General features: G+C 62.0%; 47 protein-coding genes, 4 tRNA genes and 5 pseudogenes (2 of these 56 cut by a window edge). 36 read left to right on the top strand and 20 right to left on the bottom strand.

The window, feature by feature from the left end:
• From FME68_RS02815 to rdgB, 7 genes and pseudogenes are all read left to right on the top strand, one after another.
• Positions 1-473, top strand: partial view of a DUF2017 domain-containing protein gene (locus FME68_RS02815; protein WP_046647374.1) — the 3' portion only. It extends 64 nt beyond the left edge of the window; 473 of the gene's 537 nt are visible here — the last part of the coding sequence; its start codon lies off the left edge, out of view; it ends in the stop codon at positions 471-473.
• Between the two features lie 22 nt (positions 474-495).
• Positions 496-1,440, top strand: coding sequence for a P1 family peptidase (locus FME68_RS02810; RefSeq protein WP_158395926.1), 945 nt, complete (start codon positions 496-498; stop codon positions 1,438-1,440).
• A 13-nt stretch (positions 1,441-1,453) separates the two neighbouring features.
• Positions 1,454-2,176, top strand: coding sequence for a rhomboid family intramembrane serine protease (locus FME68_RS02805; RefSeq protein WP_158395837.1), 723 nt, complete (start codon positions 1,454-1,456; stop codon positions 2,174-2,176).
• Positions 2,176-2,950 (top strand): annotated as a pseudogene (gene murI, locus FME68_RS02800) (glutamate racemase). Before FME68_RS02805 ends, murI begins: the two are co-directional and overlap by 1 nt.
• Positions 2,951-3,017: 67 nt before the next feature.
• The gene (locus tag FME68_RS02795) at positions 3,018-3,785 is read left to right on the top strand and encodes an MBL fold metallo-hydrolase (protein ID WP_158395835.1); all 768 of its coding nucleotides are present in this window, start codon (positions 3,018-3,020) and stop codon (positions 3,783-3,785) included.
• Between the two features lie 22 nt (positions 3,786-3,807).
• Positions 3,808-4,536: a ribonuclease PH gene (rph, locus tag FME68_RS02790; RefSeq protein ID WP_070516105.1), complete on the top strand. Its 729-nt coding sequence runs from the start codon at positions 3,808-3,810 to the stop codon at positions 4,534-4,536.
• Positions 4,530-5,141, top strand: a complete 612-nt coding sequence (gene rdgB, locus FME68_RS02785; protein WP_070680953.1) for an RdgB/HAM1 family non-canonical purine NTP pyrophosphatase — start codon at positions 4,530-4,532, stop codon at positions 5,139-5,141. Before rph ends, rdgB begins: the two co-directional genes overlap by 7 nt.
• Before the next feature lie 362 nt (positions 5,142-5,503).
• On the opposite strand, the gene FME68_RS02780 is transcribed toward rdgB, so the two are convergent.
• Positions 5,504-5,585 (bottom strand) — tRNA-Leu (locus FME68_RS02780).
• Between the two features lie 143 nt (positions 5,586-5,728).
• Between FME68_RS02780 and FME68_RS02775 the strand changes: the two genes are divergently transcribed.
• Positions 5,729-6,127 (top strand): hypothetical protein, encoded by a 399-nt coding sequence (locus tag FME68_RS02775; protein WP_070680951.1) that lies wholly within the window; start codon positions 5,729-5,731, stop codon positions 6,125-6,127.
• Positions 6,124-6,480 carry a DUF3817 domain-containing protein gene (locus tag FME68_RS02770; RefSeq protein WP_046647365.1) on the top strand — a complete coding sequence of 119 codons (357 nt, stop codon included), beginning with the start codon at positions 6,124-6,126 and terminating at the stop codon, positions 6,478-6,480. The genes FME68_RS02775 and FME68_RS02770 overlap by 4 nt, the downstream gene beginning before the upstream one ends.
• On the opposite strand, the gene FME68_RS02765 is transcribed toward FME68_RS02770, so the two are convergent.
• Positions 6,477-7,247 carry a DeoR/GlpR family DNA-binding transcription regulator gene (locus FME68_RS02765; protein WP_046647415.1) on the bottom strand — a complete coding sequence of 257 codons (771 nt, stop codon included), beginning with the start codon at positions 7,245-7,247 and terminating at the stop codon, positions 6,477-6,479. The two genes, FME68_RS02770 and FME68_RS02765, sit on opposite strands and share 4 nt — an antisense overlap.
• A gap of 143 nt (positions 7,248-7,390) precedes the next feature.
• Here FME68_RS02765 and FME68_RS02760 point away from each other — a divergent pair, with 143 nt between their 5' ends.
• Both FME68_RS02760 and FME68_RS02755 read left to right on the top strand, forming a co-directional pair.
• On the top strand, positions 7,391-7,693 hold the full coding sequence (locus tag FME68_RS02760; protein WP_230308861.1) for a hypothetical protein: 303 nt from the start codon (positions 7,391-7,393) through the stop codon (positions 7,691-7,693).
• A gap of 85 nt (positions 7,694-7,778) precedes the next feature.
• Positions 7,779-8,384, top strand: a complete 606-nt coding sequence (locus tag FME68_RS02755; protein WP_046647363.1) for a hypothetical protein — start codon at positions 7,779-7,781, stop codon at positions 8,382-8,384.
• 79 nt (positions 8,385-8,463) lie between these two features.
• On the opposite strand, the pseudogene FME68_RS02750 reads toward FME68_RS02755, so the two are convergent.
• Positions 8,464-10,385, bottom strand: a pseudogene (locus tag FME68_RS02750) (solute carrier family 23 protein).
• A gap of 354 nt (positions 10,386-10,739) precedes the next feature.
• On the opposite strand from FME68_RS02750, the pseudogene FME68_RS02745 reads away from it, so the two are divergent.
• The 5 genes and pseudogenes from FME68_RS02745 to FME68_RS02725 all read left to right on the top strand — a co-directional run bounded on the left by FME68_RS02745 (position 10,740) and on the right by FME68_RS02725 (position 16,563).
• Positions 10,740-12,850, top strand: a pseudogene (locus FME68_RS02745) (pyruvate formate lyase family protein).
• Positions 12,851-12,885: 35 nt separating this feature from the next.
• Complete coding sequence (gene grcA2, locus FME68_RS02740; RefSeq protein ID WP_070509749.1) at positions 12,886-13,137, top strand: autonomous glycyl radical cofactor GrcA2; 252 nt, start codon at positions 12,886-12,888, stop codon at positions 13,135-13,137.
• On the top strand, positions 13,138-14,007 hold the full coding sequence (pflA, locus tag FME68_RS02735) for a pyruvate formate-lyase-activating protein (RefSeq protein ID WP_158395831.1): 870 nt from the start codon (positions 13,138-13,140) through the stop codon (positions 14,005-14,007).
• Between the two features lie 4 nt (positions 14,008-14,011).
• Entirely contained in the window at positions 14,012-15,262 is a 1,251-nt protein-coding gene (locus FME68_RS02730; protein WP_158395829.1) for an alpha/beta fold hydrolase, read from the top strand.
• A 104-nt stretch (positions 15,263-15,366) separates the two neighbouring features.
• Positions 15,367-16,563 (top strand): SPFH domain-containing protein, encoded by a 1,197-nt coding sequence (locus tag FME68_RS02725; protein ID WP_158395827.1) that lies wholly within the window; start codon positions 15,367-15,369, stop codon positions 16,561-16,563.
• A gap of 125 nt (positions 16,564-16,688) precedes the next feature.
• On the opposite strand, the gene FME68_RS02720 is transcribed toward FME68_RS02725, so the two are convergent.
• From FME68_RS02720 to FME68_RS13490, 6 genes and pseudogenes are all read right to left on the bottom strand, one after another.
• Complete coding sequence (locus tag FME68_RS02720) at positions 16,689-18,398, bottom strand: ABC transporter family substrate-binding protein (RefSeq protein WP_158395825.1); 1,710 nt, start codon at positions 18,396-18,398, stop codon at positions 16,689-16,691.
• Positions 18,399-18,455: 57 nt separating this feature from the next.
• The gene (locus FME68_RS02715; protein ID WP_158395823.1) at positions 18,456-20,426 is read right to left on the bottom strand and encodes an ABC transporter ATP-binding protein; all 1,971 of its coding nucleotides are present in this window, start codon (positions 20,424-20,426) and stop codon (positions 18,456-18,458) included.
• A pseudogene (locus tag FME68_RS02710) lies at positions 20,423-21,507 on the bottom strand (ABC transporter permease). Before FME68_RS02710 ends, FME68_RS02715 begins: the two are co-directional and overlap by 4 nt.
• Positions 21,508-22,491: an ABC transporter permease gene (locus FME68_RS02705; protein ID WP_049155780.1), complete on the bottom strand. Its 984-nt coding sequence runs from the start codon at positions 22,489-22,491 to the stop codon at positions 21,508-21,510. It lies immediately after the preceding pseudogene.
• Between the two features lie 371 nt (positions 22,492-22,862).
• A complete protein-coding gene (locus tag FME68_RS13495) occupies positions 22,863-23,150 on the bottom strand; it encodes an HNH endonuclease family protein (RefSeq protein ID WP_439329282.1) in 288 nt (95 codons plus the stop codon).
• Positions 23,151-23,174: 24 nt separating this feature from the next.
• Positions 23,175-23,645, bottom strand: coding sequence for a hypothetical protein (locus tag FME68_RS13490; RefSeq protein WP_439329281.1), 471 nt, complete (start codon positions 23,643-23,645; stop codon positions 23,175-23,177).
• A 37-nt stretch (positions 23,646-23,682) separates the two neighbouring features.
• Between FME68_RS13490 and FME68_RS02695 the strand changes: the two genes are divergently transcribed.
• The 6 genes from FME68_RS02695 to acpS all read left to right on the top strand — a co-directional run bounded on the left by FME68_RS02695 (position 23,683) and on the right by acpS (position 36,136).
• Positions 23,683-23,853, top strand: coding sequence for a hypothetical protein (locus FME68_RS02695; protein WP_157844603.1), 171 nt, complete (start codon positions 23,683-23,685; stop codon positions 23,851-23,853).
• A gap of 5 nt (positions 23,854-23,858) precedes the next feature.
• Positions 23,859-32,771 carry a polyketide synthase gene (locus FME68_RS02690; protein ID WP_328287690.1) on the top strand — a complete coding sequence of 2,971 codons (8,913 nt, stop codon included), beginning with the start codon at positions 23,859-23,861 and terminating at the stop codon, positions 32,769-32,771.
• A 97-nt stretch (positions 32,772-32,868) separates the two neighbouring features.
• Positions 32,869-33,864, top strand: a complete 996-nt coding sequence (locus tag FME68_RS02685) for a substrate-binding domain-containing protein (protein ID WP_144013650.1) — start codon at positions 32,869-32,871, stop codon at positions 33,862-33,864.
• Positions 33,861-34,919 (top strand): ABC transporter permease, encoded by a 1,059-nt coding sequence (locus FME68_RS02680; protein ID WP_144013651.1) that lies wholly within the window; start codon positions 33,861-33,863, stop codon positions 34,917-34,919. Before FME68_RS02685 ends, FME68_RS02680 begins: the two co-directional genes overlap by 4 nt.
• A gap of 2 nt (positions 34,920-34,921) precedes the next feature.
• Positions 34,922-35,674: an ATP-binding cassette domain-containing protein gene (locus FME68_RS02675; protein ID WP_144013652.1), complete on the top strand. Its 753-nt coding sequence runs from the start codon at positions 34,922-34,924 to the stop codon at positions 35,672-35,674.
• A 36-nt stretch (positions 35,675-35,710) separates the two neighbouring features.
• Positions 35,711-36,136 (top strand): holo-ACP synthase AcpS, encoded by a 426-nt coding sequence (gene acpS, locus FME68_RS02670; RefSeq protein ID WP_185963804.1) that lies wholly within the window; start codon positions 35,711-35,713, stop codon positions 36,134-36,136.
• A gap of 13 nt (positions 36,137-36,149) precedes the next feature.
• Here acpS and FME68_RS02665 read toward each other — a convergent pair whose 3' ends face one another.
• On the bottom strand, positions 36,150-36,788 hold the full coding sequence (locus FME68_RS02665; RefSeq protein WP_070509734.1) for a TetR family transcriptional regulator: 639 nt from the start codon (positions 36,786-36,788) through the stop codon (positions 36,150-36,152).
• A gap of 3 nt (positions 36,789-36,791) precedes the next feature.
• Positions 36,792-37,262, bottom strand: a complete 471-nt coding sequence (gene bcp, locus FME68_RS02660; protein ID WP_070509732.1) for a thioredoxin-dependent thiol peroxidase — start codon at positions 37,260-37,262, stop codon at positions 36,792-36,794.
• Between the two features lie 198 nt (positions 37,263-37,460).
• Here bcp and FME68_RS02655 point away from each other — a divergent pair, with 198 nt between their 5' ends.
• From FME68_RS02655 to FME68_RS02635, 5 genes are all read left to right on the top strand, one after another.
• Entirely contained in the window at positions 37,461-37,739 is a 279-nt protein-coding gene (locus tag FME68_RS02655) for a DUF3618 domain-containing protein (protein WP_144013654.1), read from the top strand.
• Positions 37,740-37,934: 195 nt separating this feature from the next.
• Entirely contained in the window at positions 37,935-39,155 is a 1,221-nt protein-coding gene (locus FME68_RS02650) for an ABC transporter substrate-binding protein (RefSeq protein WP_144013655.1), read from the top strand.
• Between the two features lie 2 nt (positions 39,156-39,157).
• A complete protein-coding gene (locus FME68_RS02645; protein WP_230308860.1) occupies positions 39,158-40,273 on the top strand; it encodes a FecCD family ABC transporter permease in 1,116 nt (371 codons plus the stop codon).
• Entirely contained in the window at positions 40,264-41,025 is a 762-nt protein-coding gene (locus FME68_RS02640; protein ID WP_046647345.1) for an ABC transporter ATP-binding protein, read from the top strand. Before FME68_RS02645 ends, FME68_RS02640 begins: the two co-directional genes overlap by 10 nt.
• An 11-nt stretch (positions 41,026-41,036) precedes the next feature.
• Positions 41,037-41,543, top strand: coding sequence for a 2'-5' RNA ligase (locus FME68_RS02635; RefSeq protein ID WP_046647344.1), 507 nt, complete (start codon positions 41,037-41,039; stop codon positions 41,541-41,543).
• Between the two features lie 79 nt (positions 41,544-41,622).
• Here the strand turns inward: FME68_RS02635 and FME68_RS02630 are convergent.
• Positions 41,623-41,695, bottom strand: a tRNA-Lys gene (locus FME68_RS02630).
• A gap of 286 nt (positions 41,696-41,981) precedes the next feature.
• On the opposite strand from FME68_RS02630, the gene FME68_RS02625 reads away from it, so the two are divergent.
• The 4 genes from FME68_RS02625 (at position 41,982) to sucD (ending at position 46,173) form a co-directional block, all read left to right on the top strand.
• Positions 41,982-43,211 (top strand): L,D-transpeptidase, encoded by a 1,230-nt coding sequence (locus FME68_RS02625; RefSeq protein ID WP_328287689.1) that lies wholly within the window; start codon positions 41,982-41,984, stop codon positions 43,209-43,211.
• Positions 43,212-43,556: 345 nt separating this feature from the next.
• Positions 43,557-43,910, top strand: a complete 354-nt coding sequence (locus tag FME68_RS02620; protein ID WP_158395816.1) for a hypothetical protein — start codon at positions 43,557-43,559, stop codon at positions 43,908-43,910.
• Between the two features lie 203 nt (positions 43,911-44,113).
• Entirely contained in the window at positions 44,114-45,286 is a 1,173-nt protein-coding gene (gene sucC, locus FME68_RS02615; RefSeq protein WP_175973599.1) for an ADP-forming succinate--CoA ligase subunit beta, read from the top strand.
• Positions 45,287-45,294: 8 nt separating this feature from the next.
• On the top strand, positions 45,295-46,173 hold the full coding sequence (sucD, locus tag FME68_RS02610) for a succinate--CoA ligase subunit alpha (RefSeq protein WP_070509719.1): 879 nt from the start codon (positions 45,295-45,297) through the stop codon (positions 46,171-46,173).
• Positions 46,174-46,220: 47 nt separating this feature from the next.
• On the opposite strand, the gene FME68_RS02605 is transcribed toward sucD, so the two are convergent.
• The 4 genes from FME68_RS02605 to orn form a co-directional block, all read right to left on the bottom strand.
• A complete protein-coding gene (locus FME68_RS02605) occupies positions 46,221-46,766 on the bottom strand; it encodes a DNA-3-methyladenine glycosylase (protein WP_070754700.1) in 546 nt (181 codons plus the stop codon).
• A gap of 27 nt (positions 46,767-46,793) precedes the next feature.
• The gene (locus FME68_RS02600) at positions 46,794-47,654 is read right to left on the bottom strand and encodes a siderophore-interacting protein (RefSeq protein ID WP_158395814.1); all 861 of its coding nucleotides are present in this window, start codon (positions 47,652-47,654) and stop codon (positions 46,794-46,796) included.
• A gap of 154 nt (positions 47,655-47,808) precedes the next feature.
• Positions 47,809-47,881 (bottom strand) — tRNA-His (locus FME68_RS02595).
• Between the two features lie 49 nt (positions 47,882-47,930).
• Complete coding sequence (orn, locus tag FME68_RS02590) at positions 47,931-48,563, bottom strand: oligoribonuclease (RefSeq protein WP_158395812.1); 633 nt, start codon at positions 48,561-48,563, stop codon at positions 47,931-47,933.
• A 261-nt stretch (positions 48,564-48,824) separates the two neighbouring features.
• Between orn and FME68_RS02585 the strand changes: the two are divergent.
• Positions 48,825-50,365 (top strand): annotated as a pseudogene (locus FME68_RS02585) (alanine/glycine:cation symporter family protein).
• 47 nt (positions 50,366-50,412) lie between these two features.
• Here the strand turns inward: FME68_RS02585 and cmrA are convergent.
• Positions 50,413-51,225 carry a mycolate reductase gene (gene cmrA / locus FME68_RS02580; protein WP_158395810.1) on the bottom strand — a complete coding sequence of 271 codons (813 nt, stop codon included), beginning with the start codon at positions 51,223-51,225 and terminating at the stop codon, positions 50,413-50,415.
• A 129-nt stretch (positions 51,226-51,354) separates the two neighbouring features.
• On the opposite strand from cmrA, the gene FME68_RS02575 reads away from it, so the two are divergent.
• Complete coding sequence (locus tag FME68_RS02575; protein WP_046647333.1) at positions 51,355-51,540, top strand: PspC domain-containing protein; 186 nt, start codon at positions 51,355-51,357, stop codon at positions 51,538-51,540.
• On the opposite strand, the gene FME68_RS02570 is transcribed toward FME68_RS02575, so the two are convergent.
• The 3 genes from FME68_RS02570 to FME68_RS02560 all read right to left on the bottom strand — a co-directional run bounded on the left by FME68_RS02570 (position 51,541) and on the right by FME68_RS02560 (position 53,295).
• Complete coding sequence (locus FME68_RS02570; RefSeq protein WP_158395807.1) at positions 51,541-52,173, bottom strand: sulfatase family protein; 633 nt, start codon at positions 52,171-52,173, stop codon at positions 51,541-51,543.
• A gap of 76 nt (positions 52,174-52,249) precedes the next feature.
• Positions 52,250-52,323: transfer RNA gene (locus FME68_RS02565), tRNA-Arg, on the bottom strand.
• Between the two features lie 39 nt (positions 52,324-52,362).
• Positions 52,363-53,295 carry a LysR family transcriptional regulator gene (locus FME68_RS02560; protein WP_070546595.1) on the bottom strand — a complete coding sequence of 311 codons (933 nt, stop codon included), beginning with the start codon at positions 53,293-53,295 and terminating at the stop codon, positions 52,363-52,365.
• 76 nt (positions 53,296-53,371) lie between these two features.
• Between FME68_RS02560 and FME68_RS02555 the strand changes: the two genes are divergently transcribed.
• The 3 genes from FME68_RS02555 to ettA form a co-directional block, all read left to right on the top strand.
• The gene (locus FME68_RS02555) at positions 53,372-55,444 is read left to right on the top strand and encodes a bifunctional copper resistance protein CopD/cytochrome c oxidase assembly protein (RefSeq protein ID WP_158395805.1); all 2,073 of its coding nucleotides are present in this window, start codon (positions 53,372-53,374) and stop codon (positions 55,442-55,444) included.
• Between the two features lie 206 nt (positions 55,445-55,650).
• Complete coding sequence (locus FME68_RS02550; protein WP_070754940.1) at positions 55,651-56,241, top strand: single-stranded DNA-binding protein; 591 nt, start codon at positions 55,651-55,653, stop codon at positions 56,239-56,241.
• Positions 56,242-56,321: 80 nt separating this feature from the next.
• Positions 56,322-57,671 carry the 5' portion of an energy-dependent translational throttle protein EttA gene (gene ettA, locus FME68_RS02545; protein WP_070516054.1) on the top strand. Its footprint extends 321 nt past the window's final position, so the window shows 1,350 of its 1,671 coding nt (coding positions 1-1,350); its start codon is at positions 56,322-56,324; its stop codon lies beyond the right edge, outside the window.

Raw genomic sequence — 57,671 nt, 5'->3', positions numbered from 1 at the left:
CGATGGAGCGCGAAGTCTTGGGTGACCTCACCGCGACGGTGTCTGAGGCCATCATCGCTCGCGCGCAGTCGGCGCCGAAGGATGAGCTGGCGGACATGCTCGACATGCCCACCGGCCACACCGAAGCCCCCGAAGACCCGTCGCTGGCCCGCCTCTTTCCGGACTTCAAGAAGCCGGGGGATGAGGAATTCGATGGAGACAATTCCCTCATGCGCTCGCTCCATGAGAACGACATTGCGCGCGCCAAGCTGGAGAACCTACAGGTCATTAACACCGCGCTGGGGCCGACTGGCGGGGTAGAGGTAGCCATTAGTGAGGAAGAGGCGCATGCTTTCCTCGCGGGGCTTAACGATCTGCGCCTCTATATCGCCGCCGGGGACGTGCCGGAGGATACCCCTGGGGCGGACCGCGATACGCTCGTGGAATGGCTGGCATTCTGCCAGGATTCGCTGCTCGACGTTCTCATGGACTAGCACCGTGCGCACACTTCCCGACATGGGCTTTTCCGTCGGCCACGTCACACGTGAGGATACCGGCGTCACCGTCATCTACTGCGGCGAGCAGGGGGCCGTGGCCGGCGTCGACGTGCGGGGCGGCGGTCCAGGCACGCGCGAGACGGATCTTTTAGAGCCACACAACACGGTTGAGCGCGTTCATGCGTTTCTTCTGGCAGGCGGCTCGGCCTTTGGGCTGGCCGCTGCGGATGGCGTCATGCGCGGGCTGGAGGAGGCAGGGATTGGTTTCCCCGTCTTTGGGGAGGAGATCCCCGGCCCGCGCGTTCCTATCGTGCCGGGCGCGGTCATCTTCGACCTGCTCGCCGGGCCGCAGCGCCCCACGGCGGCAGACGGCGAGGCGGCTCTACGCGCCGCGTTGGCAGGACACGACGCCACGAGTGGCAGCGTGGGTGCGGGCACTGGGGCCTGTGCCGGCAAGGTGCGGGGCGGGGTGGGCACCGCGCTTGTCGACGTCTCCTCGTTCTCCGTCGCCGCCGTCGTCGTGGCGAACCCGGTGGGGCAGGTGATTGATGCTGAGACTGGGCGCTTGTTTGGCGCGCCGGGTGTACCAGCCGTCGACGTTGAGCGGTTTGCCGCAGCCCGCAGCCTGGCCGAGTCATTCGCGGAATCCTCGCGGCTTAATACCACCATTGGTGCGGTGTTGACCGATGCGCCTTTAAGCAAGGCCCAGACCAAGCGCCTTGCTCTCGCGGGCCACGATGGCATCGCTCGCGCTGTGCGCCCAGCGCATTCCCCGCTGGATGGGGATACGCTGTTTGCTGCCTCCTCGGGAGTCCGCTCAGCGGAGCGGGGCATCGGCCCGGCGGAGTTGGCGTCGTTAAGCGCAGCCGCTGCTGATGCCGTGGAGGCAGCCATCGTTGACGCCGTGGTGAATGCAAGCCCAGGACTGGGTTTGGAGGCGTATTCCTCGCTGCGGGCTTGCTAGAGTTGGAGGCATTATGACGACGAGTGGACCCTTTGGCCAGCAGCATTCGCATGAGCCTAACCCCTTTCAACCCCGCCCCGCTGCCGCGGGACAGGGGCAGCAGCCCCTCCTTAATTCAGGCGATTCGAAGAACTACACGCGGGCCGGCCGCCTCAAAACAGCCGCGTCTCTCACGGTGGGATTCCTCGCCGTCGAGTGGATCATCCACATCATCAACTTCCTGTTCTTTGGAAGCGAGCTGGGGCAGTACGGCATTCATCCGCTGGACTTCAACGGCATCTGGGGGATTTTCACCGCGCCGCTGCTCCACGCGAACTTCGAGCACCTCATCGGAAACTCGTTGCCTGGTGCGATCTTTTGTTTCCTGATCGGCTTGTCAGGCCGCAAGGCGTGGTGGGAGGTCACCATCATCGTGGTGCTCATTGCCGGCGTGGGCACGTGGCTGCTAGGCGGGCCGGGGACCTCGCACATTGGTGCCTCCGGTGTGGTCTATGGCTGGTTGGCTTACCTCATCGTGCGCGGCATCTTCAACCGCTCGCTGGGGCAGTTCCTGATTGGTGTTGGTCTAGGGTTCGCCTACTCCGGCCTCATTTGGGGCGTGCTGCCGATCTACGAGGGAGTCAGCTGGCAGGGCCATCTCTTCGGCGCCATCGGTGGCATCGTCGCGGGTATGGTGATCACCTCCGATGACCCGATTAAGAAGGTCAAGCCCGCACCTCGGGGAGCGATGCGTTAATGCCTGACGCGACCTCTCCGATCGGGATTTTTGATTCGGGCGTGGGCGGCCTGACCGTCGCTCGCACGATCATCGAGCAGCTTCCCGACGAATCCATCATCTACATCGGCGATACCGCCCATACCCCCTACGGCCCGCGGCCCATCGCCGAGGTGAGGGAGCTCTCCACCGCCATCGCCGACGAGTTGGTAGAGCGCGGCTGCAAGATGCTGGTGATCGCCTGCAACACCGCCACGGCCGCCTTCCTGCACGACGCCCGCGAGCGCTATGCCATTCCGGTCGTGGAGGTTATCCGCCCGGCCGTACGCCGCGCCATCGCCACCACCCGCAACGGCAAGATTGGCGTGATTGGTACTGAGGGAACCATTAATTCCGGGGCCTACCAGGATTTGTTCGCCGTCAACCCGAATGTTGAGTGCACGGCCGTGGCCTGCCCGGACTTCGTGAACTTTGTCGAGCGCGGCATTACCGCTGGGCGCCAGATCCTGGGTGTGGCCGAGGGCTACCTCGCGCCGCTGCAGTCGGCGGGCGTCGACACGCTCGTTCTTGGCTGCACGCACTATCCGCTGCTGACGGGCGTCATCCAGCTCGCTATCGGGGATAACGTCACCTTGGTGTCTTCGGCGGAGGAGACTGCGAAGGATGTGTTGCGCATCCTCACCAACACGGACATGCTGGCCCGGCGGGCAGGTACCCACACGTAGTTTCGAGTGCACTGGCGACCACGCCGCCTTCGAGCGTTTAGCCGCACGCTTCCTGGGGCCCAAGATTTAGAGCGGGTGAGGATGTACAATCGACCCAAATCCCGCATCCCCCATTGTTTCGTGGAACTATTGAACGCATGAAGCTGACCATCCTAGGCTGTTCCGGCTCGGTGCCCACTGTGGGTAATCCGGCCTCTGGCTATCTCTTGTCTTTCCCCTCTGCTCCGTCCATCATCATGGATTTGGGCCCGGGTACGCTTGCACGCCTGCAGGAACTCCAGGATCCCTGCGATGCACACGTGGCGTTAACTCATCTCCATGCCGATCACTGCCTGGACTTTCCGTCTTTGATGGTGTGGCGTCGCTTCCACCCCACAGAGCCCGCAGCCTCCCGCAATTTCTGCCTCGGGCCGTCGACGACTGAGACCCACCTGGGCCGGCTGTCCTCGGATACTCCGGACGGGGTGGATGACATGAGCGATACCTTTGCGTTCAGTCCCTGGGTGGATCGGGAACGCCAGCTTGTCGACGATGTCTATATCACCCCCTTCCGCACAGTTCACCCGGTAGAGACATATGCCTTGCGGGTTGAGCACACCAAGACCAGCGCCACCCTGTGCTATTCTGCGGATTCGGCCTATACGCCCGCGCTCATTGAGGCCGCCCAGGACGTGGATGTTTTCCTCTGTGAGGCCGCATGGGGCGAGACCTCGGAGGATAAGGCCCCAGACATGCACATGTCGGGGGCAGAAGCCGGGCGCTTGGCGCGTGAGGCGGGGGTCAAGAAGCTGGTGCTCGTTCACCTGCAGCCGTGGGGCGATGCCGCCGCCACCTATGCCGCAGCTGCCCGCGAGTTCGACGGAGAGATCGTCGTCGGCGCCGCCGGGATGGAGCTCGAGTTCTAGCACGCGCGGTAGGGTAGTGGGCATGACTGATTTCACTCGTGCTGATGGTCGCGCGCTCGACCAACTCCGTAGCGTTCGCATTACCCGCAATTTCACCACCAACCCGGCTGGGTCGGTGCTGGTGGAGTTCGGCAATACCCGAGTCATGTGCACGGCTTCCGTGGAATTCGGGGTGCCGCGCTTCAAGAAGGACTCCGGCGAGGGCTGGTTGACCGCCGAGTACGCCATGTTGCCTGCGGCCACCCACGACCGCATGCCGCGCGAGTCGATGAAGGGCAAGGTCAAGGGGCGCACCCACGAGATCTCCCGCCTGGTGGGCCGCAGCCTGCGCGCCGCCGTGGACCTGTCCGAGCTGGGGGAGAATACCATCCAGCTGGATTGCGACGTGCTGCAGGCCGACGGCGGTACCCGCACGGCGTCGATTACCGGCGCGTATGTGGCGCTGGCTGATGCGATTGCCTACCTCAAGGAGGAGGGCGTCGTCCCGGGCGAGCCGCTGCTGGATCCTATTGCCGCTGTCTCCGTTGGCATCATCGATGGTCACGTGTGCCTCGACCTGCCCTATGAGGAGGACTCCCGCGCGGAGGTTGATCTCAACGTGGTGATGCAGGAGGGCGGGGACTTCGTCGAGATTCAGGGCACCGGTGAGCACGGCCTGTTCGGCCGCGCGGAGCTCAATGACATGTTGGACGTGGCCCAAGCCGGCTGCACCCAGCTTATCGACGCTCAAAAGGCGGCCCTCGGATGGTAAAGCTCCTCGTCGCTTCGAATAATGCCAAGAAGCTCAAGGAGCTGGAGAAGATTCTCGCTGATGCCGGCATTGAGGGCATCGAGCTGCTCCCGCTGTCCGCAGTGGAGGCCTACCCGGAGCCTGTGGAGGATGGCCGCACCTTTGCTGACAACGCGTTGATTAAGGCGCGCGCCGGGGTGCAGCACACCGGGTTGGCAACGATCGCGGATGATTCTGGCCTCGCGGTGGAAGAACTCAACGGCATGCCGGGCGTGCTCTCTGCCCGGTGGTCGGGCGGCCACGGCGACGATGAAGCCAATAACCGCCTGCTGCTGGGGCAGATGTCACACGTGCCCGCCGAGCGCCGCGCGGCCGCCTTCGTGTCGGTCTGCGCGCTGGTGACCCCGGATGGGCAGGAACATGTGGTGGAAGGCCGTTGGCCAGGCTCCTTGCTCACCGCCCCGCAGGGCGAGAATGGCTTTGGCTACGATCCGCTCTTCCAACCCGAAGGTGAATCCCGCTCCGCCGCGGAGATGTCCCCGGAGGAGAAGAACGCTGTCTCGCACCGCGGCCGCGCGCTGGCACAACTGCGCGAACCCTTAGCGGCGCTTGCCGGCCAAGCCTAAGCCTCCGCCCGCCATCACCACGAGTCCCAGCATCCGCCGAGCAATATCCGCAAGCCTCGGCGTCCGCTAGCTTGGCAGGTTGATGGGGGACCAAACTAAAAGGACCGCCTGCGCACATTCTGCGAAGACCACCTGGGGAAATGCAGAAGCTACCTCGCAGATGGTCCTGTGGCTTTGGTCTCTCCGCACATGGTTCTACTCATATGGTTCGCCTGCCTCCAAACGAACCTTCTGTAGTGCTTTAGGTGGCTTCTTTGCCCCCAAAAGAACCCGATGAGGGGAACCATATGACTAAAACCATTTGGGGCAGGGCTGGGGTAAAGAAAAGCCCGCACGGAAAACTCGCGCGGGGTTTGAAATTGTGCGCCCGGTGAGACTTGAACTCACACGTCATAAGACACTAGAACCTAAATCTAGCGCGTCTGCCAATTCCGCCACGGGCGCTGGTTTCGTTGCTGCGGAGCGCTCTTTGCTCTGCGCAACGGTCACTAGCCTACAGGGCGGCAGGCCATAGACGGAAATCCACTTTTCTGGGCGTGGTGGGTAGGCTGTTCAGAGTGAGCACCAACCCAGCACCGAAAAAGCGGATGAAGGTTCGATGGTGGCACATCGTCCTCATCGTGATCTTCGTCGTGCTCTTTTTGTTCCTTGCTTACTGGCAATGGACGCGGTTCCGCTCCGGTTCGGGAACCTTCCAGAACTTGGGATACGCCTTCCAATGGCCGCTGTTCGCGGTATTTGTTGTTTACGCTTACCGCACCGCCATGCGCTACGAGAATGAGCGAATCGATGCCGAGAACGAAGCCCTCCAGCGGGGAGAAGAGCCAGCCCAATATGAGGCAGAGGACGTGCGCGCGGCCAAGGAGCACACCGAGACTAAAATCGACGAAGATTTCCTACCGCCCCGTCCGCAGATTGATGTGGAAACCTTCAACGCTATGAACAAGCAGCGCCGCCGTCGCGGCACCGAAGAGGAGAATTTATGAGCAACCCAGTGAACAACGCTGTCCATCCTGACCGCCAGGCGCGTATCCGTGGCCCGCTGAAGTTCTTTTCCATTGCCGCCACGATTACCGGTATTTTCCTTCTCATTCTTGTCGCGCGCATGATCCTGCAATACGGCGTGGGCATGGAGATGCCATCGTGGGCTACGCTCATCGCCCAAGCGCACGGCGTGGCCTACATGGTCTACCTCGTATCCATCCTGGTCCTCGGTCCGCGCGCCATGTGGCCGGTGGGCAAGCTCTTTACCACGGCGCTCGCCGGTGTTGTTCCGTTCCTTTCCTTCTGGATGGAGCACAAGCGCCGCACTGAAGTTGTTGAGCAGTTCCAGCTTTAAGAGTCTTCTACCGGCACCATCGTGAGGTTGGCGCCAAAATCGACCACGTCCTGGGCTATGTCCGGGGATAGGTCAGTTGTTGTGATGACCGTGTCGACCTGGTCAAAGGTGGCCACTCGGTGGGCCGACATGCGGGTGAACTTCTCTGGTGTGGTGACAACGATGACACGTCGGGCCGCTTTAAAGTAGGCCCGTTTGATGGTGGCCTCGGTAAGGTTCGGGGACATAAGGCCCACCGACGGAGTGCACGCGCAGACACCCACGATTGCTAAGTCGAAGCGCATGGACATGACTGTGTCAACCGCTTCCGCCCCGTACACCGCAAGATCGTCGCTATTGACGGTTCCGCCTGGAATTAGGACGTCGCTGCCCGGCGTCTTGGCTAATGCTGCGCCCGCGTACAGAGACATCGCTAGTGCTGTGATGTCCATTCCGGCGAGGTTGCGGGCGACCGCTGTGGGGGTTGTACCCGAGTCGATGAGAACACAGGAGCCGGGCTCGACTAGTCGTGCCGCCTCTGCGGCAATAGCGCGTTTGCCAGCGGGGTCCTCTTTCCGGCGAACCTCTAGGGGATAGCGGGCACCCCGTCGCACAGCGGGGCGAGCGCCGCCATGAAAGCGCGTGAGGGCCCCAGCTTCTTCCAGCTCAGTGAGATCTCGGCGGATGGTAATCGCGGAGGCCCCAGTGAGTTCTTGTAGTTGGTTGACCGTTTTGCTCCCCGAGTCAACCGCCCAGATGATTCTGCGCTGGCGTTCTTCCTTGTCCATGGCCCTGATCATATAGAACTGAAACGACCATATACAGTGAACGTTTCGATCTTTATTCTGTGGCTAGGCAAGGTAAAAGTCCTTGTCACAAGGCTTCAGGACAGGTGATTGAAATGCGTAGGACGGTAACCCTTGGGCTTTTAATGAGCGAGCGTTTGGCTGCAGATGTGGCACGCTACGCACCACACGGAGTGCGTGTTCGGTGGATCAGTACGGAAGAGGAAGCACGCGCGTGCGACGGTGTGGTTCTCGACGCCACAGAATTCGATGGAGTCCTCCCTGGTCACGTGGTGTTGGTGCTAGGCGACGTCAACGGGGTTGCCGAAGAACGGCTTCGGCGTTCTGGGGCGGTGGTTATGCACCGCCACTTGCGCACGGAGCTTGACACCTTGTTGATGGCCTTTGGCGCCTTCGTGGATCAGCAGGCCCTCATCAGAGCAAGGTAAAAGCATTGTGTGTGTGGGGCTGGGTTCAGATCGAAGGGCTAGTCTAGAAGGCATCTTTTTCTGAATCACACAAAGGACGGGCTTTATGTCTCCTCGCAAACTAAGCACCACCCTCATCGCCCTCGTGGTGCTGTTGTCGCTGGCCTGCGCTGCGCTTGGTGTCTACGCCGTGCGCCAGCCGCACGAGGTTTATACCGCGCCGGTGCAGTCAACCAACACGCAGGTCGTTAAGGCTGTCCAGCGCGAAGAGCAGGTGGTCTTGCTCAGCCTGGGTATCCAGGGGCTGGCGGAGAAATCTTCCGTGGGTCAGGTCTTAGGCGTGAAGGTTCCGTGGACTAGCCGAACACAATTTGTGCAGTATTCCTATAAAGCCAAGCTCGGTATCGAAGGCAAGGACGTTCGCGTCACTGAGACCGGCGAGCATGCCTACACTGTCCACATCCCGGACTTCATCTTCATTGGGCATTCCGATGAAGAGTTTAAGACCGCCGTGGAAAACAACGGCGTGCTCAGCTGGACCACCCAGCCGATCGACGCCGCATCTACAGTGTCGGATGTCCTCAGCGCCGATAAGAAGCGCGAGGACATCGACGACAACCGCGAGCTCCTGCAGGATCAAGCTCGCAATTTCTATGAGGGCATCATCCGTGGCGTTGACCCCGAGGCCCAGGTCACCATGGAGTTCAGCTAGTCCTCACGTCGAGTGACCTTTTGCGTGGAATGATCCTTTTTCTACGTCGAGTGTCCCCCGTACGTGGAATGAACTATGTTCATTCCACCTCCGTGAACTTGCGGTCCCAGTAAGCTCGCACCGGGTTAGCGTCCGCAAGGAGGATATCGAAGCGGTCATTGGCAATCTCGATGATTTCGCTCAAGACCACGCGCTGCTCCAGCTCATCCGAGTTGGACAAGCGGCGCACGCCCGCATCGATGACGCGGTCGGCCGAGTCGTTGGTATCCAGGTATGCCACAAAGGGCATGTCGAAACGCTCGCGGTAGGCCTGTGAGACGTCGATAAGCTGCTGCGTTTGTACGTCATCGAGGTCATCCAGGGCCAGGGAACCGCGGTCGGCGGAGATGGTGGCGGCCGTGTCGGAATCGGCCAGCAGCAGCTCATCCATCGCGGGGTAGTCGTGGATCAGTGCACGGCGCTGGTCGCTCGGAGAGGTAAGCACCGTGACCTGGATAGCCTCGCGCAGCTGGCTGACGTCCTGGAAGGGGCGCAGCTCCCAGGCGGCTTCGAGCGGCCAGGTTTCGTTGTTGAAGAGCGGGCGCAGAGCGCTGACGAAGCTCTCGCGGTCCATCTCGTTGAGCTCCTTGAGAGAGACGCCGGCGCCGTCAAGGCGGCTGACATCATCGCCGGACTGCGAGCCGACGTGGAAGAAGAGCAAGTTGAGCAGGATTGCGGTGATAGCGCCGATGGACATTCCGGAGGAGACAAAGATCTGCGCCCACTCCGGGAACGCGGTGGCCACATCCGGCTTGAAGGTGACGAGCATGGCCAGCCCCAGCGCGGTGGTAACGATGGCGGCGTTGCGTCCGTCGGCGATGTCTTCCTTCGCAATGGTCTGCAGGCCGGCCCAGGCAACGTTGGCGAATAGTGCGAGGGAGGCGCCGCCGAGCACCGGGGAGGGGATAGCCGCCACGATGGCTGCGGCCTTGGGCAGCAGGCCCAGGATGATCATGAAGCCCGCTGCTGACACCGCGACCCAGCGGGACTTCACACCGGTGAGGCGGACGAGGCCGACGTTCTGCGCAAAGCAGGTATAGGGGAAGGAGTTCATCACGCCACCAAGGGTGGTGGAGAGGCCATCGGCGCGAATGGCACGCACAACGTCATCGCGCTTGATGCGCTTCTTCACAATCTCACCGGTAGCGAAGACATCGCCGGTGGTTTCCACCATGGTGATGATCATGACGATGATGAGGGAGAGAATCGCCATGATGTCGAACTTCGGCATACCGAAGTAGAAGGGCGTCGTCATGCCGATGGCATCAGCCTCACGCACGCCGTCAAAGGAGGTATCGCCCAACACGAAGGCCACGCCAGTACCGATGACCAAACCAAGCAACACCGACAGCGTGCCCAGGAAGCCGCGGAAGAAACGTTGCACAACAATGATGATGGCCAGCGTGCCGAAGCCATAGAGCAGATCGCGTGCGGCCGGGACCCCGTCAGCGTAATTGACAAAGTCATTTGCTGAGACCGCCAGCAGCGACGTACCCATGACCAGAAGCACGGTGCCGGTGACAATCGGCGGGAAGTACTTGAGCACGCGTCCAAAGACCGGCGCGGCGAAAAGGTAAAGATACCGGCAGCGATAATCGCACCATAGATCGTGGGCAGTGGCTGGTCACCAGCGCTCATGCCGATGGCAATGATGGGGCTCACCGCCGTGGTGGTTACGCCCTGGATGATGGGCAGCCGGACGCCGATGTGCTTGCCGACGCCCACCGCCTGGATCAACGTCGCCAGACCACAGGTCAACAAGTCAGCGTTGATGAGGTGAATCGTGGTGGCTTCATCGAGGCCCAAGGAACCAGCGATGAGCAGCGGCACGATGACCGCGCCCGCGTAGAAAGCGAGAACGTGCTGAAGTCCGAGCGCTGCCAGCTTGGGCGCTGGCGGGACAACATCAACGGGATGGGTTGGGGTGGTGGCAGGGCTAGCGGTAGCGGCGGTGTCAGACACGCAAAGAGCTCCTTGCTGAAGGGCGAGACGAGGATACTGCGCATAACAATAGAGCGCGGCGCGGACAGGCACCAAGAACTCGCCTGGAAGGTGTGGGAAAGGCCACGTCAGGGGGTGATTTACCCCCGCATCCAACCGTACGGTCGTTACCTATGAGAGAGCTGACCAGTGTGGTGCTAAAACCAGCCCGTTCGGTGGCATGGGGCCCGCATTTGCCGATGTGAGGTTATGCGGTTGTACCCCTACTATGGGCTACAGAGAGGGGTTCGGTGACGATACGTGTTGACCGAATTGCCCGTGAGCCGAAGTCACCCACAGCCCTTCTGCGACTAAGTGTTACGCGTCGTGCGAACTATGAAGGGAGTCAAAATAGTGACCACCGCAACGGAACAGTCTGTGCAGTTCGAGGCATGGAAGGGCTTTGAGCCCGGCCCATGGACTGAAAACATTGACGTTCGTGATTTTATCCAGCGCAACTACACCCCTTATGACGGGGACTCCTCCTTCCTCGCTGGGCCCACCGAGAAGACGCAGCGCGTGTGGGATCATTTGGAGAAGAATTACCTGTCCGTCGAGCGCCAGAAGCGCATCTTCGACGTAGACACCCACACCCCAAGCGATATCGATGCCTTCCCGGCTGGGTACATCTCCGAGGACGATGACGTCATCGTTGGCCTGCAGACGGATACGCCGCTCAAGCGCGCCATGATGCCCAATGGCGGCTGGCGCATGGTCAAGCAGGCCATCAAGGAAGCCGGTAAGGAAACCGACCCGGAGATCGAGAAGATCTTCACGCGCTACCGCAAGACCCACAACGATGCAGTCTTCGATATCTACACCCCGCGCATCCGCGCAGCGCGTTCCTCTCACATCATCACCGGCCTGCCGGATGCCTATGGCCGCGGCGCATCATTGGTGACTACCGCCGAGTGGCCCTTTACGGCGTGGATTACCTCATCGCTGAGAAGGAAGCATCCAAGCACGCGGTGGGGGACCTCGGCTTCTCCGAGCACTGGGCACGCTACCGCGAGGAGCACGCCGAGCAGATCAAGGCGCTGAAGAAGCTCAAGGTCATGGCTGAGTCTTATGGCTTCGATATCTCGAAGCCCGCGAAGACCGCCCACGAGGCAGTGCAGTGGACCTACTTTGGCTACCTGGCCTCCATCAAGTCCCAGGACGGCGCCGCGATGTCCATCGGCCGCCTGTCTGCCTTCTTTGATTGCTACTTCGAGCGCGATTTCGCCGCTGGCATCCTCACCGAGGAAGAAGCCCAGGAGATCATCGACCAGCTGGTGCTCAAGCTACGCATCGTGCGCTTCCTGCGCACCGAGGACTATGACCAGATCTTCTCCGGTGACCCGTACTGGGCAACCTGGTCCGATGCCGGCTTTGGCGACGATGGCCGCCACATGGTGACCAAGACTTCTTTCCGTCTGCTGCAGACCTTGATTAACCTGGGCCCATCACCGGAGCCGAACATCACCATCTTCTGGGATCCGCAGCTGCCGGCGGGCTACAAGGAATTCTGCGCCCACATCTCGATTGAGACCTCTTCCATCCAGTACGAGTCCGATAAGCAGATTCGTGACCAGTGGGGCGATGACGCCGCGATTGCGTGCTGCGTGTCCCCGATGGCCGTCGGCAAGCAAATGCAGTTCTTCGGCGCCCGCGTGAACGCCGCCAAGGCCCTGCTCTACGCCATCAACGGCGGCCGCGACGAGGTCAGCGGCAAGCAGGTCGTGGACGGCTACGAAGCAATCCAGGGCGATGGACCGCTCGACTTCGACGAGGTCTGGCAGAAGTACGAGGAGATGCTGGATTGGGTTGTGGGCACCTACGTTGAGGCCCTCAACATCATCCACTACTGCCACGACAAGTACGCCTACGAGTCGATCGAGATGGCGCTGCACGATTCCGATATCGTGCGCTCCATGGGCTGCGGTATCGCCGGCCTGTCCATCGTGGCTGACTCGCTGTCCGCCATCAAGTACGCCAAGGTCTACCCGGTGCGCGATGAAACCGGCCTCATCGTGGACTACAAGACGGAAGGTGACTTCCCCTTCTACGGCAACGATGACGACCGCGCCGATGACATCGCCGCCACCATCGTTCACACCGTGATGGAGAAGATTAAGGCCATCCCGATGTACCGCAACGCCATCCCGACCCAGTCGGTGCTGACCATTACCTCCAACGTGGTCTACGGCAAGGCAACTGGTTCTTTCCCGTCCGGCCACCAGGCAGGTACCCCGTTCGCCCCGGGCGCTAACCCGGAGAACGGCGCGGATAACCACGGCATGGTTGCCTCCATGCTGTCGGTAGGCAAGCTGGACTACAAGGATGCACTCGACGGCATCTCGCTGACCAACACCATCACCCCGTCCGGATTGGGCCGCACCCCGGAGGAGCGCATCACCAACCTGGTGGGCGTCCTCGACGCCGGCTTCATCATGGATTCCGAATAGACCACGTCCACACCACTTCCCAAGGAGAACACATCATGGCAACCAAAACTTTCGACGAGCGCCTCGCTTCCATGAAGGCCAACCGCACCGCCAACAACATGAACTCGGGCCTTTACCACGCCAACATCAACGTCCTGGACAAGTCCACCCTGGAGGACGCCGTTGAGCACCCGGAGAAGTACCCGAACCTCACGGTCCGCGTTTCCGGCTACGCGGTCAACTTTGTGAAGCTCACCCGCGAGCAGCAGCTGGACGTCATCTCCCGTACCTTCCACCAGGGCTCCTAAATGGCAGATGGCATTACCGGCGTCGTGCGTCTTTCTCCTGAAGAAGGGGAGAAGGTGCGCGGCGCCGCCGCCGGTTTAGGAACGGACAACGACCTCGACGGTTACACCCGCCCAGAGTTGATGCGCGCTCGCCGCTCTGGTGATGTCGCGCTCGTGCACTCCTGGGAGCTGGTGACGGCCGTGGATGGGCCTGGAACCCGCATGACCATGTTCATGTCGGGTTGCCCGTTGCGCTGCCAGTATTGCCACAATCCCGACACCATGGAGATGAAGGTCGGAACCTTGGAGCGCATCGAGGATGTGGTCAAGCGCATCAAGCGCTATAAGCCCGTCTTCAAGGCCTCCGGTGGTGGGCTGACCATTTCGGGCGGTGAGCCGCTCTTCCAGATCGCCTTCGCACGGCGCTTGCTCAAGGAAGTCCACGATGCAGGCATCCACACGACGATCGACACCTCGGGTTACCTCGGGGCGCGCCTGCGCGATGAGGACCTGGACAACATCGACCTGGTGCTCTTGGACGTCAAGTCCGGTGACGAGGAGACCTATAAGAAGGTCACCCGCCGCGAGCTGCAGCCGACGATCGATTTTGGGGATCGCCTCAACGCCATCGGCAAGCCGGTCTGGATCCGCTTCGTGGTGGTGCCGGGGCTTACCGACGGCCCCGAGAACGTCGCCAACGTAGCCAAAATTGTCTCCCGCTGGAAGAGCAACGTCGAGCGCATCGAGGTGTTGCCCTTCCACAACATGGGTGCGGACAAGTGGCACGAGCTGGGCTACCCGTACACCCTGGAGGATACGAAGCCGCCGAAGCCGGAAGACGTGGAGGAGATCCGCGAGGTGTTCCGTAAGGAAGGTTTCGTGGTCTACTAGAAGCATGAAACGCTTCGGCCACACCATCAAGGAACACATCATCTCCGTCCCCTGGGACTATGACAATCCCGCCGCGGGGGAGTTCGAGCTCTACGCCCGGGAAATCATCCCGCCCGGCGGTGAGAAATACCCGGCGCTGCTCTATAACCAGGGCGGGCCGGGTTTCCCGGCGCCGCGGCCGACGGGTGCCACCGGGCTCATCGGAAAGGGCTTGGAGCGCTACCGCTGGATCCTCATGGACCAGCGCGGCACCGGGCGCAGCCACCGCATTGATGAGCTCAGCCCGGCTGAGGATCGCAGCGCTGCGCGCCTAGCGCAGCTTCGGCAGGAGAATATCGTGCGCGATGCCGAGCGCTTGCGCGAGCACCTCGGCGAGGACTCCTGGGATCTATTCGGCCAATCCTTCGGCGGCTTCATCATTACCGCCTATGCCTCGATGTTCCCCGATTCCATCGGGCGTGCCTTCCTCACCGGCGGCCTGCCCACCCTGACCAAGGGCGCGGATGAGCTCTACCGTACGACCTTTGCCAAGCTCAAGGTCCGCCACGAGCGCTTCTATGCCCAGTTCCCGTGGGCTCAAGCTCGCGTCGAGGAGATTATCCACCACCTGGACAACTCGGAGGAGCTGCTGCCGACGGGGGAGAGACTGTCCTCGCGCCGCTTCCGCACCATCGGCATCGAACTGGGCCGCGGTACCGGATTCGATTCTCTGGGTTACCTGCTGGAGGAACCTTTCCGCACCGTGAACGGTGAGAAGCGCTTGCGTTCGGACTTCCTCAACGACGTCGGCAGCCGCGTGAGCTTCCAGGCCGGCCCGCTGTACGCGGCGATTCATGAGTCCATCTACGGTGGCGTCGGCGGCCAAGCCGTCACCGGCTGGGCGGCGCACCGCATACGCGAGGAATTCCCCGAGTTCGCCGAAGGCGGCACCTATCTGACCGGTGAGCACATTTTCCCTTGGCAGTTCGATGAGGACCCGGCGCTGCGCCCCTTCAAGCAGGCCGCCGAGGAGCTCGCCGCCCACGAGTGGGCAAGCTCTCCGTATGACGCCGCCAAGCTTGCCGACGCCCCCGTTACCGCCTCCGCCGCCATCTACCTCGACGATATCTTCGTGCCCTTCGAGGATTCCCTAGCCACGGCGGAGACCTACCGCGACTTGCGCCCAGTGGTGACCAACCGCTTCCAGCACAATGGGATTAGTGAGGACGGTGCGGGGATTTTGGGTGAGCTCTTCCGGGTAGCTGACGAGCATTAAAGGCTCCGAGTGACCTCGGGGAGTGATCTCCCTCGAGATGTGGTGGTGGTCACCGTGTGGCACACTGGTTAGGAAAATCTAAATCGAGCAGAAAGGATAAGCCTATGGCCGGTCTCATCGTCATTGGTGTGATTCTCCTACTTATTATTGCCACCGCCTTCGACGGTTTCTTCATCGTCCGGACGAAGGAAGCCGCCATCATTGAGCGCATGGGTAAGTTCGTGACCGTGGCTCACGCAGGCTTGCACTTCAAGCTGCCCTACGTCGACCGCGTGCGCGCCAAGATCAGCCTGCAGATCCGTCAGCTCGATGTCATGGTGGAAACCAAGACCAAGGACAATGTCTTCGTCCAGATCCCGGTTGCCGTGCAGTATGAGGTAGTCCAGGGCAGCGAGCGCCAGGCCTTCTACACCCTGTCCAACCATGAGCAGCAGATTGTTGCCTACGTGCAGGACAACGTCCGTTCCTCCGTAGCAAACATGAACCTGGATGATTCTTTCTCTTCCAAGGACACCATCGCCCGCAACGTGGCGATGTCCCTGCGCGATAACATGGCCGCCTACGGCTGGAACTTCGTCAATACCCTGGTCACCGATATTCGCCCGGATGCTCGCGTGCGCGAGTCCATGAACTCCATTAACGCGGCGCAGCGTGAGCGCGAGGCAGCCGTAGCCCAGGCGGAGGCCGAGAAGATCCGCGTGGTCAAGGAGGCCGAGGGTGCGGCCGAGGCTAAGAAGCTGCAGGGTCGCGGTGTGGCTGACCAACGTAAGGAGATCGTCGAAGGTATTGCCCAGCAGTATGAGCTGCTGCGTGCTGCCGGCGTGCAGGAGAACCCCGAGACCCTTATGCTGGTCTCCCAGTACCTCGACGCCATGGTGGACGTAGCCGACCGCGCCCACACCAACGTGCTCTACATGCCGTCTAACCCGGGTGGCATGCAGGATCTCTTCGGCGGTATGCGCGATACGTTGCTGTCCACTAACGCTATTAATGAAGCACCGAAGCCGAAGGTGCCGGCCGGCGAAGCAAAGCACAGCCGCGAGAACGCCGCTGCTGAGCGTCGCCGCCGTGAGGAGCAGGAGCACCGCGAGCGCGATGAGCGTGCCCGCCGCGATGCTGAGCTGATGGAGCAGGCGCAGCGCGCCCAGCAGCAGGCACAAGAGCAGGTGCAGAACGCACAGCAGGGCCAGGGCTTTGGTCAGTTCTCCGGCTTCCCGGCCCCGCCGCAGGGCAACAACCAGCCGCAGAGCGCGCGCGACTACTTTGACCAGCTGCGCAACCAGCTCAACAAGGACAACTAAACACAGCCCAAAACACACAAAGAGGGCCTTCCCGCAGTTTGGGAAGGCCCTCCTTTTCGTTGTCTTAGATGGCGAAGGGGCGGCTAGGCACCGCGCATCATATGGTGCGGCGCCGAGCGCGTTACCTACTTGACGTAGCCGATGTTCTCCACCTCGATGACGGCGAAGGAGTTGGCGCCGAAGTTCGCGATGTCCGGGCTGGTAGCCACCATGGCCGGGCCGTTGTAAATCGGCATAATGCCGAACTGACCCAGTGCTTCCTTCTCCAGCTTGTTGGCTTCCTTGATCTGCTCGTTTGGATCGGCGATCTGGGAGAGCTCGTCGATCTTCTTGTCCATCTCCGGGGTACCCGTGCCGGAGCGGTTGAGCTGGGAGCCGGAGCGGTAAATCTGGCCGAAGTAGGCCACACCGAACGGATCGCCGGAGGAGAAGCCCATGGGGAAGACATCAAAGTCATAGGAGGAGGTGATCTTGGAGAAGTCCGCGGACGGGCGCTCCTCCACCTTCAGGTCCACGCCGATGTCCTTCATCATCTTCTGGGTGGCGGTTGCCAGGGCCTTGCTGATGGAAGAATCACCCAACAGCGTGTAGCGCATGGACAGCTTCTTGCCGTCCTTCTCGCGGATGCCGTCGCCGCCTTCCTTCCAGCCGGCCTCGTCGAGCAGGGACTTAGCCTTCTCGGCATCGAACTTCACCACAGACCCGAAGTTGTCCTCGTAGCCCTCCTGGGTCTGGTACAGGTTGAAGGAGCCTGGCAGGTCCTCGGTGTAGCCGTTGAGGCCGTTGAAGCGGATGCCGGACAGCGTGGAGCGGTCGATACCGGTCATGATGGCCTCGCGGACCTTGGCATCGGAAAGAATCTCGTTCTTGGAGTTGAGAACGATGAGCGAGTTGGACGGGGCCATGGCGGTGCGGATCTCAATGCCCTGCATGTCCTTGACTGCAGCCAGGCGCTCCTTGTTGCCCACGCCGGTGGCGTCAATCTCGCCGGCCTTGAACGCGTTGATGGAGGCCTGATCCTCCATCTGACGGTAGGTCACCTTGTCCAGGAAAGGCTTATCGCCCCACCACTTCTCGTTCGGGACGAAGGTAGCGCTGCCGCTCTGGAAGTCAACGTTTTCAACCTTGAACGGGCCCGCGCCCCACTCTGGGTGGACCTCACCGAGGTAGGCCTCGTTGAACTTCTTGGCGGAGTCCACCTGCGGCGGAAGCAGGATGTTGAACAGACCCTGCCACCAGGGGTATGCCTGCTTGAAGGTGATGACGGCCTGCTTGTCGTTCTCACCCGGCTCGACGGACTCGATGAGTTCGTAGCCATCGGTGGAGGAGACGTTGGCCTCCTCGTCCTCACCGTTGTTGAACTTCCAGGTGTTCTCGAAGGCCTTCCAGTCAATTGGGGTGCCGTCGTTGTACTGCGCCTTCTCGTGGATGGTGTAGGTGACGACGGTCTTGCCGTCCTTCTCCTCGTCCTTGACGTCCGTGATGTAGTCATTGTTGACGTGGAATTCACCTGCGCCATCGAAGAGACCGATCTGCGGGTTGTAGTACTTCCAGACGTCGCTGGTGTAGCGGGTACCGTCGGCCTGGAAGGGGTTCTGCTGCTGGGAGATCTCGGTGATGGCCAGGCGCAGCTCGCCGCCCTGCTTGAGCTCGGAGCGGTCCTTGGCGTTGTAGGATCCGTCCAGCTTGACGTCGAGCTTCTCGCCGGAGGCGGAGTTGCTGGAGTCCTTGGAGCCATCGGAGCTGCCGGAGCCGCCGTCGGAGGCGCAGCCGGTGAGAATGAGGGCAGAGGCGGTGACCACTGCGAGGGCGGTCCTGCGGAGCTTCATGTTCATTTTTGTGTCCTTTCGAGAGGAAACATGGAGACGGGGAGTATTTAGTTATAAGTCTTGCTAAGCCGGGGTTTCGGCGGGCTGGTAAATCTCGCGCACCCGGTCACGTTCCACGGCTGGGTCTGGCACCGGGATGGCGGAGAGCAGCGCGCGGGTATAGGCGTGTTTGGGGTTGTCGAAGACCTCGTCCGTGGGGCCGTATTCCACGAAGTCGCCCTTGTACATCACGGCGACCTTGTCGGAGAGGTGGCGCACAACGGAGAGGTCGTGGGCGACGAACACCAAAGAGATGCCCAGGCGGTTCTTCAGGTCGTGCAGCAGGTTGATGATGCCGGCCTGGATGGAGACGTCGAGGGCGGAGACGGGCTCGTCGAGCACCACGATGGAGGGGTTGGTGGCCAGAGCACGGGCCAGGCCGATGCGCTGGCGCTGTCCGCCAGAGAAGTGTCCGGGGAAGCGGTCTACCTGGTGGGACTCGAGACCGACGAGCTGCATCAGCTCAGCCACGCGCTGGCCGACGTCCCCCTCGTACCCCAGCGATTCCAGCGGCTCAGCGATGATCTCACGGATGGTCATGCGCGGGTTGAGCGAGCTCATTGGGTCCTGGAAGACGATCTGGATGTCCTTGCGCAGCTTGCGGCGTGCCGACGCACTCAAGCCGGAGGTGTTGGTGCCGTTGACCACGATGGTGGAGCCCTCTGGTGGGTTGAGGTCCATGATTTCCAGCAGGGTGGTGGTCTTGCCGGAGCCGGACTCGCCCACGATGGCGAAGCACTCGCCTTGGTGCACGTCGAAGCTGATGTTCTTGACCGCATGGACGGTGCCGACGCGGCGCTTGAGAATCGCTCCCTTGATGAGCGGGAAGTCCTTGACCAGGTTCTTGACCTCCAAAGTGACCGGCCGCTGCTCATAGGGCGTATCGCCCAGGGTATCGGCGGAAATCTTCGGTAGCGGGTACATGCGCTCGCCACCGATGGTGCCGTCCTCGATCTCATCGGAGCGCAGGCAGGAGGCGTAGTGCCCGGGGGCGTCGCCAAGCTCACGCAGCTCCGGCTCCATGGTGCGGCACTCGTCCATCACCACTGGGCAACGGTCGGCGAAGGGGCACTCGGCAGCAACCTCGATGAGGCGTGGTGGGGTACCGGCGATGGGAGTGAGTGGCTCATCGGTGGCCTTGTCCACGCGCGGAGTGGAACCCAAAAGGCCAACGGTGTAGGGCATTTTGGGGTGGTTGAAAATGGTGTCGACATCGCCCAGCTCCACCGGGCGCCCGGCGTACATGACGAGGACGTCGTCGGCGGTGCCTGCTACCACACCCATGTCGTGGGTAATCATGATGACGGCCGCTCCAGTTTCGCGCTGCGCCACCTTGAGGACCTCCAGGATCTGAGCCTGGATGGTGACGTCGAGGGCCGTGGTGGGCTCGTCGGCGATGATGACGCGCGGGTTATTCGCCATGGCGATGGCGATGACCACGCGCTGACGCATACCACCGGAGAACTCGTGCGGGAAGGACTTCACGCGCTTGTCCGCCTCCGGAATGCCGACGAGTTCGAGCAGGCGAATGGCCTCCTTCTCCGCCTCCTTCTTGGAGACATCGCGGTGGGTCTGGATGGCTTCGATGAGCTGGTCGCCGATGGAGAACACCGGGGTCAGGGAGGAGAGCGGGTCCTGGAAGATCATGGCGATGTCCTTGCCGCGGATCTTCGACATGTCCTTGTCGGACTTGCCGATGAGCTCGGTGCCGGCATAGACCACGGAGCCTTCCACCTTGGCGTAATCCGGCAGCAGGCCCATAACCGCCATTGAGGTGACGGATTTACCGGAGCCGGACTCGCCCACAATGGCCAGGGTGCGGCCCGGCATGAGATCGAAGTCAACGCCACGTACGGCGTGGACGGAGCCGGCCTCCGAGGGGAAGGTGACGGACAGATTACGTACGGACAGAACCGGGTCGGCGGACGCGGCGGGATCGGTAGCGCGGCTGGCCGGGACGGCGTTGGCGTTATGCGCAGTATTCTGCGGGGTCATGCTCGGCCTCCAGAGTTCGAGTTGGGGTCAATGGCGTCGCGCAGACCGTCGGCGATGAACGCCATGGAGACGGTCAGCAGCGTGAGGATGCCTGCAGGGAAGTAGAAGAGCCAGGGTGAAGCCTCGACGGCGTTGGCGCCGCCGGCCAGGAGGGTGCCCAGGGAGACGTCGGGAAGCTTCACGCCCAAGCCCAAGAAGGACAGCGCGGTCTCCGACATGATGGTGGACACCACGCCCAGGGCCGCTTGGATGATGAGCAGCGAACCGATGTTGGGCACTACGTGGCGGAAGATGGTGCGCAGGCGCGAAACACCCATGTAGTCCGCGGCGCGGACGTAGTCGTTCTCGCGCACACTGAGCGCCATGGCCCAGATGACACGCGCCGGGTACATCCAGCCGAAGACGATGAGCACCACGATGAGCAGCTTCCAGTCACCGCCGGAATCGGAGACCACCAGAGCGATGAGCAGGAAGGTCGGGATTGCCAGCAGGAAGTGGATGACGGCCAGGATGACCTTTTCCACTGCGCCTCCGTAAATGGCCGCGGCGCGCCGATGAAAGCGGACAACACCGTGGATGCTATCGACACGATAAGCGCAATGATGAGCGAGCGGCCCAGGCCGTGGACGGTTTGTGCGAAGAGGTCGTTACCGGAATCGGTCGTGCCGAACCAGTGCTCGGAGGAAGGTCCGGTGGACAGGTTGAAGAAGTCCGGCTCATCGAAACCCCAGGGGGTCAGCAGGCTGCCAAAGATGGCCAGCAGGGTGAGCAACACGAAGATGACGAGGCCGACGGCCGCGAACTTGTTGCGAAAGAAACGGCGAACGTACAGCTTGAGCTTTGAGGTGCCGCGGAACTCGTTGCTGGAGAACTGCTTGCGCTGTGCGTCATCGACATCGACGCCGGAACCAAGTGCGGACTGTGCGCTGGGTTCGGTCTGCGGTGAAAAGTCAGCAGTGGCGGTATGCGGGCGCACGCCAAGGTTGTCCGCGGCGGTGTCGATGGCGAGATCGTTGCGGCGGTGGCGCTCGGTGTGGCGTGCTTCTGAGCGCGGCGACGTGGATTTCTTTTCTGGAGACATTTAGCTCACCCTTACTCGCGGATCGAGGGCTACGACGACGAGGTCAGCCAGAATTGCGGAGAAAGCAATCATGACGGCACCGAAGGCGGCGACGGCGGTGGTGCCGTTGACATCGTTGCGGCTGATGGTTTCGATGAAGTACTGGCCCATTCCCTTCCACGCGAAGATGGTTTCCGTCATGATGGCGCCGGTGAAAATGCCGGGAACGGAGAAGGCCACGGAGGTCGCAACCGGGATGATGGAGGTGCGCAGGGCGTGCTTGCGAATAGCCTGCGCACGGGTCAGGCCCTTGGCGCGGGCGGTGCGCACATAATCGGCGTTCAGGTTATCCAGCAGCAAGGTGCGCTGCATCATGTGATACCCGGCGTAACTGATGATGATGAGGGAAATGGACGGCAGGATGAGGTGCTGCGCCATATCCAGAAGTTTGGGGAAGAAGCCCTCGACACCGAGGCTGGACGCGCCCGTCACGTAGACCACGCGGTGGCCGGTGACGCGGTTGATCCACAGGCCACCGGCAACAACCAGAATGGAGGCGACGACCACGTGGGTGTTCATCGTGATGATGGAAACGCCCTGCCAGAAGCGGTCAGCCGCTTTGTATTGGCGGGAAGCGGTGTAGACACCGAGGCCAACGCCGATGATGACGGAGAGGATTGTGGCGACGAGCAGCAGCTGCGCCGAGACGAGTGCGCGGTGAGCGATTTGTGCGCTGACCGGGTCGCCGAGAGGGGAGGTACCCCAGTCCCAGTGGAAGAGAATGTTAGAGAGCCAGCCCCACCAGCGCTCAATAAGCGGGGTCTCAGGATTGAGTCCGAGCGGAGTGAGGATGCGGCCGATTTCTTCCGGCTCGAGCGGTGGGTTGCGGCCGACATAATTTGATCGGGGATCAAGGAAGGTTGCGGCCAGGAGATACGCGATATTAGTCGCGAGGAAGATGACTACCAGCCAGCTGGCGGTCTTCTTGATGATGTACTTGAACATCACTATTCCTTCGCAGGGTTTGTCTCGGCAGATTCGGTGAGTATGGCGGCCGATAAGAGTTAACCGCACTCATGTGACCTAGACCTCGGGCTAGGTGCTGTGTCACATATTAAAAGAAATGTGAGACAGGAGAGGAATAATGATTGTTTTTATTTCATGGGGGGTACTCCCCGCGTGTGAAAACTTTGTATTAATTACATATTAATTGGCCTATAGAAATTTGCAAGCAGGGGAGTGTCGGTGCAGGGACTGAAAGCTTCTTTGGGCTCACAAATCGTGCCTGATTGCCTGGGTGGCAGTGAATAATATGCGCATAGTTTGGGGGTAGTGTGCAGGGGGATTGCGCTGAATAGATAAGGGGTAAGGAACGCTCAGCAAGCATGCAGGAGCCGGCTCAGCGCATCTTTTTCTGCCTCCGTGACCCAGATTTCATAGACCGCTTTTACCTCGACGATGCGACGCGCATACTCACAGCGAAAACCTTTGTTGGGCGGCAGCCACGTGGCGGCATCGCCGGCGCCTTTCTGCTGGTTGAGAGGACCATCGACGGCAAGGAGATTGCGTGGGTCATTGGCAAAGTTGCGGCGCTTCTCCAGTGACCATTGCTGGGCGCCTTTCTGCCAGGCGTCGGCCAGCGCCACAACGTGATCGATCTGCACCGCACTCGAGGTCTGCGCCCCGCGCTAAAACTCAATGTCCTGGCCCGAATAAGGATCATGCAAGGTGCCGGCGAGCGCCACGCAGTCGTGGGTTCCTTCCTTGAGCACGAGGCTCTCCGGATCCAAGTCCCTGCGGAGGATATCGTTGCGGGTATCGCAGCCGTTGTGGCCAAACTCCACCGTGACATCATCGGACCAGGCCTGGCCGAATTCCTCGCGCTCATAACCGGTCATGGGGGCGCGGCCCTTGACCTTCAGAGAATCTAGGGCGGCGAGCGCTTCGGCTATGCCTGGCGCAATGTCTGGCGGGGGCGTGGCTTCGTCGGAGTGTTCTTCTGTGGGGGCTTCTTGCGCGGGCGCCGCTGTTGTTGTGGAAGCACTCGGCCCCGCCGCTGGGGGAGCAGCCGGGGAGGGAAGGAGCAGGCCGACCACCACGAGCACAGCCACCGCAGCGTTGAGCAGCGCGGCGATGAAGAACGGGGTACGAGAGGCCATGACGCATTGATCCTAGTGGGTAGAATCGGCACACGGTATGAGTATCGATATGTTCTTTGACGACTACCTCGCCGAGCGCGGCCTTACGCGCTCGGCGGAGGTCATCCCGGATCACGCCTGCCAGGTCTTTTGCGGTATGCCGAAGCCGACATCGCATCCTTCCCTCGATGAGGCCGTGCAGCTTGTTGCGCGCACTTTGGGGGAGTAGCGCAGGTGTCTGATTTCCACGTCTCTGTGCCTTTGTCCGCGCGCCTAGATGCCGAGCCCTTCGCACTCTCTTTCTCCGGGCAAGGCTATGCCTGGCTGCCGACGCTGCGCAGTGCCCTCGCTGCCGGCGTGCGACCGCAACTGGCTGAGTACCTCGCCGAGGCAGAAGAACTCCTCGCTCCGCTGGAGGACGAGCTTGTGCCCACCGCGCCGCGCGGGTTTGCGCCACTGGTGTGGGCGGACGAGGAGCCAGGGAGGGCACATGCGCTGGACGACGCCTCGCTTTCCACCCCCGGTATCCTCACCGCGCAGCTGGCCGTACTCGAATGCTTGCGCGCGCACGGAGTAGAACTCGACGACGCCGTCACCAGCATTGGTCACTCCCAAGGCGTACTCGCCGCAGCGGTGGTGGAGAAGCGCATGAGACCAGCGGAGGCCCTGGCGCTGGCACGCCTCATCGGTGCAGCCATGACGACTACCGCGCGCAGCGCTGGGCTTATACGCACCCCGCAGGGCGCGCCCATGGCGGCGGTGACGGGCGCGACGAGACAGCAACTGCGCGAAGTCGGAGCACACATCGGGCTCGACAACGGCCGTGGACGCTTCGTCATCGTCGGAACCCCGGCTGAGCTCGCCCGAGTGAAGGCCACGCTGCAGGAGAGCTCACCCCTTAATGACGAGAGGGAAGGGAAGTCGGCCGCCGTCGTTGTCACCGACCTTGAGGTTTCAGCAGCGTTCCACCATCCCACCATGCAGTTTGCGGTGGAGCAGGTGGAAAGCTGGGCGGGGCGAATCGGCTTGGACCCAGAAAACACCGCGCAGCTCGCGCGAGCCGTGCTCACGGACTACGTGGACTGGCCCGAGCGCATTGACTCGGCGCTCGAAGCCGGGGCTCGCTGGATATTAGAAGTGGGGCCCACCCGCGGGGTGCAGCCGCTAACACGCGATCTCGTTGCCGGGCACGGCGTCGGTACGCTTGCCGTAGCAACAGCGGAAGGACTGGCTCAGCTCGTGGAACCGGGCCGCGCACCCGTTCTGCCCTGCGCGTGGTCCGAGTGGACACCGCACGTTGAAAGCGGGCGTCTGGCAACTGTCTTTACGCGGGTCACGGGCTACTCACCAGTCATGCTCCCCGGGATGACCCCCACCACGGTGGACCCGGGCATCGTCGCCGCAGCCGCCAATGCCGGGCACTGGGCGGAGCTGGCCGGCGGGGGACAGCACACCGATGACATCCTGAAAGAGAACCTGCATACCCTGGGCCGGATGCTGCAGCCCGGGGTGAACGCCCAGTTCAATGCGCTGTACCTCGCGGCTTCCCAGTGGCGTCGCCAGATCGAGGGGCCGAACTCGATTCTGCGAGCACGCGCAGCAGGAGCACCCATCAACGGAGTGGTGATTTCCGCTGGAATTCCGCCCGTGGAGGAGGCCGTGGAGCTGGTGGAGAAGCTCCACGCCAAGAACATCCCCTGGGTCGCCTTCAAACCGGGAACTTCGGCGCAGGTGGAGGAGGTACTCCGTATCGCCGATGCTCTCACTGAGACCACCTTCATCATGCAGCTGGAAGGTAGCGCGGCCGGTGGCCACCACTCCTTAGAAGGTCTCGATGAGGTCCTCGTTGCTACTTACGCGCGGATCCGTGAGCGCGACAATATTCTCCTCGCTGTTGGTGGGGGAATTGGTACCCCAGCGCGCGGTGCAGAGTACCTGATGGGTACGTGGGCGCAGCGCTTCGGCCTGCCCGCAGCACCAGTCGACGCCATCATGGTGGGCACCGCTGCAATGGCGGCGAAAGAATCCACCGCATCCGAGCCGGTAAAACAGGCGCTCGTTGCCGCGCACAGCAGGGATGTTGTGTCGGGCCGCTCGGACCTAGGGGCGGACATCCATGAGCTGGACAATTCCTTCGCCCGCGCCGGGCGCCTCCTCGATGAGGTGGCCGGCGATGCCGCGGCCGTGGAGACCCGCCGCGCGGAAATCATTGGGGCTATCGGGCGCACGTGCAAGCCCTACCTCGGCGACCTCGATGAGATGTCCTATTCCGAGTGGCTGCAGCGCTACCTCGAGCTGTCCTACCGGGACGGCTGGGTCGATGAATCCTGGTTGAGCCGATTCACGCGCATGGTGGCTCGCGCCGAAGCCCGTCTGCACCCGACCGATCACGGCGAGATTGCGCTGTGCGTTGAGGTTGACCGCGAAAACCCAGTTGAGGCAATTGCTCAGCTAACCGGACTCTACGGTGACGCCGAGCTGCACCCGACCGATGCCGCGTGGTTCATTCAACTCGTGGACGGTCCGGGCAAACCCGCAAACTTTGTGCCGGTTATCGATTCCGAGGTACGCCGCCGCTGGCGCCGCGACACCTTGTGGCAGGCGCACGATGAGCACTACGAGGCCGATGAGGTCTGCATCATCCCCGGCACGGCGGCTGTTGAGGGAATCGAGCAGGCCAACGAACCGGTGGCACAGATACTAGGCCGCTTCGAGCAGGCGGCGCTTGCGCTTCTCGACGACTCCAGCGAGGAGCCTGTCTTAAGTAATGAAGAGCTCATCCGCCGAGCCCCGGGCCTAAATTGGGCGGGGCGCGAGCAGCCCAACCCCCTGCGTCTTGGACTTGATGGGGCCGAGCTGGACACTGCGGTCGACGGCACCATGTGGTTGACCGTTCCTTTTCACTCCGGAGCTGAGCTGCGCGTTCGCATCACCCCGCCGAGCGTTCCGGGTGCCTCACCACTCGTTAAGGTCGAGGATGCTGAATCCGCCATGCGGGATCTGCTGCGCCAGGCCCTCGGCGGTGACCTACCTGAGGTTGATTCGGGGGCCGCAACAATCAGCGCTCACCTCAGCGCCACCGACATCGCCCACTATGGTGCGGTGACGAGTGGGGAAATGAGCACTGCTGTCTCGCCCGATGTCCTCGTCGGCCGCGCCTGGCCGGCGCTCTTCGCCGTCCTGGCCAGTGCTCACACAGAGTCCGGGGAGCCGGTGGTGGAGGGCTTCCTTGACCTCGTCCACCTCGAGCACTCGCTGAGCCTCAAGCCAGACACCTGGGAGCTGCTTCGTAGCAGCGCCGCCCTGGGCTGCGAGCCCTTGGCACTGAACTACACCGCAGAACTGAAAGACGTTCGCGATTCGCCCTCGGGGCGCCTCATCGACGTGAGCGTTGCTGTCGCCGCCCCGGTAGGCGGCGGCGAGCGCGAATTTGCGCAGTTGCACGAGCGCTTCCTTATTACCGGGCGGCGCGGTGATGCCCCGCTCGAGACCGTGGGCGCCACAGCTCAAGGCTCGCAAGAAAACAGCGCAGAGCCGTCCTTCCGTGAGACACCGCGCTCCTTCCGCCACCGCACCAGCGCTGTGGCACCGGAATCCTTGCGCCCCTTCGCCGTGGTCACGGGGGATAGGAACCCCATCCACCTGTCATCAAACGCGGCGGCATTGGCGGGGCATCGTGCCGGCCCCATTGTCCACGGCATGTGGACCTCGGCGCTGGCGCAAGCAGCCGCGGCCTTCGACGACTCCCGCGTCCTCGAGTGGTCCACTACCTGGCTTGCACCCGTGCTGCCGGGCAGTGAGGTGGAGTTCGAGGTGGAACGGGTGGGCGTCGACAATCGCGGCGGCTACGGCGAGGTCCGCAGCGTGACCGCCACCATCCAGGGCGTGCCGGTGCTGCAAGCGCGAGCGACGATGAGCAGTCCCACCACCTTCTATGCATTCCCCGGCCAGGGCATCCAATCACCGGGGATGGGGATGAAGGACTACGCAGAATCCGCAGCGGCGCGCGCCGTGTGGGAGCGAGCGGACCAGCACACGCGGCAGAGCTTGGGCTTTTCCATCCTGGAGATCGTCCGCCACAACCCCGACACCGTGGTGGTAGATGGTGAGACCTTCACCCACCCGGACGGCGTGCTTTATCTGACGCAGTTCACGCAGGTGGCCATGGCCACGCTGGGCTGCGCGCAGATAGCAGCGCTCAAGGAAGCCGGGGTCCTTGAGAGCGGTGCCTTCTTCGCTGGCCACTCGGTGGGCGAGTACAACGCCTTGGCCGCTTATGCCGAGGTCCTGTCCTTGGAGGCGGTGCTGGACATCGTTTATGTTCGCGGGCTGACCATGCACCGTCTGGTCGAGCGCGATTCCGCGGGCCAGTCGCTCTACGGTTTGGCAGCGCTGCGCCCGCACAAGATGGGGATGAGCGCGGGCGAGGCCTTCGCCCATGTCGCCCGCGTGGCCGCAGAGACCGGCGAGTTCCTTGAGGTGGTCAACCACAATATTGCCGGGCGCCAATATGCAGTTGCTGGCACGAAGGCAGGCCTAGCTGCGCTGGCGAGCGACGCCGAGTGCCGCGCCGCAGGACAGCGCGCCGTCATCCCCATTCCGGGTATCGACGTGCCCTTCCACTCCTCCCGCTTAGTGGGCGGCGTGGTTGATTTCCGCGCGCACCTCGACGCACTCATCCCTGCAGAGATCAACCTCGACGCGCTGGTGGGGCGCTATATTCCCAACCTCGTGGCGCGGCCCTTCGCGCTGAGCCGCGAGTTCGTGGAATCCATCGCCGCGGTGGTGGATTCGGAACCCATCGCGGAGATCCTGGCGGACTTCGATGGTGCCATGGCGAGCCCGGCGCGCCTGGGCCGCACCCTGCTCATCGAGCTTTTGGCCTGGCAGTTTGCTTCCCCAGTGCGCTGGATAGAGACCCAGGATCTGCTGCTCGGGAAGCTCGGCGTGGAGCGTTTCCTCGAGGTCGGCGTTGGTGCCGCGCCGACGTTGACCAACATGCTGGGCCAAACCCTGCGCCTGCCCCAGTACGCGGGCAGCGCAGGCATCGAGGTGCTGAATTACGAGCGCGACCGCGGGCGAGTCTTTGCCGAAGACGCCGAGCCGGTGCCCGACTCAGCAGCGGAGGTGGCTGCGCAGCCGGACGCTGCCGAAACGGAACCGGCAGAATCTGAGTCGAGGCAGGCAGTCGACAGGGCACACCGGGAAGACTCCGTCCACGCCCCGCGCGAGGAGGCCCCGGCCGCCGTTGAGGACCTCCCTCTGAGCGTGCACCAGGCCCTCGAGATGCTTATTGCGCTATGGACGAAGGTCCGCCCTGATCAAATGGCGGCGACCGATTCCATCGAAACCCTCGTGGAAGGCGTGTCCTCCCGCCGCAACCAGTTGCTCGTTGACCTCGGCGTGGAGTTCGGCATCAGCGCCATCGAGAATGCCGCGGATGCGCCTCTCCCGCAGCTGGCGGCGAGCGTGGCTCAGCGCGCGCCGGGCTATGCAGCTTTCGGGGAAGTCCTCAGAGAGCAGGTCGCGCAGGCTCTCAACCGGCTCACCGGGCCCGCGGGCAAGAAGCCGAGCTACGTGGCCGAGCGCGTGAGCACCACCTGGGGATTGGGACCGGGCTGGCTCGATCGCGCGACCGTGCAGATGGTCCTGGGCACGCGCGAGGGCTCCTCGCTGCGCGGCGGGGACTTGGCTAGCTTGCCCACGACCGCCGTGGCCTCGGTGGTTGAGCTCGATGACCTGATCGACGACGCCGTGCGAGCTGCCGGCGAGCGCGAAGGAGTCTCGCTGCAGAAGGCCGCAGCACCAACGCCACACGAGACCGTGGACCCGGAGGCGGTGCGCGCCTATACCGAGCGGCTGGAATCGGCGCTGGAGGACTCCGCCCGCGCGGTACTCGCCGCCCTAGGTCGCGAGGAGACCCCGACTGAGGAGGGGGACAGCGCTGCGCACACGGAGCTGGAGCAGCTCGTTGCAGCGGAGCTGGGCACCGACTGGCAGCAGCGCGTCGCCCCCGCTTTTGATGCTCGCAAGGCAGTGCTTCTCGACGACCGCTGGGCCAGCGCCCGCGAAGACATCGCCCGCGCGGCGGCCGCCGGGGAAACAGAGCCCAAGCTGGACGTGTTGGGCGCCGGCGAGGAGGTTGCGCTCCTGGCCGAGCACTTCGGCTATGAGGACCTAGCCCGCGATGCCCGCACCCCGGCCGACGGGTTGCTCTTCGCTGACCAAGTAGCCGTGGTGACGGGTGGCTCGCCGGGCTCGATTGCCGCCGAGCTCATCGGTGAATTGCTCGCGGAGGGCGCAACCGTGATTGCGACGACCTCCCGGCTAGGCCACGAGCGCCTCGAGTTCTATAAGGAGCTCTACCGCAACCGTGCCGTCGGTGCGGCTGCGCTGTGGGTAGTTCCGGCAAACCTTAGTTCCTTCGCGGACGTGGATGCGCTCGTGGAATGGATTGCGGCGGAGCGCACCGCCACCGTGGGTGGAAAGTCCGTGCAGGTCAAGCCTGCTTACGTGCCGGACCTGCTCTTCCCCTTCGCCGCGCCGCGTGTGGCGGGGACCCTCCAGGATGCCGGTGCGGGGGCGGAGTCCCAGATGCGCCTGCTGCTGTGGTCGGTGGAGAAGCTCATTGCGTCGCTCTCCGCAGTGGGTGCGGATACCCACGTGGGCCACCGGCTGCACGTGGTGCTCCCGGGTTCACCCAACCGCGGTCGCTTCGGCGGCGATGGCGCCTACGGTGAGGCCAAGGCCGCCCTCGATGCCTTGGTTAACCGCTGGTCCGCAGAGCAGTCCACGTGGGGCGCGCGGACCTCGCTGGTGCACGCCCAGATCGGGTGGGTGCGCGGCACCGGCCTGATGGGCGGCAACGATCCGCTGGTTGAGCAGGTGGAGGCCCGCGGCGTGCGGACCTTCTCAGCGAAGGAGATGGCGGTGCAGCTTCTCGACGCCACCGCCTCTTCCGACATCCGCGCCGAAGCAGCACAGGCGCCGCTGAGCGTGGACCTCACTGGCGGGCTGGCCGAGGCCGAGCTAGACCTAGCCGCGCTTGCCCGGGATTCACAGTCAGAGGATGCAGATGCATCGAGCGCAGCTGCTAGATCGGGCGAAGAGAAGGCTCCGCGAACGGCGAAGGCCCTGCCGAATGTGTTGAAGCCCGCAGAGTGGACCAGCCCCGACTTCAGCGCGGTGACGCAGTCCCTCGAGGACATGGTGGTCATCGTCGGTGCCGGCGAGCTCGGCCCGCTGGGTTCATCGCGTACTCGCTTTGAGGCGGAGGTCGGCGGAGACCTGTCCGCGGCTGGCGTGCTGGAGCTGGCGTGGAGCCGCGGGCTCATCAGCTGGGATGAGCGCACGGCCGGATGGCTGACAGTCGAAGGGGAGGAGTTAGCGGAGGAAGACGTCTACGCGCGCTTCCACGACGAAGTCCTCGCCGGGATTGGTGTGCGCCGCTTCCACGATGACTTCGGCCCGCACCTGCCCATGGTGGATAACCTCGCGCCCGAGCTGGCCACCATCTACTTGGAGAAGCCACTGAGCTTTACCGTGCAGGACGAAGAGACAGCGCGGAGCTTCGTCGATAGTTGCGAGGGCGCCACACTGCGTCGCGTCACTGATCCGACTGGTGAGGTTGAATGGCAGGTCACCCGGCCCGCAGGCTCGTCGGTGCGGGTCCCGCGGCGCGTGGCCATGTCCCGCTTTGTGGGCGGCCAGATTCCGGAGGGCTTCGACCCACAGGTCTACGGCATCCCCGCGGACATGGTGGATAACCTCGACCGCCTTGCCCTATGGAACCTGGTGTGCACCGTGGATGCCTTCCTCTCCGCAGGCTTTAGCCCGGCCGAGCTCTTGGCCCATGTCCACCCGGCGCGCGTGAGCTCCACCCAGGGCACCGGCATGGCGGGCCAGGAGGCGTTGCGCTCGCTGTACGTCGATAAGCTGTTGGGCCAGCCGCGCCCCAATGACATCCTGCAGGAAGCGCTGCCCAACGTCATTGCCGCGCACGTGATGCAGTCCTATATCGGCGGCTATGGCCAAATGGTGCACCCGGTGGCCGCCTGTGCCACGGCGGCGGTGTCGGTGGAGGAGGGCGTCGACAAGCTGCGCCTGCACAAGGCGGACTTCGTCGTGGCCGGCGGCGTTGACGCCCTGTCGATTGAGGGAATCACCGGCTTTGGTGACATGGCGGCCACGGCCGATAGCGCCGAGATGGCGGCGAAGGGGATTGAGCACCGCTTCTTCTCTCGCGCTAATGACCGCCGCCGCAGCGGCTTCGTGGAATCCGAAGGCGGAGGAACCATCCTGCTCGCCCGTGGATCCTTCGCGGCCGAGATGGGGTTGCCAGTGCTAGGCGTGGTGGGCTTTGCCGAATCCTTCGCCGACGGCGCGCACACCTCCATCCCCGCGCCGGGCATGGGCGCACTCTCTGCGGCGCAGGGTGGGCAGGACTCCCGCCTGGCGCGCTCGCTGGAGGCCCTCGGCGTGGGCGCGGACGATATCGCGGTGGTGTCCAAGCACGATACGTCCACCAACGCCAACGACCCCAACGAATCGCACCTGCACGAACGCATCGCCGCCGCACTCGGCCGCAAACCCGGCAACCCGCTGTATGTGATTTCGCAGAAAAGCCTGACCGGGCACGCCAAGGGCGGTGCCGCCGCCTTCCAGCTTGTTGGGCTGTCCCAGGTGCTGCGCAGCGGAATTCTCCCGCCGAACCGTTCGCTTGATTGCGTCGACCCCGTGCTGCGCCGCCACCCGCACCTGGTGTGGCTGCGCCAGCCGCTGGACCTGCGCCGCACCCCGCCGAAAGCCGGCTTGGTGACCTCCCTGGGCTTCGGGCATGTTTCCGCCCTCATCGCGCTGGTCCACCCAGGTGCTTTCTTTGCTGCATTGGCCCGCGAGCAGGGTGAGGGAGTGGCCGAAGCCTGGCGGGCAGCCGCTACCGAACGCGAGCGGCGTGGTCTGCGGCGCTTGGAAGAGGCCATGCGCGGTGGAGCAGCGCTGTACGAGCGGCCGACGAACCGCAATTTAGGGCCGGGCACAGCCGCCGAGGTGACCGAACGAGAGGCCGCGGTGTTGCTGAGCGACTCCGCGCGCCTGCGCGATGGCATCCTGGATCCGGAGGGAGGAGGCACAACGCAACGGGGGTAGCACGCGGTGGTGAATCCCCAGCTCGCACCCTCTGGAACGATAAAGAAGCAGGTCAGACGGGTTGGAGAAGTCCTGACATCTGGGGCACCATGCAAGGGTGAATAAAGCTAAGAAGCCTCTACTAGGCCTTATTTCGGTCGTCGCCGCCACTCTGCTTGCCGCCTGCTCCGCCACCGGTGGCGCGCCCCGCCCTGAAGCGGACGGCGAGTTAGCCGGTGGCGTCGACACCGAGCGCCTTGTCGTCGCCATGATTTCCCATGGCGCGCCGGGTGATACGTACTGGGATCTCGTGCGCAAGGGCGCGGAGGACGCCGCCCGCAAGGACAACATCGAGCTGCGTTACTCCTCCGACCCGGAAGCGCCCAACCAGGCTAACTTGGTGCAATCCGCCATTGACTCCGGTGTGGACGGCATTGCCGTAACCATGCCCAACTCTGCGGCGATCGGGCCGGTAGCCAAGAAGGCCGCGGATGCCGGCATCCCCACCGTGGGGCTTAACGCCGGCATGGATGATTATCAGAAGTACGGCATGAGCGCCTTCTTCGGCCAAGAGGAAAAGGTGGCCGGTACCAAGGCCGGCGAGCGGCTCAAGGACGATGGCGCCAAGCACGTTCTGTGCGTCATCCACGAGCAGGGCAACTCTTCACAGGAGTCGCGCTGCGCCGGCGTGAAGGACGGCCTGGACAACGGCAAGGTGGAGATCCTCTACGTCAACGGCAAGGATTTGACCTCCGCGCAGTCCACCATTAACGCGAAGCTGAGCCAGGATCCTTCCATCGACTGGATCATGGCGCTGCAGGCCTCCGTGGCTATGCGCTCCGCCGACGCGGTTGCCGACGCCTCCTCCAAGGCCAAGGTCTCCACCTTCGACACCAACGCCGAGCTTGTCGACGCCATCGCGGACAACCGCATCGAGTGGGCCGTCGATCAGCAGCCCTATATGCAGGGCTACCTCGCCGTCGACTCGCTGTGGTTGGCACACCGCAACGGTTCCACGATGGGCGGCGGCCGCCCGGTGTACACCGGCCCCTCCTTCGTGGATTCCACGAACGTGGACATCATCTCCGAATCCGCTAAGGCAGGTCTGCGATGAGCGACAGCGCTACTGCATCAGACGAGGCGCTATCTAGCCCCTCCGATACCCGCCTGACCCGCCGCAGCGGCTTCGCGCGGCTCATCCGCCGCCCGGAGCTGGCTAGCCTGCTCGGCGCGGTGGTCATCTTCGTCCTCTTCATGATCGTGGCGCCCGCCTTCCGCTCAGTGGAGGCCTTCTCCACAGTGCTCTACGCCAGCTCCACGCTGGGCATTGTGGCCCTAGCAGTGGGCCTGCTCATGATTGGTAATGAGTTTGATTTGTCCTCCGGCGTGGCGGTGACCTCCGCGGCGCTCGTGGCCACCATGCTCAACTACAACTTCCACCTCAACTCGTGGGTGGGCGTGGGGCTGTCCCTCATCACCGCACTGGCCATCGGTGCGCTCAACGGCTTCCTTGTGGTGCGCACCAAGATCGATTCCTTCCTTATTACGCTGGCGGCATTCCTCATGCTGCAGGGCCTCAACCTGGCGATTACCAAGCTGGTGACCGGTCAGGTGGCCACCCCGACCATCGCTGATATGGAAGGATTCGGCTCCGCCCGCGTCATTTTTGCCGGCACCATCCACATCGGTGGCTTGAGCATCCGCGCCACCGTCATCTGGTGGATCCTCTTCGTCGCCATTGCGTCGTGGGTGCTGTACAAGACGCGCTGGGGTAACTGGATCTTCGCCGTGGGTGGTGATGATGAAGCCGCCCGCGCCGTCGGCGTTCCCGTGCGCCGCATCAAGGTGGCGCTGTTCATGCTCGTGGGATTTGCAGCGTGGTTCGTGGGCATGCACACCCTCTTTGCCTTCGACTCCATCCAGGCAGGCCAAGGCATTGGTAACGAGTTCCTCTACATCATCGCCGCGGTCATCGGCGGCTGCTCCATGACCGGCGGGCGCGGTACCGCGGTGGGCACCGCCATCGGCGCGCTTATCTTCGGCATGACCAACCAGGGCATCGTGTACGCCGGTTGGAACCCCGACTGGTTCAAGTTCTTCCTCGGCGCCATGCTGCTCTTCGCCGTGCTCACGAACACCTCGGTGGCCAACTTTACGAGGAAGCGATAACCATGATTGAGCTGCACGATATTTCCCAAACCTTCGGCAACTTCCACGCCCTGCGCGGTATCAACCTCAGCGTCAAGGAAGGCGCAGTGACCTGCGTGCTGGGTGATAACGGCGCGGGCAAGTCCACGCTGATCAAGATCCTTGCTGGCCTCAACCAGCCCACGGGCGGCACCATCACCGTCGATGGGGAAGAGGTGAACTTCGCCAGCCCCCGCGATTCCCTTGATGCCGGAATTGCCACCGTGTACCAGGATTTGGCGCTGGTGCCCTCGCTGTCGGTGTGGCGCAACTTTTTCTTGGGCCAGGAACTCACCGGGGCGCTGGGGAGCTTGCGTGAGGAAGAGATGAAGCGGATTACGCATGACCAGCTGGCCGAGATGGGCATTGAGCTTGGCGACGTCTCCGTGGAACTCTCCGCCCTCTCCGGCGGCCAGCGCCAGGTGGTCGCGATTGCCCGCGCCATCTACTTCGGCGCGCGCTACATCATTTTGGACGAGCCGACCGCCGCTCTTGGTGTGAAGCAGTCGGGCATGGTGCTGCGCTTTATCGACGCCGCCCGCGAACGCGGCATGGGCGTGGTGTTCATTACGCACAACCCGCAGCACGCCTACCTCGTGGGCGATCACTTCATCGTGCTCACGGTGGGGCAGATGTCGCTGGATGCTTCCAAGGACGAGGTCACGCTGCCAGAGTTAACCCAATGGATGGCCGGCGGCGACGAGCTGGAGGAGCTCAAGCAGGAGCTGGCGCGTTAGACCACGGTTGGCGCAACTAAGCTGGCTTGCATGACTATGAGTGGCGTGAGCGTGGGCACCGACCTAGTGCACATCCCCTCCTTTGCCCAGCAGCTGGAGCTTCCCGGAACGCGCTTTGCGCGGGTCTTCAGCTCCTCCGAGTTGCGCGTGGCGCAGGCCCGTGGACTGAGCGGTGCTGCCCGCGCGCAGCACCTCGCAGGGCGCTGGGCGGCGAAGGAGGCCTTCATCAAGGCGTGGTCGCAAGCGCTCTACGGGCATCCGCCGGTCCTAGCGGAGGAGGCCGTGGACTGGGCCGAGATTGAGGTCCGCCCCGATGCGTGGGGCCGCGTAGCACTCGAGCTGCGGGGCGAGATTGCCCGCCTCACGCGAGAATCCCTGGGGGATTTTTCTACGGCGCTGTCCATCAGCCACGATGGTGATTACGCCACCGCTATCGTGCACCTTTCGCGGCACACGCCATAACCCACGCCATGATCTAGGCGCTGGTGGCGATGGCAAAGAGGTAGGCGATGAGCATGCGCTTAATCTCTTCCACCACGCCATCGAAGCTCTCCTCCGAGCGCATGGTGCTGTAGTTAAGCAGCGAGACCACGGTGTGGACGAGGAAGGCCGCAATCTCCACCCGGGCGGACTCGTCCATGCCTTGGGCAAGTGGTTCGATGATCTCGGCGATGGGTTTGAGCAGAGAAAGCTCCGTATCAGCGGCCGTGGCGCGGGTGGCCGGCGTGGACTGCACGGCATGCCACACTGCGCGGCGCGAACGGTCCTCGCGCCAGACCCGCGCCATGCGGTCAATGAACTCCTCGAGAAAGTCCGGCCACTGCAGGGCAGGCACGCGCTGGGAGAATCGCTCTACCTCCGCCAGCATTTCGGCGGTGTCCTGGCGGTCGAGCTCGCAGATCAGCACGTACTTGTTGGCAAAATACTGATACAGCGTGCCAATCGGTACCTCTGCGCGGCGCGAGACTTCGTCGAAAGTAAAAGACTCGAAGCCATGGTCCACGAGCGTCTGACGCGCGCAGGACAAAATCCGGTCATACTTGGCCCGGCTACGCGCCTGCGCTGGGCGACGCCTCGGGACCAGAATCTCCGGTGACTTCGAGCTAGATTCCACGGTTTAGTTGAGCCCCTTGAGCACGCGGGCGACGTGGCCGGTGGCCTTGACGTTGTACATGGCTTGGCCAATGGTGCCGTCTTCCTCGACGAGGAACGTGGAGCGGATAACTCCCTGGACTACCTTGCCGTAGTTCTTCTTCTCACCGAAAGCGCCGTACGCAGTCATGACCTCCTTATCGGGGTCAGAGAGCAGCGGGAAGTTCAGCTCGTGGTCCTCACGGAACTTAGCCAGGGCCTCGGGCTTGTCGGGGGAGATGCCCACCACGGCGATGTTCATGCCATTGAGCTGCTCTAGGCTATCGCGGAAGTCGCAGGCTTCCTTCGTGCAGCCAGGGGTGTTGGCGCGCGGGTAGAAGTAAACCACGACGCGCTGGCCGGCATAGTCGCTCAGGCTTACGGTGTTGCCGGCATCATCGCTGAGGGAAAAAGCGGGGGCTTTGTCACCCACGGACAGTCGTTGTGCTTCAGTCATGGTGTATAGCCTACCGTGCTCTCCCTTAGGACTCTTTGGTGAATCTAAGTTTGCTCGCCGCAGCACAGCTGAGACAAAACTTGGCCAACTCTGCAGGGGAGCTGGTGGTCAATGTAGAATGTCCACGTTAGAACCTCAACGGTTAGAAAGACACTAACCGCAACAACACCGAACGAAGCCAAAATTCAGGAGATTCACGTGGCACGCAACATTGATGATATCCAGCGCGACATCGAGCGCACCCGCCGTCAGCTGGCTAGCACCTTGGATGAGCTCGCTGATCGCAGCAAGCCGCAGAACTTCGTTGACGACGCTAAGGGCGCGGCAACCCAGAAGCTGCAGGAGCGCAATGTGCAGATGGCGCTCGCCGGCGTTGGCGCGGCTGTCGTAGGCCTCATCGCTTTTTCCGTTTTCCGCTCCAAGCGTCGTAAGTCCGACATCAAGGAGCTGCAGCGCCTGCTTGCTGAGCGCCGCTAACGCCGGCTAGCGCCATTGGGCGCGACTGCGCGCGTAGAAGCCCTGCCTTGGGAAATGTCCGGGGTGGGGCATTTTTGCGCTCGGTATGCGTTAGTAGAAGTATTGCCTATCCTATCGAAGCTTTGGGTAGCCTTGCCTGCCGGTGTAGTATGAGCCTCCGTGCAGACCACAAGACGAAAGTTTGAAGGAGAAATCGTGCTTCACGTATCGACGCCTGCAGCTCAGGCATCCCGTCACCGCGCCGGGCGAGTGGTAGGAGCGTGTGCCATTGTGACGGCGCTGGCTGGCGCGCTGGCGGGCTGTGCTTCCGACAATGCCGATGCCGGCAGCGAGCAGTCAACGGGAGTGCAAGGGACCGCCGCTGTGAGTTTCACAGACCTTGCCGGCCGCCAAGTGGAGCTGGACCACGAGCCAGAACGCGTAATCCTGGGAGAGGGCCGCAGCGTCTTTGCCACCGGCATCCTTAACAAGGAAGATCCGCTGGACAAGGTCGTGGCCATCGGATCGGACCTGAAGCAGAACGTGCCCGACTACTACCACGAGCTGGAAAAGGCCACGCCCAAAGTCAACGAGCTGCCCGAAATCGGCGGCTTCACCAAGGGCGACGTCACCGTGGAGGAGCTCATCAGCCTCGACCCAGACCTCATCGTGCTCTCCAAGGATCAGTACGAAGCCTCCCAGACCGCTGGGCTCACTGACAAGCTGGACCAGGCCGGCCTGACCTATGCCGTCACAGACTTCCGCGCCAAGCCCTTGGAGAACACCGTCCCCACCATGAGAATATTCGCCGATATCTTTGGCCACGAGGACCGCGCGGAGGAGTTCATCGCGGACTGGCAAAAGAATGTGGACCTGGTGACCGAGCGCGCCACCAAGGCGCAGGGCAAGCCCTCTACCTTCGTGTGGCGCGCAGCAGGTATTTCCGACTGCTGTGGCTCGTGGAACGACTCCAACATTTCTGAGCTGGTCAACGTCGCCGGCGGGAAGAACGTGGCAGACGACATCATCGAAGGTGAGTCCGGCGCGCTGACCCCGGAGAAGGTCATCGACGCCGATCCCGACATGATCATTGCTACCGGCGGCGACTGGTCCGCCAAGGTCGATAACGCAAAAGGGCACACCGGATTCGCTGCCGTCGGCTATGGCATCAGCGATAAGGATGCCCACGACAGCGCTGCCACGCTGGCCGGCGTCCAACCTGGTTTTGAGGACCTCTCCGCCGTCAAGGAGCACAACCTCCATGGCCTGTGGCACCAGTTCTACAACTCGCCCTTCAACTACCTAGCACTCCTCCAGATCGCCGCGTGGCTCCACCCGGAGGATTACACCGACGTCAACGTGCAGCAAGAATGGGCAGAAGCCCAAGAGAAATACTCGCCCGTCCCAGGCGACGGAACCTTCTTCAGCACCAATTAGTCATGAGCATTCTCACATCAACCGGGCGCTCGGCAAGCCCAGAACGGACCACGCGCGCAGAAACCGCAGTTCTTCCCGTGGAGGCCCTGGCACGCGAGCACTCCCGTGTAACACGCCGCCGCATCGCCATCGTCGCCGGGCTTATCGTCGTGGCTCTCGCCGCCTTCGTCGTCAGCGTTATCGTCGGCGCCATCGACCTCACCCCGGGTCAGGTGCTGCGGGGGATGGTGGATCCGGGAGGTGTCGACAAGCAAACGCGTACAGTCCTGTGGAGCCTGCGCCTGCCTATGGCTGTCATGGCGCTGCTTATCGGCGCCAGCCTGTCACTGGCTGGCGCACAGATGCAAACCATCCTGGATAATCCGCTGGCGGAACCCTTTACTCTCGGTATTTCCGCGGCGGCTGCCTTCGGTGGAGCCAGTGCCATCGTGTTGCGTTGGCAGCTTTTGGCCCAGCCGCAGTTTAACCTCGCGCTTATCGCGTGGCTGTCGGCGGCGCTCGCCACGGCCATCATCGTCGTTGCCGCCGTTATCCGCGGCGCGAAGTCCGAGACGATGGTGTTGCTCGGCATCGGCCTCGTCTTCTTCTTTCAGGCTATGCTGGCGCTCATTCAATACCGTTCTTCCAGCGAGGCTCTCCAGCAGATCGTTTTCTGGTCCATGGGCTCGCTCACCCGCGCCAGCTGGCAAGCCAACGCCGTGCTAGCCGGCGTGCTTGCAGTGGCGCTGCCCATCCTGGGCGCGCTGTCGTGGCGGCTGACGGCGCTGCGGCTTGGCGATGCCCGCGCCACCGCCCTCGGTGTCAACACCTCCCGTCTGCGCGTGATCGTGCTCGTCGTGGTCTCACTCGTCGCGGCCACCACCGTGGCCTTCGCTGGCATCATCGGCTTTATTGGCCTAGTAGGCCCTCACATCGCGCGCATGCTGGTGGGGGAGGACCAACGCTACTTCGTGCCGGCATCCATGGCCGCGGGCGCGGCGGTGATGTGTGCCGCCCATGCGCTGAGCCTCGTCATTAAGCCCGGGCTGGCCATCCCCATTGGCATCGTGACCTCACTATTGGGCGTGCCGTTCTTCATCGCCATCGTCATGACCCGGAGGAGGGCATTGTGGACGTAGAACTCACCATCGCTGATCTGACCGCCGGCTATGGTTCGCGCACGGTGGTAGACGGGCTGAGTCTCCCCACGCTGCGCGGCGGGCAGGTGGTGGGCTTGCTGGGGCCGAACGCGTCTGGCAAGACCACCACCATTAAGGCGCTCGCCGGCGTTCACCGCGCGCGGGGTGGCACGGTTGATTTTCGTGTCGACGGCCAAGCCCCGCGCGGGCAGCGGCGCCGCCAGCTCATTGGCTACGTGCCGCAGGGCCTGCCGCACACCGCGGCGCTGCGGGCGTTTGAGGCGGTGCTGATTGCGGCGCGGCGCGAAGCATGCGAGGACCCAATCACCCGCACAGCCGAGGTCCTGCACTCCATGGGGCTCGATGAGATTGCGCAGCGCTACCTCAATGAGCTCTCTGGAGGCCAGCGCCAGCTCGTCGCCGTGGCGCAGATGCTCGTGGGGACCCCTGGGCTCATGCTTCTCGACGAGCCCACTTCTGCCCTCGATCTCAACCGCCAGCTCTTCGTCTTGGGCCGCGTGCGGGCAAAAGCTCGGGAGGAAGGCAGCCTCGCGTTGGTGGCGATTCATGACATCAATCTGGCCGCCCGGATGTGCGATCAGCTTGTCGTGCTTCACGGCGGCAAGGGACGCGCTCACGGCGCGCCGGGGGAGGTGCTCACGGAGGAACTCTTGCGCGAGGTCTACGGCGTAGAGACGGATGTGCTGGACCACCGCGGGCAACCCATCGTGGCGCTGCGAGAGGTTAGTTAGACTCGGGCCGTGTGAGCCGAAATTCGCCCGAGAACCTCCTGCTGTACCTCACCCCGGAGGATGAAGACACGATCCGGGAAGTCTATGCTGCCCTGGCTCAGCGTGGCTTTCCGGTGCAGCACCAGCGCCCGCACATTACGGTAACGTTTGCGCCGGCGCTCGAGACCGCAGTCGTCGACAAGGCCCGCACTCTGTTGCCGCCGCTACTGCCGGCGCTGTTTCATCGCGTCGGGACGGTGGTATTCGGGAGGAAAAGCAAGCAGACCGTGGCCTGGCTTCTGGAGACCACCGATGAGCTAGAGATTGCGGCGCGCCAGATAAGTGCCGCGAACCCCGAGGGGCGCGGCCCAAGGTGGACCCCGCATCTGACGGTGGGGCTGCGCCTGCCTCGGACGCTGGTGCCTGACTATATGCGTGCCCTCGATGAGATTGCCGGGCCGGAGCATAAAGAATTCACTGCCGAATATGCCGCCTGGTGGCGGCCCAAGACGCAGCGCTTGGAGGTCTTCGGGTCTTAAAGGCCTAACCCCCTTAACGCGGTCGTCGGCTTAAGAGACGAAGAAACCCCCTTCATCTAGGATGAAGGGGGTTAAACTGTGCGCCATCAGGGAATCGAACCCCGAACCCACTGATTAAGAGTCAGTTGCTCTGCCAATTGAGCTAATGGCGCTGGTGTTTACCTAGCTGGCTCTGATTTCCTCAGTGCCTGCCGTGCAACGAGATGTAACTTTAACACCCTCTTCCTGAAAAGGTAAAATCGCCAGGTGAATAAAGGTTTTTGAGCTCCTTAGGTAGCGGCTACTTTTCTCTTCTTTGAAAGCGTGGAATGCGGGAGTGGGGAAGACCGGTAACGAAACGGTTAAGGGCGGTGGCGCTAACTAGTGAGAAGGCCGTGCGGGCGGTTAGGCTTAGTGCACTCTTGTTCTTGTTTGTCCTTTTATGAGCTAGGGGTTTGTGTGCACTCTCTATTCCCTTCCGCACGTCCCGCAGTGCTTCTCTCGAGTCTCATTGCGACTGCCTCCCTTCTGACCGCCTGCACCATTGGCGGGGCCGAGAACTCCAGCCCGGCCGATAGCCACTCTGAGGCAGACGCCCAAGCGAGTGCGGCGGCGGATGCGTCGGCGTCGGCAGCCGCTAAGGCGAAGCAACTAAAGTTTTCTGTCAAAGACGGTGCTAGTGATGTCGATCCTTCCGAACCGGTCGAGGTCACTTCTCCTGCGGGTCTGAAGTCGGTGACGATGACCAACGAGGCCGGCAAAGTGGTGGAGGACGAGCTGTCGAGTGATTCGACCACGTGGAAGAGTGCCGAAGTTTTGGGGTACAACCGCACCTACACCATCGATGCCACAGACAAGGATGGCACCCACAAGACCATCACCTTCACTACCCCGCAGGCCGCGGCGGTGTCTGAGGTGGCGTTGAGCCCGCTGCCGGACTCCGAAGTAGGAGTGGGCCAGGTTATCGGCGTGCGTTTCGGCAACTACGTCACCGACCGCAAGGCGGCCGAGAAGGCCATCACGGTCAAGACCGAGCCTGCCGTTGAGGGGGCGTTCTACTGGGTAAATAACCAGGAGGTGCGCTGGCGCCCGCAGAACTACTGGGAGCCGGGCACGAAAGTGACTGTCGACGTCGACCTGTATGGCCGCAACCTTGGCGGCGGTGTTTACGGCGGCGAGGATGCCTCCACCAACTTCACTATCGGTGACCGCGTCATCACGCTGGTCGATAACAACACGAAGATGATGTCGGTGTTCAAGAATGGCGAGGTGCTGCGCCGCATTCCGGTGTCGATGGGCAGGGATGGCCAGTGGGACACCCCGAATGGCGCCTACATCATCGGTGACCAGTACCCGTCCCTCACTATGGACTCGACTACCTTTGGCCTGGCTCTCGACGCCGGCGGTTATAAGACCGACGTTCAGTGGGCGACCCAGATGTCTTACTCCGGAATCTATGTCCACGCGGCGCCCTGGGCTGTGGGTGCGATGGGCAGTTACAACCAGTCCCACGGCTGCATCAACGTGACTACTGAGGCTGCTCAGTGGTTCCAAAACACGGTCAAGCGCGGCGATATCGTGAGGGTTTCCAACACCGGCGGTGGCGTGTTGAGCCCGCTCGACGGCCTGGGGGATTGGAACATGGACTGGGAGACGTGGTCTGCGGGGAACGCTACCGCTAACCAGTAGCCCGGTTGATTGCCGGGGTAGCCTTGCGGAAAAACTGCCAAGGAAAGGGCCCCGGATGAACTGGTATAAGCGAGCTGCGATAGTGCTACTAGCGCCGTTGGCGTTGGTGGCGTGCTCCTCGGAAGGTGGTAGCACGCATGAGGAAAGCGAAAGCGCAAGCCCGTTTGTATCAAGCGTTAGCGCTGCCGCTCCAGCTGAGGAAGGTACGTGCGCGACTGAATTCGATATCCCGGCGCTGTTGGAGGCGATGCCGGAGGAATTCGCTGGCCTGGCGCACGACCCCACATATGACGCGGGTGAGCCTGATGGCTGGGGCGCTTCTATCAGGCGGATGGGCTGCAGTTTATGGTCGGTTCCAGCTATCTAGATGAGAAAGAAACCGATCCTTGCCCGAAGGACAATGAGCAGGCCGCGCGAGACGTGCGCTCATTCGTCGCCGAGGACTATCAACGTCAGGAGCGAGAGAACGGCGAAGAAGTCAAACCTTTTGAGGACCTCGACTTCACTGAGGGTGGACGCTACTTTGCCTGCGCGAAGCATCCGGAGGCGGACCTGCGGCAGTTCTTTTGCGTGACCACCGTGGGTAATGCGGAAGTGATTAACTACATGTTCCGGCATTCGATGGGTGATGCGAAGGACGTGGAAGATATGAAGAGCGCATCGAAGGAATTGGCCGCGATTATTGACAGCGTTGCCTAGGGTTACCGTCTAGGGTGCCCCCGAAAGTAAAGTCAGTTAATTCATTATTGGCATACTGTGGCCCCGCAACGGGCGGCGTTGTGTCATGCCTGCGCACTTTGTGAAGCACTGCGCAGGCGCAAATGTTAAGTGGTTTGCATCACGTCTTGGTTTTGGTGAATCTTGTGGAGAACTAGTTATTCACTGCAAAGATGGAGGCAGAAGTGGATCTCTACGAGTACCAAGCTCGAGACCTCTTTGAAGCTCATGGGGTTCCCACCCTGAAGGGCATTGTTGCGACCTCGGCCGTGCAGGCTGAGGAAGCAGCCACGAAGCTGGGCACGCCGGTGGTTGTGGTCAAGGCACAAATCAAAACCGGTGGTCGCGGCAAAGCTGGGGGAGTCAAGCTAGCGCACAGCCCCGCGGAAGCCGCGGAGAAGGCCAACGAGATCCTGGGCCTGAAAATCAAGGGCCACACCGTGCGCAAGGTGATGGTGGCAGAAGGCGCAGACATCGCTGAGGAATACTACTTCTCGATCCTCCTCGATCGCACCAAGCGCCGTTACCTGGCCATGCTCTCCAAGGAAGGTGGCGTGGAGATTGAAAAGCTGGCCGAGGAGCGCCCAGACGCTCTGATTAAGCGCAGCTTCTCCCCGCTCGACGGCATGACGGACACCCTCGCTAGGGACATGGCATATGAGGCGGGGTTTGATGAGGGGGACGTCGCCAAGCTCGTGCCCGTGTTCAAGAAGCTTTACACGGTCTATACCGAGGAAGACGCCACGCTGGTGGAAGTTAATCCGCTGGTCAAGACGTCAAGCGGCGAAATTATTGCGCTCGATGGCAAGGTCACGCTGGATGATAACGCGCAGTTCCGCCACCCCGAGCACCGCGACCTGCAAGACCACGGTGCGACCGACCCGCTGGAGCTCAAGGCGCAGAAGATGGGGTTGAACTATGTCAAGCTCGATGGTTCGGTGGGTGTCATCGGCAACGGCGCTGGCTTGGTGATGTCAACGCTCGACGTCGTGGCCTACGCCGGCGAGGATCTTGCATCGCAGCCGAAGCCCGCGAACTTCCTCGATATCGGCGGTGGTGCCAATGCGGAAGTGATGGCTAACGGGCTTGAGGTGATTCTCAGCGACCCGCAAGTGAAATCTGTCTTCGTTAACGTCTTCGGTGGCATTACCGCGTGCGACGAGGTTGCCAAGGGCATCGTGCAGGCGTACAAGATTTTGGATTCTGAGGGGATCGAACCCAAGCCGCTCGTGGTGCGCCTCGACGGCAACAACGCCGAGCTGGGACGCTCGATTCTTAATGACGCACACCTGCCCAAACTGGAGCAGGTTGAAACCATGGATGCTGCTGCCCGCAGGGCTGCTGAGCTGGCGAACTAGGAGTAGATATGTCGATTTTTCTCAACAAAGACTCGCGGATCATTGTGCAGGGCATGACGGGTTCGGAAGGCATGAAGCACACGCGCCGCATGCTGGCGTCCGGGTCCAACATCGTAGGTGGCGTCAACCCGCGCAAGGCAGGCGAACGCGTGGACATTGATGGGCGCGAGATCCCTGTGTTTGGCAGCGTGCGCGAGGCTATGCAGGCGACAGGCGCTAACGTCACCGTCATCTTCGTGCCGGCAAAGTTCACCAAGGATGCGGCGGAGGAGGCGATCCGCGCTGGCATTGAGCTCGTCGTGATTATCACCGAGGGAATCCCCGTGAAGGACACTGCGGAGCTCTATGCGTTGGGGCGAGAGTCCAAGACGCGCATCATCGGCCCCAATTGCCCAGGGCTGTACACGCCGGGTGAATCCAATGCGGGCATTATCCCGGCGGAGACCGCTCCGAACCCGGGAAAGATTGGCTTGGTGTCGAAGTCGGGCACGTTGACGTACCAGATGATGTACGAGCTCTCTGACATCGGCTTTAGCACGTGCGTGGGAATCGGTGGTGACCCGATCATCGGTACGACGCATATTTCTGCGATCGAGGCATTCCAGAATGACCCGGACACCGAGGCAATCATCATGATCGGTGAGATTGGCGGCGATGCAGAAGAGCACGCTGCGGCTTATATCAAGGACCACGTGACGAAGCCGGTCATTGCCTACATCGCTGGATTTACCGCACCAGAAGGCAAGACGATGGGCCACGCCGGTGCCATCGTCTCGGGCGGTTCCGGTACGGCAGAAGGAAAGAAGGCAGCACTGGAAGCGGCCGGCGTAAAGGTAGGAAAGACCCCGTCCCAAGCAGCAGAGTTGGTGCGAGCAGCCTTGGCGTAGTTGGGTGAGGATTGGGGTGGTTCGCCCCCATGCCTCTCCAATAAGAACTAGCGGGGGAGACCGCGGCGTCGCGACACCGTCTTGTCGAAGGGAATCCAAAAGCGTAAGGCTGCGTCTTGGTTCTTCGAGATTCCGATGCGCGGCCCGCGGACCCACTCCGGCTCGCTCTCGCGCTCGCTGAGGAGGACGGGCGTGCCGTTGTCCGCGATGCTGAAACCAAGGGCCTTGCCCACATTGCCAGGGCCGCGGGCGAGATTATGAAACTCCGTGTCGCCCCTCCGCTGGTACGCGAGGTCTATACCGTCGATTACTTCGCCGGCCCGCAGCAGGCAGCCCTCGCCGGTCCCCTCGGGTGCACAAACGATATTGCCGTTCCGGTGGATGCCGTAGGACACATAGACGTAGAGGCGGCCGGGCGGACCGAACATGGCGGCGTTGCGTGGGGTACGTCCGTTAAAGGTGTGCGAGGCCTCATCGCCTGAGCCGAGGTAGGCCTCCACCTCTGTGATGCGAATGGAGACGCCGTTGTGCGTCAGCACCATTCCCAGCAGTTGGGGAGCGACGATGTCTGCGGAGGCGGTGAAATCGATCATTGCCGCAGTCTAACGTGCGAGCGAGATTTAGGCTTTGGCCTTGTCTTCTTCGGCTTCAATTTCGGCGTTGAATTCGCGCTTGGAGGCCTGCCACTGGTCCTCAGTCATGCCGATGCGCCAGTAGCCAGAGATAGAAACGTCTTCCTTGGGAATTCCAGATTCCACGAAAAGGAAGCGACGCAGCTCTTTGATCATCTCGGCGACACCGTGGATGAACCAGCTGGTTGTCTTCCCCGTAGGGATACCAGCTTCGCACACCACGCGGGATAGCTCAGTACCGGGGGTAGCGCCATTGCGGACCACCCAAATGACCTCCACGCCCTCGCGGGTGGGGAGTTCAAACGTGCGGTCTTCGGCCGCGATCTCGATGTATGCAGTTGCAGTCGCGCCTTCGGGGAGACGCTTCAAGCCGGCACCGATGGCCGGTGCCGCGGATTCATCACCGGCGAACACAAAGTGCGCATACTCTTCGGTGGGGCCCCACGCGCCACCTGGGCCGAGGAAACCGATCTTCTCTCCGACCTCAGCTACTCGTGCCCATGGACCGGCCAAGCCGGAATCACCGTGGGTGACAAAGTCAACGTCGAAGTCCCCGGTTTCCGGGTTCAGGTTGATCAGGGTATAGGTGCGGAGAATTGGGTGTTTATCACGCGGCTGCTCTTCACGAATCTGCTGGACATCAAATGGCCAAGAGTAGTCAGCGCTTTGTGGCACGAACAACAGCTTGATGTAGTGATCCGTAAACTCCAGCTCTTTGCCCACAAAAGCCGGGGAGTTCATGCTCAACCGAACCAAATCCGGAGAGACTTGGTGACGACCAATCACGGTCGCTTCATGCGCCTTGCGGGGCTTGCGCTTCGGCGCCGCTTCTTTAGTTTGGGCAGCCATTGTTATCACTGTCCTTCGGGATACTTGAGTTGCTGTGAGGGCGGGAGCCTACACAATACTAGATTAGGTAAGGCTAACATATCCAAGGCTAGGGTGGTTCGGCGCAAAAAGTTAACCCCGCATCCTGCTCAAGCAGAATGCGGGGTCTATTCGGGGTGGCTGACGGGGCTCGAACCCGCGACACCCAGGATCACAACCTGGTGCTCTACCAGCTGAACTACAGCCACCATCGTTGCCCGAAAGCAACGAGATACAGGTTAACCCACGTCGTCGGTTTTACAAAAACGCCTGGTAATCGGTGGTTGTAGCGGCCTTCAGTTCCTCGGCTTCCGTGGAGGAGGGGCCGTCGTCGGTGCGGAAAACACTGCGGCGGTAAAAATCGAGCTCGCGGATGGACTCGATAATGTCCTGAAGTGCCCGGTGCGCCATTCCCTTTTCCGGTTGGTTGTAATAAGCCCGCGGGTGCCAGCGGCGGGCGAGCTCTTTAATAGTGGAAACATCAATCATTCGGTAGTGCAGCGCGGCATCCAGACGTGGCATGTAGGCGCGGATGAAAGCGCGGTCTGTGGCGATTGAATTGCCTGCCAAGGGTGCAGGGTGGCTCGGATCGCAGTGCTTTTCGACGAGCTTCAGCACTGCGTCCTCTGCTTCTTCGATCGTGAGCGTGGATTCCCGAATTTCCTTGTCCAACCCGGAGTTTGCGTGCATTGTGGTGACGAAGTCGTCCATCTCCGCGAGTTGTTCCTCCGTGGCGTGCACGACGAGGTCGATGCCGTCGTCAAGGATGTTCAGCTCGGCGTCGGTTATCACGGCGGCAACTTCCACGATGACGTGGCGCTGTGGTTCCAGTCCGGTCATTTCCAGATCGATCCAGACAAGGCGATCATTCTTAGCGGGGATATCACTCATGGGATCCACCATAGTTTCTCCTTGGGCGAGGTTCGGGAGGTGCCAGGGCGGGGGTAGATGGGGGTAGGTCAGATCTGTTGGCGGGGGAGGCGCTTCTTAAACGATGTGAACTGGTGATTTGTGGTGATTGCGGAGGTTACGGTACGCCCTTTTCTCAACTTTTTCATGATTTCGCTCACGAAAGCCTCAGTCGATGGGACATTATTAGGACAGCCTTTAACGTGATGGCACTCACATATTGCGAAGGATGGTTACCCACCGATGTCAGCCTTTCTCGACACCCTCAATGCCCTTATCTGGTCACCAGCGCTGTCTTTTTGTGTCTCGGCGCAGGTATCTACTTCACGTTGGCGACCAAATTCTTGCAGATACGCTGCATTCCGGACATGATTAAACAGCTCAAGGACGGCGAGAGCTCCGAGGCGGGTGTCTCGTCCTTCCAATCGCTCATGATTTCACTGGCCGGACGCGTCGGCGTAGGCAACATCGCCGGCGTTGCGACGGCTATCGCCTTCGGTGGCCCGGGCGCTGTGTTCTGGATGTGGGCGGTGGCGCTGCTGGGTTCCGCAACGTCCTTCGTGGAATGTACCTTGGCGCAGGTCTACAAGGAGAAGGATCAGGACACCGGCGAGTACCGCGGTGGCCCGGCCTACTACATCGAAAAGGCCTATAAACACACCAAGGCCGGCCCGTTCATGGTGGTCTACGGCATCGTCTTCGCTATTGCGATGATCCTTGCTACCAGCTACTTCTTGCCTGGTATCCAGGCTAACGGTGTGGCTGCCGCCGTTAAGAATGCTTGGGGCATCGAAGTTGGTTGGTCTGCGCTGGTTCTGGGCGGAATTCTGGCCATCATCATTATCGGTGGCGTCAAGCGTATCGCTAACTTCGCGTCCCTCGTGGTTCCGTTCATGGCGGCTGCGTACATTCTCTTCGCCATCATCATTCTGATCATGAACTTCAACCAGATCCCTGAGGTCTTCGGCATGATCTTCAAGTCCGCCTTCGGCGCCGAGCAGGCCTTCTCTGGCCTGTTGGGCTCGGCCATCATGTGGGGCGTGAAGCGCGGTATTTACTCCAACGAGGCAGGCCAGGGTACCGGCCCGCAGTCGGCCGCGGCGGCAGAGGTTTCCCACCCAGCGAAGCAGGGCTTCGTGCAGGCTTTCGCGGTGTACATTGACACCCTCTTCGTGTGCTCCGCTACCGCGTTCATCATCATCTCCACTGACATGTACAAGGTCTTCGAGGGCGAGTCGGAGGAAGGCCCTGTGCGTTACGCAGGCTCCCTCCCGGATGGCGTTGAAGTTGGACCGGGCTTTGTCCAGCACGGCCTCGACACCTTGCTGGCAGGTTTCGGCCCGAGCTTCATCGCCATCGCCATTGCGTTCTTCGCCTTCACTACCGTCCTGGCGTACTACTACATGGCGGAGGTCAACCTGACCTACTTCAACCGCTGGATCAGCAACAAGACCACCCGCCGCGCGCTCGTCTGGATTCTGCGTATTCTCCTCGTGGTGTCCGTGGTCGTTGGCGCGACGACGACTCCGGGTTCCGCCTGGGCGCTGGGTGACATCGGTGTTGGTGCAACGGCATGGCTCAACATCATCGCCATTCTTTTCCTGCAGGTCCCGGCTCTCAAGTGCCTCAAGGACTACAGCGCACAGAAGGCTGCCGGCAAGGACCCGCAGTTTGACCCAGAGGCGCTGGGAATCAAGAACGCTGAGTTCTGGGTAGAGCGCAAGCTCGCCCGCCAGGAGGCCGCGCAGAAAGCCATTGCGCAGGACTCGCCGCTCCAGGGTTAAGTAACGCAAAAGCCCGCTCTCCCAAAGAGAGCGGGCTTTGTCGTGTCCTAGGCCATCTTGGAATAGAAGCTGCCGATGATCGGCGCAACAATCGGGGTCGGCACAATCTTGCCCAGTGCATTCATTACCTTGGAGAGCGGGCCGGGGACCACGCGCCGCTGGTTGCGGGCCATGGCCTCGAGGGTTTCTTCGGAGCAGGACTCGTAGGTGGTCCACAAGAAGTCCGGGACGACCTTATCCACGATGGACTGCTCCTCCTCGGGGATAACAGCATCGCGCACCGGGCCAGGGGCCAGCAGGGTGCAGGTCACGCCCGAGCCCTTGAGCTCATAGTGCAGGGCCTCAGTAAAGGCATTGACACCTGCCTTGGTGAAAACATAGGTGGCGTTGTTCGGAATGGAGACGTTGCCCGCAGCCGAGCCCACGTTACAAATAGCGCCGCTGCGCCGCGGCAGCATCTGCTCCAGTGCGGCACGGGTCAGACGGTGAACGGCCTTGCCGTTGAGATCGAACTGCCGGGTTTCATAGTCCCAGTCCTGATCCATGAACTTGCCAAAGCTGGCGATGCCCGCCGAGTTAACGATGATGGAGATTTTCTTGCCCGCCATGAACTCGATAACGCGGTCAACGTCCGCCGCCTCGGAGAGATCCGCAGCCAGCGCAATGGCATCAACCTCGTGACGGGAGCGTAGGTCCGCAGCGATGGATTCGAGGACCTCTTCACGGCGAGCAACGAGAATGACGTTGTAGCCGCGAGCGGCCAGATCTTTGGCCATCGCAGCGCCAATGCCCTGGCTGGCACCAGTTAGCAGCGCATACGACGAGCGGGTAGGGGCGGGCAGCCCAGGGGAGTGAGCCATGAAACGGCGTCCTTTCTCTCAGGGGTGGGAAGTCTCCACCCAGCGTAGAGCACTCAGGGTCTAAATCAGGGTAAACACTGATGTCTCCTCGGCCCCAACTCTGGATAATAGAAAGCGAAAGGAGACATCATGACCAACCAACGTTTAACTCGTTCCACTACTGACACGATGCTCGGCGGCGTCTGCGGCGGCATTGCGCAGACCTACAACCTCGATCCGACCCTGGTGCGCATTCTCTTCGTTGTTGCGACTCTGCTGGGCTTCTCAGGAATCCTGCTCTATCTCATCCTCTGGGTTGTTATCCCGGTGGAGTAGCTACTGCAGCGGGCCGAAAGCCATAAACCTCTTCCACGTTTCCCACTCCTCCTGCAGACGCGGCAAGGCGCTGGGCGGGGAAGCGGAGACGTCGACAAGCACGGCGTCCTGCATACGTACGCCGTTGTCGAAGAAGAGTGCTGCGTGCCCGGAGGCGCCGTAGCGGAGCACCGGAACCAGATTGAGACCGTCGAAGGACAGCGGGGCGTTGGGGCGCACATCCAGCCCCGCGATTGCCGCAAGCGTGGGCGCTAGGTCGAGAGGGGAGACGAGCTCTGCGCAGACCCCAGACTCCGCTACGCCGGGCCATAGGAGGGACATCGCGGACTTCTCGCCCTGTAGGGAACAGACCGCCACGACGCCCTCCAGGTCACCCAGCAGCTGGGGATGCGGCTGCTCGAGGAGGCGAAAGACCGGTGAGGACGCGGGGAGGGCATCTTCTCGGGCCTCGAAGCCGGCGGCCGCGAAAATCTCCGTGATACGGGTGGTGGCGCCGCGCTGCGGGTACTGTCCGGTGAGCACCCCGCGGCGCGATTCCGCATAGCTTGGCGACGGCACCCAGGCGTTACTAAAGCGCAGTCCGCGCAGCGCGGATTCCGGGGCGTAGTCAAAAGTGGCGAGGGTAATGTCCATAGAAGAGTGCCTAAATTGTGCCCAAAAGCCACTTTCTAAGGCTTAATGAAACGCCAAAAAGTGGCTCTGACCTGCGTGCCCCCAGCAGGATTCGAACCCGCGACACATGGGGTAGAAACCCACTGCTCTAATCCACTGAGCTATGGAGGCGTACCGAGCCATCATAACGCACCGGAGAGCGAAGTCAGACTATCGGGCTACTGCTGGTGTTGATTCGGTGCTGGTGCTGAGGAGGGTGGAGACCAACGTGCGCGCTGCCGGGCTCAATGCACGGTCCGTACGGTGGATGAGAAGCGCCTGCATAGTAGGCAGCGTTTCCGCAACGCGGCGGAAATGAACGCCGCTTTGGCCCAAAGCCTGCGCGGTGTGCGGCATGAGGCTGATGCCATAGTCGCCGGCAACGAGCGGCAAGCCTGTTTGCAGCGTGGAAATTTCCTGGACGCCCATAGGTTTGCTGAGCGGGGCCGCGGCCCATACCTGGTCCAACACTTCGGGCAGGCTGCTGAGCTCCGGACAGCGCGGCGGCAGGAGCCACGTTTCGGCGGCAAGATCGGAGAGCTGGACGGGGTCGGGTAGGTCCGCCAGGCGTTGGGGGAGTGCGACGCGCAGGTCCATCTCGGCGGCGCAGTCAATGGTGAGCTGTGTGCCGTAGTCTTGGCGGAACCGCTGTGGGTTGGTGGTGAGGATGATACCGATCTCCACGGAGCCATCCAGGACCTGCTTGAGCGTGGCGGTAGGTTCTAAGTCCTTTAAGGAAACGCTTACCTCTGGCGCCCGTTGCCGCATGCGGCGCAGAACCGCCGGCATATACAGCCAATTGAACTCGGGCGCGGAGCACAGTGTGACTGACCCGGCACTGCCCGACGCAATCTCGGCTAGGCGCACGGCAGCGGTGTTGAGGAGGGAATCGATCGAGGTCGCGACACCATAGAGGTAATCCCCAGCCTCCGTTGTTTGGACTCCGCCGCGCCCGCGGGAGAGCAGCTTCACGTTGAGATCTTTTTCGAGTTTGCGCACGGTAAGGCTCAGGGAAGGTTGTGTGAGCTGCAGCGATTCCGCGGCCTGCGTAAACGAACCGTGGTCCACGACGGTTCGAAAGTGATGAAGCTGGCGTGAGTCCATAAGTGAAGACTACCCGAAAGCTGAGAGTTGTCTACCTTTTAGGTAAGAGAACATGTGTGGCGGTAGACTGCCCACCATGCACACTGAGAAGGAAAACACCAGCTCACAGTACTCGCCGGGGCTGGCGCACTCGGCGTCGGGAGCGCGGCCCTCCCGTTTGTTGAATCTTTCTTTCGTCGTCTTCGCCGGTCTCGTGGGCGGGATCATTTCCCTGTTCTTCCTTGCAGATTCGCTCGCTGCCCTCGGTATCCCGGACCCGGGGCGCGTCACGACCTTTGGTCTGCCCTTCTTCCGTGCCGTCGCCTGGATGCTGATGGCCCTGTCTATCGGCTCATTCATGTCCAGCGCATTCTTGATTTACCCGGCCGTGCCAGATAAGGACAACGAGCGTTTGATCAAGGCGCGCCTCACCGTCGACGGGCACATCGCTGCGCGGACCGGTGCCTGGGCCGCTGTGGGAGCCGCGGTGGTGTCCTTGCTCGAGGTTCCCCTCGTCATGTCGGATCTCACCGGTACCCCGTTGCGCCAGGTTCTTAACCCGGAGCTGATGGGCATGGCGGTGGGCCAGATTGCGGCGTCGCAGGTCTGGCTCCTTACCGCGGGGATCGCAGCGCTCGTCGCCGTAGCGGGGTTTGTTGCGCGCACGTGGGCGGGACAGGTCGCTACGTTCTTCCTGTCCCTGTTGCTCACGGTGCCCCTCGGGATGGAGGGGCACTCGGCCTCTGGCGGCGACCATGACTACGGCACGAACTCACTGCTTTTGCACCTGTTCTTCATCATGCTGTGGGTCGGTGGGCTCATGGGCCTCATTGCGCATGGCCGCCGCCTAGGGCCTGACATGGGCGTGGCGGTTCGCCGTTATTCTACGGTTGCGCTGCTGTCCATCTTGGGGTTGGCGGCGACCGGTGTGGTCAACGCGCTCATCCGCGTTGAGTTAGGGGATTTATTCACCACTCGCTATGGCTTGCTGGTGTTGAGCAAAACAGTGCTCACGGTGGTGCTCGCGGCCATAGGCTTTGTGCATCGCCGGGTCACCATTCCCCAGCTGAAACGCGCGCCGCGCCTGTTTATTCGGGTGTCGGTGGTGGAGGTTCTTATCATGGCGGCCACAGTCGGCGTGGCCATCTCGATGGGTCGCACGCCGCCCCCGCCACCGCGGGATCCGAACCTCAACGCCATGCAAATCCTGGTGGGCTACGAGCTTTTCGACGCCCCCACGTTCACCAACGTGTGGACCATGTTCCGCTTCGACCTCATGTTTGGCTCGCTCGGACTCGTGCTAGCCGGCTTCTACCTGTACGCGCTCTGGCGTCTGAAGCGGCGTGGGCTGACGTGGTCGGCGGGGCGCACGACCTGGTTCCTGGTGGGCTCGTTGGGCATGACCATCATCATGAGCAACGGTATTGGTCTGTACATGCCGGCGCTGTACTCCATGCACATGCTGGTGCACATGATTTTGTCCATGGCGATTCCGCTCTGCCTCGTGTTGGGTGCCCCAGTGACCTTGGTTATGGAGGCGTTTGAACCGGGTGAGCCGGGCAAGCCCACGCTTCACGACGCCGCTGTCGCCCTCACCAAATCCACCACGCTGCGCGTCCTGACGCATCCGGCGGTCAATGTCCTGCAGTTTCTGGCCATTCTCTACGTGCTCTACCTCTTTCCGAGCTTCTACGAAGTTGCCATTTCGGAACATGCCGGGCACGTCATCATGAACTGGGTCTTCCTGATTTCCGGCTACATCTACTACTGGGAGGTTATTGGCCCGGATCCGTTGCCATGGCGCGCGCCCACTGGCGTTCGCCTGCTTATCCTGTTTGTGTCGATGCCTCTGCATCTATTCGCCGGTGTCTACCTCATGCAGATGCAGGTTATTCTGGGCTTGGATTTCTATGAATCCTTGAACCTGCCGTGGAACCCGGACTTTGTCACGGATCAGCGGACCGGCGGTGGCATTTCGTGGGGCTTTGGCCAGTTCCCGCTGGTGATCGTGTTTGGTTCACTATTCCTGGATTGGCTGCGAGAGGATCGCGCCACTGCTCGCCGCCACGATGCTAAGGCGGATGTTGACGGCGATGCCGACTTGGCAAGCTATAATGCCATGCTCAAGCAAATGAACGAAGGCGACGATTCCAGCTTCCGCCAGCACTAGAGAGCTGGCGCGTCCAGGGTGATGGAAAAGGGTCTTTGAACTGTGCGAATGGATATTTTGTTGATTCTTTCAACAAGTTATCCACAGGTTGGCGGTGACGCCATTGCGGGTGCGGTGATCGGTGGCGATGATGCGAGGTAAGGGAGGCGTATTGCTTCCTCGCACTCAAGAAGATCACCAACCACACATGGCAAAGGAATCACGCAATGTCTCAATACCCAATCTCACTTACTGGGCGTTTGACCCACGACCCGCACCTGACCAAGATTAGCGACACCATGTACAAAGCCCGCCTGCGCTTTGCCTCCTCCCGCAGCGTTCCGGAAAAGGATGAAGAAGGCAAGACGGTGTGGCGAGAGCTGGACCTCAACTATATCGACGGCGAGGTGTGGGGCCAGTGCGCCATCAACGTCAAGAAGTCCCTGTTTAAGGGCATGCCGGTCTTTGTTATGGGCTCCATCGTCACGGATCGGTGGGAGGATCAGCGCGGAGCGACGCGTTCTAGGACCTATATCAAGATTGCGCACGTGGGGCTCGACCTCAACCGCTTCTGCATTACCTCCACCAAAATTGGCACCTCCTACGGCGAGGAGGGCAGTGAAGCCCTCTGGCTGGGGGAGAATCCACCGGTGCCGGACGTAGATTACACGGCGCCACCCAGCACCACGGAGAATGAAGCAATGCCGGCTGCCCTGCAGTCGGGAGATACTCCGCAGGACACCGCGGCGGACCGTCAGCAAGCGCAGTCCGCGGCCGAGTCACACGTCGAACCGGAACCTGAGGACGCGATGGTCTAAGGACAGAGGACCACCGCCGCCCATGTGATGTAGTCTTTGTACTGTTATTTACCAATCCTGACAGAAGCAAAGGGTGAAACATGGGCGAATTCATCTACACGATGAAAAACGTGCGTAAGGCCATCGGTGACAAGGTTATTTTGGACAACGTCACCATGGCTTTCTACCCGGGCGCCAAGATTGGCGTCGTGGGCCCCAACGGTGCAGGTAAGTCCTCGATCCTGAAGATCATGGCCGGCCTTGATCAGCCTTCCAACGGTGAGGCTTTCCTGGATCCGGGCAAGACGGTCGGCATCCTCCTCCAGGAGCCGCCGCTCAATGAGGAGAAGACGGTCCGCGAAAACGTCGAAGAAGGCCTCGGTGAAATCTTCCAGAAGAAGCAGCGCTTCGAGGAGATCGCGGAGGAGATGGCCACCAATTACTCCGACGAGCTCATGGAGGAAATGGGCAAGCTGCAGGAGGAGCTCGACGCTGCCGATGCCTGGGAGGTCGATTCCAAGATCGAGCAGGCTATGGAAGCACTGCGCTGCCCGCCGTCCGATGCCCCGGTAACCAACCTCTCCGGTGGTGAGCGCCGCCGCGTCGCGCTGGCCAAGCTGTTGCTGAGTGAGCCCGACCTGCTGCTGCTCGACGAGCCCACGAACCACCTGGACGCCGAGTCTGTCCAGTGGCTGGAGAAGCACCTCGAGTCTTACCCGGGTGCGGTCCTGGCCGTGACCCACGACCGTTACTTCCTCGACCACGTCGCGGGCTGGATCTGTGAGGTTGACCGCGGCAAGCTCTATCCCTACGAGGGCAACTACTCCACCTACCTGGAGAAGAAGGCTGAGCGTCTGGAAATTGCCGGTGCCAAGGACAAGAAGCTGCAGAAGCGCCTCAAGGACGAGCTCGCATGGGTTCGCTCCGGTGCGAAGGCCCGCCAGGCCAAGAACAAGGCCCGTCTCCAGCGCTACGAGGAGATGGCTGCGGAAGCCGAGAAGTACAAGAAGCTGGACTTTGAGGAGATCCAGATTCCGACCCCGCCGCGCCTGGGCAACAAGGTGGTAGAGGTCAAGAACCTGACCAAGGGCTTCGATGATCGTGTGCTCATCAAGGACTTGTCCTTCACCCTGCCGCGCAACGGCATTGTCGGCGTGATCGGCCCGAACGGTGTTGGTAAGTCCACGCTGTTCAAGACCATCGTGGGTCTGGAGCAGCCGGATTCCGGCAGCGTGGACGTCGGCGAGACCGTCAAGCTGTCCTATGTTGACCAGGGCCGCGAGAACATCGACCCCGAGGCCACCGTGTGGGAGGTAGTCTCCGACGGGCTGGATTACATTCACGTCGGCCAGAACGAAATGCCGTCCCGCGCCTACCTCTCCGCTTTCGGTTTCAAGGGTGCCGATCAGCAGAAGCCTTCCAAGGTTCTCTCCGGCGGTGAGCGCAACCGC

This window comes from Corynebacterium hiratae (genome assembly GCF_009708045.1).
Taxonomy (GTDB): domain Bacteria; phylum Actinomycetota; class Actinomycetes; order Mycobacteriales; family Mycobacteriaceae; genus Corynebacterium; species Corynebacterium hiratae.
This window is presented reverse-complemented; position numbering and strand designations above follow the sequence as displayed.

Coding starts and splice junctions, on each gene's coding strand:
- FME68_RS02575 (WP_046647333.1), top strand. CDS start 51,355: ATGACCAACCAACGTTTAACTCGTTCCACTACTGACACGATGCTCGGC.
- FME68_RS02755 (WP_046647363.1), top strand. CDS start 7,779: ATGTCTCCTCGCAAACTAAGCACCACCCTCATCGCCCTCGTGGTGCTG.
- FME68_RS02730 (WP_158395829.1), top strand. CDS start 14,012: ATGAAACGCTTCGGCCACACCATCAAGGAACACATCATCTCCGTCCCC.
- rph (WP_070516105.1), top strand. CDS start 3,808: ATGACTGATTTCACTCGTGCTGATGGTCGCGCGCTCGACCAACTCCGT.
- acpS (WP_185963804.1), top strand. CDS start 35,711: ATGAGTGGCGTGAGCGTGGGCACCGACCTAGTGCACATCCCCTCCTTT.
- grcA2 (WP_070509749.1), top strand. CDS start 12,886: ATGGCAACCAAAACTTTCGACGAGCGCCTCGCTTCCATGAAGGCCAAC.
- FME68_RS02810 (WP_158395926.1), top strand. CDS start 496: ATGGGCTTTTCCGTCGGCCACGTCACACGTGAGGATACCGGCGTCACC.
- FME68_RS02680 (WP_144013651.1), top strand. CDS start 33,861: ATGAGCGACAGCGCTACTGCATCAGACGAGGCGCTATCTAGCCCCTCC.
- FME68_RS02570 (WP_158395807.1), bottom strand. CDS start 52,173: ATGGACATTACCCTCGCCACTTTTGACTACGCCCCGGAATCCGCGCTG.
- FME68_RS02600 (WP_158395814.1), bottom strand. CDS start 47,654: ATGGCTGCCCAAACTAAAGAAGCGGCGCCGAAGCGCAAGCCCCGCAAG.
- pflA (WP_158395831.1), top strand. CDS start 13,138: ATGGCAGATGGCATTACCGGCGTCGTGCGTCTTTCTCCTGAAGAAGGG.
- FME68_RS02715 (WP_158395823.1), bottom strand. CDS start 20,426: ATGACCCCGCAGAATACTGCGCATAACGCCAACGCCGTCCCGGCCAGC.
- sucD (WP_070509719.1), top strand. CDS start 45,295: ATGTCGATTTTTCTCAACAAAGACTCGCGGATCATTGTGCAGGGCATG.
- FME68_RS02765 (WP_046647415.1), bottom strand. CDS start 7,247: ATGGACAAGGAAGAACGCCAGCGCAGAATCATCTGGGCGGTTGACTCG.
- FME68_RS02725 (WP_158395827.1), top strand. CDS start 15,367: ATGGCCGGTCTCATCGTCATTGGTGTGATTCTCCTACTTATTATTGCC.
- FME68_RS02695 (WP_157844603.1), top strand. CDS start 23,683: ATGAGTATCGATATGTTCTTTGACGACTACCTCGCCGAGCGCGGCCTT.
- bcp (WP_070509732.1), bottom strand. CDS start 37,262: ATGACTGAAGCACAACGACTGTCCGTGGGTGACAAAGCCCCCGCTTTT.
- orn (WP_158395812.1), bottom strand. CDS start 48,563: ATGAGTGATATCCCCGCTAAGAATGATCGCCTTGTCTGGATCGATCTG.
- FME68_RS02775 (WP_070680951.1), top strand. CDS start 5,729: ATGAAGGTTCGATGGTGGCACATCGTCCTCATCGTGATCTTCGTCGTG.
- FME68_RS02555 (WP_158395805.1), top strand. CDS start 53,372: ATGCACACTGAGAAGGAAAACACCAGCTCACAGTACTCGCCGGGGCTG.
- FME68_RS02795 (WP_158395835.1), top strand. CDS start 3,018: ATGAAGCTGACCATCCTAGGCTGTTCCGGCTCGGTGCCCACTGTGGGT.
- FME68_RS02720 (WP_158395825.1), bottom strand. CDS start 18,398: ATGAACATGAAGCTCCGCAGGACCGCCCTCGCAGTGGTCACCGCCTCT.
- FME68_RS02620 (WP_158395816.1), top strand. CDS start 43,557: ATGGTCGGTTCCAGCTATCTAGATGAGAAAGAAACCGATCCTTGCCCG.
- FME68_RS02760 (WP_230308861.1), top strand. CDS start 7,391: ATGAGCGAGCGTTTGGCTGCAGATGTGGCACGCTACGCACCACACGGA.
- cmrA (WP_158395810.1), bottom strand. CDS start 51,225: ATGGCTCACTCCCCTGGGCTGCCCGCCCCTACCCGCTCGTCGTATGCG.
- FME68_RS02805 (WP_158395837.1), top strand. CDS start 1,454: ATGACGACGAGTGGACCCTTTGGCCAGCAGCATTCGCATGAGCCTAAC.
- FME68_RS02605 (WP_070754700.1), bottom strand. CDS start 46,766: ATGATCGATTTCACCGCCTCCGCAGACATCGTCGCTCCCCAACTGCTG.
- FME68_RS02705 (WP_049155780.1), bottom strand. CDS start 22,491: ATGTTCAAGTACATCATCAAGAAGACCGCCAGCTGGCTGGTAGTCATC.
- FME68_RS13490 (WP_439329281.1), bottom strand. CDS start 23,645: ATGGCCTCTCGTACCCCGTTCTTCATCGCCGCGCTGCTCAACGCTGCG.
- FME68_RS02770 (WP_046647365.1), top strand. CDS start 6,124: ATGAGCAACCCAGTGAACAACGCTGTCCATCCTGACCGCCAGGCGCGT.
- rdgB (WP_070680953.1), top strand. CDS start 4,530: ATGGTAAAGCTCCTCGTCGCTTCGAATAATGCCAAGAAGCTCAAGGAG.
- FME68_RS02560 (WP_070546595.1), bottom strand. CDS start 53,295: ATGGACTCACGCCAGCTTCATCACTTTCGAACCGTCGTGGACCACGGT.
- FME68_RS02675 (WP_144013652.1), top strand. CDS start 34,922: ATGATTGAGCTGCACGATATTTCCCAAACCTTCGGCAACTTCCACGCC.
- FME68_RS02550 (WP_070754940.1), top strand. CDS start 55,651: ATGTCTCAATACCCAATCTCACTTACTGGGCGTTTGACCCACGACCCG.
- FME68_RS02645 (WP_230308860.1), top strand. CDS start 39,158: ATGAGCATTCTCACATCAACCGGGCGCTCGGCAAGCCCAGAACGGACC.